Source organism: Peptostreptococcus sp. D1, from assembly GCF_900112955.1.
Classification (GTDB): domain Bacteria; phylum Bacillota; class Clostridia; order Peptostreptococcales; family Peptostreptococcaceae; genus Peptostreptococcus.
In genome coordinates, this window is sequence record NZ_FONP01000013.1 from 1 (window position 1) to 54638 (window position 54638).

51 protein-coding genes are annotated in these 54638 nt (G+C 33.1%); 38 read left to right on the plus strand and 13 right to left on the minus strand.

What is annotated here, in order from left to right; translation table 11 throughout:
• Nucleotides 1–261: 261 nt before the first annotated feature.
• From BM120_RS08660 to BM120_RS08690, 7 genes are all read left to right on the plus strand, one after another.
• Complete coding sequence (locus tag BM120_RS08660) at nt 262–1020, plus strand: DeoR/GlpR family DNA-binding transcription regulator (protein WP_242941596.1); 759 nt, start codon at nt 262–264, stop codon at nt 1018–1020.
• Between the two features lie 197 nt (nt 1021–1217).
• A complete protein-coding gene (pfkB, locus tag BM120_RS08665) occupies nt 1218–2129 on the plus strand; it encodes a 1-phosphofructokinase (protein ID WP_091995095.1) in 912 nt (303 codons plus the stop codon).
• A gap of 106 nt (nt 2130–2235) precedes the next feature.
• On the plus strand, nt 2236–4125 hold the full coding sequence (locus tag BM120_RS08670) for a PTS fructose transporter subunit IIABC (RefSeq protein WP_091995098.1): 1890 nt from the start codon (nt 2236–2238) through the stop codon (nt 4123–4125).
• A gap of 270 nt (nt 4126–4395) precedes the next feature.
• Nucleotides 4396–4839 (plus strand): cytidine deaminase family protein, encoded by a 444-nt coding sequence (locus BM120_RS08675; protein WP_091995101.1) that lies wholly within the window; start codon nt 4396–4398, stop codon nt 4837–4839.
• A 27-nt stretch (nt 4840–4866) separates the two neighbouring features.
• Nucleotides 4867–5625, plus strand: a complete 759-nt coding sequence (locus BM120_RS08680; RefSeq protein ID WP_091995104.1) for an acyl-CoA dehydratase activase — start codon at nt 4867–4869, stop codon at nt 5623–5625.
• A gap of 1 nt (nt 5626) precedes the next feature.
• Nucleotides 5627–6919, plus strand: a complete 1293-nt coding sequence (locus BM120_RS08685) for an alkaline phosphatase family protein (RefSeq protein WP_091995107.1) — start codon at nt 5627–5629, stop codon at nt 6917–6919.
• 10 nt (nt 6920–6929) lie between these two features.
• Nucleotides 6930–8156: an MFS transporter gene (locus tag BM120_RS08690; protein WP_207645712.1), complete on the plus strand. Its 1227-nt coding sequence runs from the start codon at nt 6930–6932 to the stop codon at nt 8154–8156.
• 144 nt (nt 8157–8300) lie between these two features.
• Here BM120_RS08690 and BM120_RS08695 read toward each other — a convergent pair whose 3' ends face one another.
• Together BM120_RS08695 and BM120_RS08700 are read right to left on the minus strand one after the other, a co-directional pair.
• A complete protein-coding gene (locus tag BM120_RS08695) occupies nt 8301–9680 on the minus strand; it encodes an MATE family efflux transporter (RefSeq protein WP_091995111.1) in 1380 nt (459 codons plus the stop codon).
• A 74-nt stretch (nt 9681–9754) separates the two neighbouring features.
• Nucleotides 9755–10183 carry a MarR family winged helix-turn-helix transcriptional regulator gene (locus BM120_RS08700; protein WP_091995114.1) on the minus strand — a complete coding sequence of 143 codons (429 nt, stop codon included), beginning with the start codon at nt 10181–10183 and terminating at the stop codon, nt 9755–9757.
• 317 nt (nt 10184–10500) lie between these two features.
• Between BM120_RS08700 and BM120_RS08705 the strand changes: the two genes are divergently transcribed.
• Nucleotides 10501–10941 (plus strand): hypothetical protein, encoded by a 441-nt coding sequence (locus BM120_RS08705; RefSeq protein ID WP_091995116.1) that lies wholly within the window; start codon nt 10501–10503, stop codon nt 10939–10941.
• Nucleotides 10942–11104: 163 nt separating this feature from the next.
• On the opposite strand, the gene BM120_RS08710 is transcribed toward BM120_RS08705, so the two are convergent.
• The 3 genes from BM120_RS08710 to BM120_RS10755 form a co-directional block, all read right to left on the minus strand.
• Entirely contained in the window at nt 11105–11656 is a 552-nt protein-coding gene (locus BM120_RS08710) for a biotin transporter BioY (protein ID WP_242941594.1), read from the minus strand.
• A 144-nt stretch (nt 11657–11800) separates the two neighbouring features.
• A complete protein-coding gene (gene aroF, locus BM120_RS10750; protein ID WP_143076532.1) occupies nt 11801–12622 on the minus strand; it encodes a 3-deoxy-7-phosphoheptulonate synthase in 822 nt (273 codons plus the stop codon).
• 9 nt (nt 12623–12631) lie between these two features.
• Entirely contained in the window at nt 12632–13570 is a 939-nt protein-coding gene (locus BM120_RS10755; RefSeq protein WP_143076533.1) for an NAD-dependent epimerase/dehydratase family protein, read from the minus strand.
• A 351-nt stretch (nt 13571–13921) separates the two neighbouring features.
• Between BM120_RS10755 and BM120_RS08720 the strand changes: the two genes are divergently transcribed.
• Both BM120_RS08720 and arsS read left to right on the plus strand, forming a co-directional pair.
• Complete coding sequence (locus BM120_RS08720; protein WP_091995119.1) at nt 13922–14263, plus strand: arsenosugar biosynthesis-associated peroxidase-like protein; 342 nt, start codon at nt 13922–13924, stop codon at nt 14261–14263.
• A gap of 16 nt (nt 14264–14279) precedes the next feature.
• Complete coding sequence (gene arsS, locus BM120_RS08725) at nt 14280–15260, plus strand: arsenosugar biosynthesis radical SAM (seleno)protein ArsS (protein ID WP_091995122.1); 981 nt, start codon at nt 14280–14282, stop codon at nt 15258–15260.
• A gap of 119 nt (nt 15261–15379) precedes the next feature.
• On the opposite strand, the gene BM120_RS08730 is transcribed toward arsS, so the two are convergent.
• On the minus strand, nt 15380–15805 hold the full coding sequence (locus BM120_RS08730) for a C-GCAxxG-C-C family protein (protein ID WP_091995125.1): 426 nt from the start codon (nt 15803–15805) through the stop codon (nt 15380–15382).
• Nucleotides 15806–16117: 312 nt separating this feature from the next.
• Between BM120_RS08730 and BM120_RS08735 the strand changes: the two genes are divergently transcribed.
• Nucleotides 16118–16957: a DUF5685 family protein gene (locus BM120_RS08735; RefSeq protein WP_091995127.1), complete on the plus strand. Its 840-nt coding sequence runs from the start codon at nt 16118–16120 to the stop codon at nt 16955–16957.
• 103 nt (nt 16958–17060) lie between these two features.
• On the opposite strand, the gene BM120_RS08740 is transcribed toward BM120_RS08735, so the two are convergent.
• Nucleotides 17061–17738, minus strand: a complete 678-nt coding sequence (locus tag BM120_RS08740) for a class A sortase (RefSeq protein WP_091995129.1) — start codon at nt 17736–17738, stop codon at nt 17061–17063.
• A 233-nt stretch (nt 17739–17971) separates the two neighbouring features.
• Here BM120_RS08740 and BM120_RS08745 point away from each other — a divergent pair, with 233 nt between their 5' ends.
• From BM120_RS08745 to BM120_RS08775, 7 genes are all read left to right on the plus strand, one after another.
• The gene (locus BM120_RS08745) at nt 17972–19276 is read left to right on the plus strand and encodes an LPXTG cell wall anchor domain-containing protein (RefSeq protein WP_091995132.1); all 1305 of its coding nucleotides are present in this window, start codon (nt 17972–17974) and stop codon (nt 19274–19276) included.
• 328 nt (nt 19277–19604) lie between these two features.
• Nucleotides 19605–20372, plus strand: coding sequence for a Fe-S cluster assembly ATPase SufC (gene sufC / locus BM120_RS08750; RefSeq protein ID WP_091995134.1), 768 nt, complete (start codon nt 19605–19607; stop codon nt 20370–20372).
• Nucleotides 20362–21786, plus strand: coding sequence for a Fe-S cluster assembly protein SufB (sufB, locus tag BM120_RS08755; RefSeq protein ID WP_091995136.1), 1425 nt, complete (start codon nt 20362–20364; stop codon nt 21784–21786). The genes sufC and sufB overlap by 11 nt, the downstream gene beginning before the upstream one ends.
• An 11-nt stretch (nt 21787–21797) precedes the next feature.
• Nucleotides 21798–22628, plus strand: a complete 831-nt coding sequence (locus tag BM120_RS08760) for a SufB/SufD family protein (protein ID WP_091995139.1) — start codon at nt 21798–21800, stop codon at nt 22626–22628.
• Nucleotides 22629–22652: 24 nt separating this feature from the next.
• Nucleotides 22653–23888, plus strand: a complete 1236-nt coding sequence (locus BM120_RS08765; RefSeq protein WP_091995141.1) for an aminotransferase class V-fold PLP-dependent enzyme — start codon at nt 22653–22655, stop codon at nt 23886–23888.
• Nucleotides 23878–24318: a Fe-S cluster assembly sulfur transfer protein SufU gene (gene sufU, locus BM120_RS08770; RefSeq protein WP_091995144.1), complete on the plus strand. Its 441-nt coding sequence runs from the start codon at nt 23878–23880 to the stop codon at nt 24316–24318. The genes BM120_RS08765 and sufU overlap by 11 nt, the downstream gene beginning before the upstream one ends.
• 51 nt (nt 24319–24369) lie before the next feature.
• On the plus strand, nt 24370–24846 hold the full coding sequence (locus BM120_RS08775; protein WP_091995146.1) for a hypothetical protein: 477 nt from the start codon (nt 24370–24372) through the stop codon (nt 24844–24846).
• Nucleotides 24847–25061: 215 nt separating this feature from the next.
• On the opposite strand, the gene BM120_RS08780 is transcribed toward BM120_RS08775, so the two are convergent.
• From BM120_RS08780 to BM120_RS08790, 3 genes are all read right to left on the minus strand, one after another.
• Entirely contained in the window at nt 25062–25598 is a 537-nt protein-coding gene (locus tag BM120_RS08780) for a hypothetical protein (protein WP_091995149.1), read from the minus strand.
• Between the two features lie 12 nt (nt 25599–25610).
• A complete protein-coding gene (locus BM120_RS08785) occupies nt 25611–26021 on the minus strand; it encodes a tetratricopeptide repeat protein (protein WP_091995152.1) in 411 nt (136 codons plus the stop codon).
• 131 nt (nt 26022–26152) lie between these two features.
• The gene (locus BM120_RS08790) at nt 26153–26896 is read right to left on the minus strand and encodes an HAD family hydrolase (RefSeq protein WP_091995155.1); all 744 of its coding nucleotides are present in this window, start codon (nt 26894–26896) and stop codon (nt 26153–26155) included.
• A 337-nt stretch (nt 26897–27233) separates the two neighbouring features.
• Here BM120_RS08790 and BM120_RS08795 point away from each other — a divergent pair, with 337 nt between their 5' ends.
• From BM120_RS08795 to BM120_RS08820, 6 genes are all read left to right on the plus strand, one after another.
• Nucleotides 27234–28388, plus strand: coding sequence for a hypothetical protein (locus BM120_RS08795; protein ID WP_091995158.1), 1155 nt, complete (start codon nt 27234–27236; stop codon nt 28386–28388).
• A gap of 271 nt (nt 28389–28659) precedes the next feature.
• On the plus strand, nt 28660–30447 hold the full coding sequence (gene iorA, locus BM120_RS08800) for an indolepyruvate ferredoxin oxidoreductase subunit alpha (RefSeq protein ID WP_091995161.1): 1788 nt from the start codon (nt 28660–28662) through the stop codon (nt 30445–30447).
• A gap of 1 nt (nt 30448) precedes the next feature.
• Complete coding sequence (locus BM120_RS08805; protein WP_091995164.1) at nt 30449–31021, plus strand: indolepyruvate oxidoreductase subunit beta; 573 nt, start codon at nt 30449–30451, stop codon at nt 31019–31021.
• A 247-nt stretch (nt 31022–31268) separates the two neighbouring features.
• Nucleotides 31269–32165: a bifunctional enoyl-CoA hydratase/phosphate acetyltransferase gene (locus tag BM120_RS08810; RefSeq protein ID WP_091995167.1), complete on the plus strand. Its 897-nt coding sequence runs from the start codon at nt 31269–31271 to the stop codon at nt 32163–32165.
• Between the two features lie 66 nt (nt 32166–32231).
• Nucleotides 32232–33284, plus strand: coding sequence for a butyrate kinase (gene buk / locus BM120_RS08815; RefSeq protein ID WP_091995170.1), 1053 nt, complete (start codon nt 32232–32234; stop codon nt 33282–33284).
• Nucleotides 33285–33434: 150 nt separating this feature from the next.
• A complete protein-coding gene (locus BM120_RS08820; protein WP_091995173.1) occupies nt 33435–34109 on the plus strand; it encodes a helix-turn-helix transcriptional regulator in 675 nt (224 codons plus the stop codon).
• Between the two features lie 169 nt (nt 34110–34278).
• On the opposite strand, the gene BM120_RS08825 is transcribed toward BM120_RS08820, so the two are convergent.
• Nucleotides 34279–34524 carry a hypothetical protein gene (locus BM120_RS08825; protein ID WP_091995175.1) on the minus strand — a complete coding sequence of 82 codons (246 nt, stop codon included), beginning with the start codon at nt 34522–34524 and terminating at the stop codon, nt 34279–34281.
• A 223-nt stretch (nt 34525–34747) separates the two neighbouring features.
• Here BM120_RS08825 and BM120_RS08830 point away from each other — a divergent pair, with 223 nt between their 5' ends.
• The 3 genes from BM120_RS08830 to BM120_RS11310 are packed head-to-tail and all read left to right on the plus strand — an operon-like array spanning nt 34748 to nt 37820.
• On the plus strand, nt 34748–35698 hold the full coding sequence (locus BM120_RS08830; RefSeq protein ID WP_091995178.1) for an MBL fold metallo-hydrolase: 951 nt from the start codon (nt 34748–34750) through the stop codon (nt 35696–35698).
• Between the two features lie 16 nt (nt 35699–35714).
• Nucleotides 35715–36530 carry a GTP diphosphokinase gene (locus BM120_RS08835; protein WP_091995183.1) on the plus strand — a complete coding sequence of 272 codons (816 nt, stop codon included), beginning with the start codon at nt 35715–35717 and terminating at the stop codon, nt 36528–36530.
• A gap of 36 nt (nt 36531–36566) precedes the next feature.
• Nucleotides 36567–37820: a 5' nucleotidase, NT5C type gene (locus tag BM120_RS11310; protein WP_177187410.1), complete on the plus strand. Its 1254-nt coding sequence runs from the start codon at nt 36567–36569 to the stop codon at nt 37818–37820.
• Nucleotides 37821–38032: 212 nt separating this feature from the next.
• Here the strand turns inward: BM120_RS11310 and fba are convergent, their stop codons facing one another.
• The gene (gene fba / locus BM120_RS08845) at nt 38033–38956 is read right to left on the minus strand and encodes a class II fructose-1,6-bisphosphate aldolase (protein ID WP_091995186.1); all 924 of its coding nucleotides are present in this window, start codon (nt 38954–38956) and stop codon (nt 38033–38035) included.
• A 321-nt stretch (nt 38957–39277) separates the two neighbouring features.
• Between fba and BM120_RS08850 the strand changes: the two genes are divergently transcribed.
• The 10 genes from BM120_RS08850 (at nt 39278) to eno (ending at nt 51478) form a co-directional block, all read left to right on the plus strand.
• Entirely contained in the window at nt 39278–40450 is a 1173-nt protein-coding gene (locus tag BM120_RS08850; RefSeq protein ID WP_091995189.1) for an MGDG synthase family glycosyltransferase, read from the plus strand.
• Between the two features lie 268 nt (nt 40451–40718).
• Nucleotides 40719–41417, plus strand: a complete 699-nt coding sequence (locus BM120_RS08855) for a polysaccharide deacetylase family protein (RefSeq protein WP_242941595.1) — start codon at nt 40719–40721, stop codon at nt 41415–41417.
• A gap of 16 nt (nt 41418–41433) precedes the next feature.
• Nucleotides 41434–42483 (plus strand): lysylphosphatidylglycerol synthase transmembrane domain-containing protein, encoded by a 1050-nt coding sequence (locus BM120_RS08860; protein ID WP_091995193.1) that lies wholly within the window; start codon nt 41434–41436, stop codon nt 42481–42483.
• Entirely contained in the window at nt 42480–43814 is a 1335-nt protein-coding gene (rpoN, locus tag BM120_RS08865) for an RNA polymerase factor sigma-54 (protein WP_091995196.1), read from the plus strand. The genes BM120_RS08860 and rpoN overlap by 4 nt, the downstream gene beginning before the upstream one ends.
• 239 nt (nt 43815–44053) lie before the next feature.
• On the plus strand, nt 44054–45094 hold the full coding sequence (locus tag BM120_RS08870) for a sugar-binding transcriptional regulator (RefSeq protein WP_091995199.1): 1041 nt from the start codon (nt 44054–44056) through the stop codon (nt 45092–45094).
• Nucleotides 45095–45151: 57 nt separating this feature from the next.
• Nucleotides 45152–46159, plus strand: coding sequence for a type I glyceraldehyde-3-phosphate dehydrogenase (gene gap / locus BM120_RS08875; protein ID WP_091995203.1), 1008 nt, complete (start codon nt 45152–45154; stop codon nt 46157–46159).
• Nucleotides 46160–46384: 225 nt separating this feature from the next.
• Nucleotides 46385–47584 (plus strand): phosphoglycerate kinase, encoded by a 1200-nt coding sequence (locus BM120_RS08880; RefSeq protein ID WP_091995206.1) that lies wholly within the window; start codon nt 46385–46387, stop codon nt 47582–47584.
• Nucleotides 47585–47622: 38 nt separating this feature from the next.
• Nucleotides 47623–48363 carry a triose-phosphate isomerase gene (gene tpiA, locus BM120_RS08885; protein ID WP_091995209.1) on the plus strand — a complete coding sequence of 247 codons (741 nt, stop codon included), beginning with the start codon at nt 47623–47625 and terminating at the stop codon, nt 48361–48363.
• A gap of 27 nt (nt 48364–48390) precedes the next feature.
• On the plus strand, nt 48391–49917 hold the full coding sequence (gene gpmI / locus BM120_RS08890) for a 2,3-bisphosphoglycerate-independent phosphoglycerate mutase (protein WP_091995212.1): 1527 nt from the start codon (nt 48391–48393) through the stop codon (nt 49915–49917).
• Nucleotides 49918–50185: 268 nt separating this feature from the next.
• On the plus strand, nt 50186–51478 hold the full coding sequence (gene eno / locus BM120_RS08895) for a phosphopyruvate hydratase (RefSeq protein WP_091995215.1): 1293 nt from the start codon (nt 50186–50188) through the stop codon (nt 51476–51478).
• A 164-nt stretch (nt 51479–51642) separates the two neighbouring features.
• Here the strand turns inward: eno and BM120_RS08900 are convergent, their stop codons facing one another.
• On the minus strand, nt 51643–52611 hold the full coding sequence (locus tag BM120_RS08900) for an NADH:flavin oxidoreductase (RefSeq protein ID WP_091995218.1): 969 nt from the start codon (nt 52609–52611) through the stop codon (nt 51643–51645).
• Between the two features lie 495 nt (nt 52612–53106).
• On the opposite strand from BM120_RS08900, the gene guaA reads away from it, so the two are divergent.
• A partial coding sequence (guaA, locus tag BM120_RS08905; RefSeq protein ID WP_091995221.1) for a glutamine-hydrolyzing GMP synthase occupies nt 53107–54638 on the plus strand: 1532 nt, incomplete at its 3' end.

Below are 54638 nucleotides of genomic sequence, written 5' to 3' on the forward strand. Positions count from 1 at the left end.
ACATTATATTTTACATATTAACAATATCTTTTTGCATATCAACAATATATTTTTGTATATCAACAATATATTTTTGTATATTAACATTATATTTTTTTTATTGATAATTATCAATCCCTTAAAAGCTTTTATAAATATTTGACGGTGGAAAGTAGTAGTACAATTATGGTAAAATGTAGTTGTTGGAAAAATGAGGTCATAAAATTGTAAAAAAATGATAGAATGATAGAAAACAGAATATAATATTTTTAGAAAATGGTGGTGATAGATTTGCTAACTGAAGAAAGACAATCGATTATTGTAAATATGTTGTCTGAAAAAAGTATATTGAAATTGAAAGATCTGGTGAAGATTCTTGACGCCAGCGAATCTACTATAAGAAGAGATTTGGATGAGCTAGAAGCAAAGGGATTATTGAAAAGAGTTCATGGTGGAGCTGTTGCTGTAAATGGAAGCTTTACACTGGATTATTCAATAGATGAGAGAACAGAAAGGTTTTTGACAGAAAAAAGGGCAATTGCAAAATACTGTGCGGATTTAATTGAGGATGGGGATTATGTTTATCTGGATTCTGGAACTACAACTTTAGAAATGATACCATTTTTATCTGGGAAGAGGCTAACGGTAGTTACAAATGGCGTATACAATGCTCAAAAGCTTGTTGAAAACAATGTAAAGACATATTTACTGGGAGGAGAAGTTAAACATAAAACTCAGACGGTAATAGGTGAACAATCGGTACTCAATATGCTAAAATTTAGGTTTACAAAAGCATTTATCGGTGCGAATGGGATAACATTCAAGTCGGCAATTACAACTCCTGATGATAGTGAGGCAGTTATCAAGAAACTTGCAATAGATTTGTCAAAGGACTCATATGTTGTTGTTGATTCAAGTAAATTTGGATCAGTTTCTTTTTCGAAAATTTGTGATTTGGACGATGTTACAATAGTCACAAATAAATCAGACTACAAAATAGATAAAAGAATAATTGATATAGCTACAATAATTGAAATATAGGCTGAGTATAAATCTTAACTTAACATTGTTATGATAGAAATTGATAGAAATTATTCTTAATTTATAAAATTGAATAAAAATATGATAGAAAGTAAAAGAAAATGATAGAAAATGATTGATTAAAGTCTAAAATCGTGATATAATTCTCTTAAAGTTAGATGATAAGGTAAGTTATATTATTTTGAAAGGTTTTGTATATGATATATTCAGTTACTTTAAATCCGTCAATAGATTATATAGTTCATGTAGACAGCTTTGTTGAGGGAAGTCTCAATAGGTCTACCAAGGATTATATAAATGTTGGCGGTAAGGGAATTATGGTATCTAAATTGTTGACTAATGTCGGTATTGAAAATACTGCGACCGGATTTTTGGGAGGTTTTACAGGAAAATATATATCGGATTGGTTTGATAATTTGGGTCTGCCACACGATTTTATTTTTGTTGAAGATAATACGAGAATAAATGTGAAGCTAAAAGGTTTTACAGAAAGTGAAATCAATGGTAGAGGTTCAAGCATTAAAAAGCAAGAGCAGCAGTTGTTTCTAGACAAAATTAACGGAATTGATAAAAACGATACTGTGATTATTTCTGGAAGCTCATCACCTGGATTGGATGAGGATATAGTTGATCAGATAATCGATATTTGTAAAACAAAGGGAGTTGATTTTGTGATTGACACATCTGGAAGTGCATTGATGAGAGCAATAAAAAGCAAGCCTCTTTTAATAAAACCAAATATTGATGAAATTGGAGAGCTATTTGGGAAAACATTTAATGGCAAAGATGATGTCATACCGTATGGGAAGAAATGCTTGGAATTGGGGGCAAAATATGTAATAGTTTCGATGGGGGCAAATGGTGCTCTATTCTTTGACAATGATGAGGTATATTTTTCACCAAGGGTTGAAGGAGAACTTGTAAACTCTGTTGGAGCAGGTGATTCTATGTTGGCAGGATTTGTTGGAAGCTTAAAATCTGGTAAAAGTCCAATTGATAGCTTTAAATTCTCTGTGGCTTGTGGTACTGCAACTGCTTTTTGCGAAGATATAGCTGACAAGGAAAGTGTAGAAAATATATTAAGAAAGGTTGTTGTAGAAGATTGCTAGGTTTGTCAATTTATGTAAATTAGTGTTACAGATTGAAAGGAAATACTTATTTAATTGTATTGCTGAATGATTTGTATTGAATAGTTAATTTTTATGAGGAGAAAATATGAAAATTTCAGATTTATTGAAAAAGGAAATAATGATAATGGATCTTAGCTCAAGCTCTAAGCATGAAGTTATCGATGAAATGATTGAAAAGCTAAAGGTTAATGGAATAATTAATGATGATGAAGAATTCAGAAAAGAAATACTGAATAGAGAAGAGCTTTCTTCTACTGGTCTTGGCGACGGAATAGCAATGCCCCATGCAAAGACAAAGGCAGTGAATACTCCTTGTGTTCTTTTTGCAAGGAGTAAAGTAGGGATTGACTATGATTCATTGGACGGTCAGCCAGCATATTTATTCTTTATGATAGCTGCAGAGGAGGATGCAAACAACACTCATATTGAAACATTGGCTAGTCTGTCAAGGCTTCTGTTGCAGCCGAATTTTATTGAATCGCTAAAAGAAGCAGATACGCCAGAGGAAGTGCTTGAATTGATAGAATCGGGTGAAGCTCAGTTGAATGAAGAAAAGAAGAAAAAAGAGGAAAAATCGAAATCATCAATGGACAACGAAAAGCCTCTAATAGTTGCCGTTACTGCTTGCCCAACTGGAATAGCGCATACATATATGGCGGAAGATGCTCTATTGTCAAAGTCTGAAAAAATGGGTGTTAGCATAAGAGTGGAAACTAACGGAAGTGACGGAGCAAAAAACGTACTGACAGATGAAGAAATAAAAAAGGCTGTAGGGGTAATTGTTTCTGCGGATAAAAATGTTGAAATGGCAAGGTTTAAAGGTAAGAAGCTGATAAAAACTCCTGTAAGTGAGGCAATTAGAAATCCAGAAGAATTGATAACAAAGACTCTAAATGGTGAGGGTGCAGTATATGAAACTACTGAAGAAAACACTTCCTCAGCTAAGCAAAATGAAAAAAACTCAATTGGAAGCAAGATATACAAAGATGTGATGAATGGTGTTTCACATATGTTGCCATTTGTTGTTGGTGGAGGTATATTGATTGCGATATCGTTTATGGCGGAAAGCTCATTTGGTGCTGAGAGTCAGATTTATAAGTTCTTGATGGATATCGGTGGCAATGGTGCATTTACATATCTTATACCTATATTAGCCGGATATATTGCAATGAGTATTGCAGATAGACCAGGTTTGATGCCTGGTATGGTCGGTGGTTTGATGGCTGCACAACAAGGTGCTGGTTTCTTAGGCGGGTTGGCTGCTGGTTTTATAGCGGGTTATGTGATACTGGGATTAAAGAAATTAACCTCTGGACTACCAAAGTCTCTTGAAGGAATAAAGCCAATGATAATTTATCCTGTATTTGGTTTGTTGATAACTGGACTAATAATGTTTGTGGGAGTGATTCCTGTATTTTCAGTAATAAATACAGCTATGAACAATTCATTAACTCATTTGGGAACAGGTAATGCAATATTGCTGGGTGCTGTTCTTGGTGGAATGATGGCTGTGGATATGGGGGGACCTGTAAACAAAGCTGCGTACACGTTCTCAATAGGTGTGTTTACTAGCACAAATATGGGTAATTTGATGGCTGCAGTTATGGCTGGTGGTATGGTTCCACCTTTGGCAATCGCACTTGCAACTACAGTTTTTAAAAATAAATTCGATGAAAAAGAAAAACAGTCAGGACTAACGAACTGGATACTTGGATTGACATTTATCACAGAGGGTGCTATTCCTTTTGCAGCTGCTGATCCTGTAAGGGTAATTGGTAGCTCAGTTGTTGGTGCTGCAATAGCTGGTGGTCTAACACAGCTATGGAGCGTCAATGCTCCGGCTCCACATGGTGGTGCTCTTGTATCGTTTGTAATGCAACCTAACCACGTAATATTCTTCTTGTTGTCAATTGCAATAGGAACAGTTATATCAGGTATGATTTACGGTATTTGGAGGAGACCAAAAGCTCGATAATTAGCGTATTGTATAAAAATACTTGATGTAGACTATAAAATTCGATAAAAAAGTATCCTGTATTTCACTCTTGCAATGTGAATGCTAGGATACTTTTTTTATTGGTTAGAAATTTTTCTATTTTATATATTTTATTTATAATTTAATTTTGTGATTTTATTTCTTTGTTTTAATGCAATACTGGTACTTGAGTTTTATAACATATTGATAGTCGAACCTAATTATATTATAATAATGTGTGTGGCCAATCTTCAAATGGAGGTGGTGTAAATGGAAGATTATAGTGGTAAAGTAGATATTTGGGAAGAGTTGTATGAAAGAGCAAAAGAAATTTACTCTCCAGAACAAATATCTCCATTTATTAATGTGAAAAAGGTAGTTTGTGCATTAGAGGCTAAGGATGGAACAATATATACTGGATTTTCAATAGAAGGTGATTGTGGTGTGGCTGATTTATGTGCAGAAAGAACTGCAGCTATAAAAATGTATTCTGATAGCGGACAAAAAATCGTAAAAAGATTAATTGTATTTAGAGATAGACCACCAGAAAAAGGTAGTACGTCAATACCTTGTGGAGCTTGCAGGGAGTTTTTTATGCAGCTTTCTAATTTGAATTCAAAAATGGAAATTTTAATCGATTACGAAAGCCGAGAGATTATTACTCTGGAAGAACTAATGCCTAATTGGTGGGGGATGGAAAGATATGATATTTAGTTTATTGGAAAAATTTTGGAGGAGTAAATGCATAATATAGGTATAGATATTGGTTCAAGTTGTGCCAAGGTTTCCATAATGAAGGATGGAAAAATTGAAAAAAATTTCATGATTCCATCTGGGTACAATTCAAAAGAAACTGCGGAATTAATAAAAAATATTCTGCTTGGGGATGGTATAGATATCGAAAAATCAAAAATAACTGCCACTGGATATGGGAGAATTTCTGTTCCTTTTGCTGATCAAGTGATGACAGAGATAACCTGTCATGGTAAGGGGGCTGACTTTATTTTTAAAAAAAATGCGACTGTGATAGATATAGGAGGTCAGGATACGAAGGTCATTTCCCTGAAAAGAGGAAGGGTGATGAAATTTATCATGAATGATAAATGTTCTGCAGGAACTGGTAAATTTATGGAGATAATGTCAAATAGATTGGGTTTGACATTAGAAGAATTAGAGGGACTAGCATCCAATGGAAACGATATTTCAATTAGCTCAATGTGTACAGTTTTTGCTGAATCTGAAGTGATTAGCCTAATTGGACAAGGGACTCCTAGAGAGGATATTGCAAATGGTGTGATTAACTCGGTAGTGACAAAGGTTGTTCAACTGGCGAGTCAAATACCAGCGGAAAATTATATATTAACTGGAGGCTTTTGCGATAATAAATATTTCATAAGAAAATTGTCTGAGGCTTTGGAATCTATAGTTGAAAGCTGTCCTCAAGCAAGGTTCGCCGGTGCAATAGGAGCAGCTATTTTCTCAAGTGAGATGGAGGAGTAATATGAAGAAAAAATACTTACATATTCTGTCTTTTGATGGGTTATCAAAAGTGGACATTGAGTTTATGAAAACTTTGCCAGCATTTTCTGAATATATTAAAGAAGCTTCTGGCTGTATGAGTGTTTTGAGCGTCTATCCAAGTATTACTTATTGTGCTCATACATCTATTACTACAGGAGTCTACCCATATGTCCATGGTATTGTGAATAACACAAAGGATCAGATGGATAAAGAAAGTCCAGATTGGTTTTGGCATGAAAAAGATATTAAGGTAGACACATTTCAAAAGCTTGCGTATAAAAATGGATATTCGATTTTATCTTTGTTTTGGCCGGTTTCAGCTGGATCGAAATATATAAAATATAATATGCCTGAGATTTTTGCAAATAGGAAATGGCAAAATCAAATAATGGTTTCATTGATGAATGGTAGTCCGATGTTTCAATATAACCTTAATAAAAGATTTGGACATCTAAGGAATGGAGTAAGCGAGCCGGAATTGGACAATTTTTCACATGAATCTTTTTTGTACTCACTGGAGAATTATAAAGTAGATATAAATATGGTTCACTATATAGATTTAGATTCTCAAAGACATGAGTACGGATTTGATTCAAAAGAGGCAAGAGAAGCCTTAGTAAGATTGGATAAGAGGCTTGGAGATATAGTGAACAGATTGAAAAGCATTGGCATATACGATGATTCGGTAATCGTTATACTTGGTGACCACAGTAGTAGGGATATTCACAGTAATGTATATGTGAACAAGTTATTTGGCGATGCTGGATTGCTTGAGTATGATGACAAGGGATTGATAATTAATAAGAGAGCGTATTGTAAATCTGCTGACGGAGCGGGTTATATTTATGCAGATGATGAAATTGATGACAATGCTTTACTGGAAATTATCAAACCGTTGGTGCAGGATAAAATAATAGAGGCTGTTTACACTCGGGAGCAAGCAAGAGAAATGGGTGCAGATGATAGCTGTAGATTTATGATAGAAGCTTCAGAAGGATATTTCTTCTTGAATCCTGTTAGAGACGAAGCTGTGGTGCAAACAGAGATTGCAAAGAGCTTTGAAAAGAAAATATATAAGAACAATCATGGATATAATCCATACACGAAAAAAGATTATGAGACAGTATTTTTTGTTTCAGGTAAAGATATAAAAAAGGGCGTGTTTGTGGATCAGATGAATTTGGTAGATGAAGGTCCAACATTTGCAAGTATACTCGGATTTGAAATGGATAATGTTCAAGGAAGAGTAATGACAGAATTTTTGGAGGTATGATGTGTTAAAAATGAATAAAAAAGAACTGAGCTGGGCTTTATATGACTGGGCCAATTCAGCATTTACGATGACAGTGGTGTCAACTATTTTGCCGATATATTTTACAAACATGGTAAATGATGCGGGATTGACTAAGGAATTGGCAACATCATACTGGGGCTACACAAATTCAATAGCTTCCTTGATAGTGGCGGTGCTTTCTCCTTTGATGGGGGGAGTTGCTGACTACATGGGGGTCAAGAAGAAATTTTTTAGCATTTTTACATTCGCTGGAGTTATTTTCACATGGGTTATGGCTTTTATTCCATATGGATATTGGATTCCATTGCTTTTAACCTATGTAATTTCAATGATAGGTTATTCGCTGAGCAATGTATTTTACGATTCATTTTTAACCGATATTACGACAGTGGATAGAATGGATACAGTTTCGACATATGGTTATGCGTACGGATATATAGGGAGTACGATTCCATTTATAATCTGTATTGGTATAATTATGGCAGTTCAAAATGGAATGATAGGTATAAGCTCCATTACAGCTACAAAAATATCATTTGTCATCACAGGACTTTGGTGGTTTTTGTTCACATTGCCAATGATGAAAAATGTAGAACAGGTGCATGGAAAGCCAAGGTCGGAATTTGATATTAAGGGGATTTTTGTAGAATTCAAAGAAAGCTTAGTCAAGATAATCAAGGATAAAAAAGTATTGGTATTTCTCATTGCATATTTTTTCTATATAGATGGAGTAGATACGATAATAAGAATGGCTGCAAGCTTTGGTACTACTTTAGGTATAGATTCGACAACACTTTTAATTATCCTTTTAGTAACTCAATTTGTAGCATTCCCATTTGCTTTGATTTATGGTAAGCTTGCTCAAAGATACAATGGAAAGAATATGCTTTTTGTAGCAATATTTATATACATGGCTATTTGCGTTATTGCTTATTTTATGAAATCTGCGAGAGAGTTCTGGCTATTATCAATGCTGGTAGCAAGTTCACAAGGTGGTATTCAGGCACTTAGTAGATCTTATTTTGCAAAAATAATACCAAAGGAAAATTCAAATGAATACTTCGGATTTTACAATATATTTGGTAAATTTGCAGCTATAATGGGACCTGCATTAGTTGGAGTAATTACTCAGATTACTGGAAATGTGAAGAATGGTGTTTTGAGTCTATTGATATTATTCATGGTTGGGTTTATTATGCTATTGAAGAATAAGTAGGATTGAAAAAAGGAAACAATTGAAAAATAGTAAGGAATGTAAAATAAAAAAGCTCGCATATTTTGTATAAATATGCGAGCTTTTTTAGGATATTTTTATAAGTAGTGAGAGACTACTAAAAACGCATTAAAGTTTTATTTTAATTTAGTTTTCGAATAATTTTTCACTAGATGTCAAGCTATATTTTCTTATAAAGCTTATAAAAAATATTGCTGTAATAGTTGTAGATGTCAAATCTGCAAACGGTGCTGCATACAGTATTCCATTTAATCCCCAAAGCCTAGAGAAAATAATAATGCATGGTATAAGTACAAGAATCTGTCTTGTAAGAGTCAATATCATTGCTTTTGCAGGCTTTCCTATTGCTTGAAAAAAATTTGCGGCAATAATTTGGAATCCAGCCAAAAAAGTCATCTTAAACCAAGTTCTCATTGCATTTTCACCGAAATTTAATAGGTTAGAATCTTGGTTGAAGAGTGATACCATGAATTTCGGAAAAATCTGACCTACTAGAAAGCCTACAATCGAAATTATGGAAGCCACTTTTATTCCTAATAAAACAGCTTCCTTAACTCTGGTGTGTTGTCTTGCTCCATAGTTAAAGCTCACTATTGGCTGTAGTCCCTGATTAAGCCCTACAACTGGAAGTATTAATAGATTTTGAATGCTATTTACAATTCCCATGGCTGAAACTGCTATATCTCCACCGTATTTAAGCAACGAAGAGTTTAATATTGCGGATAATAGTCCACCTGATAACTGAAGTAAAAATCCTGGTATACCCAGAGAAATTATTTCAATGGTAAGTTTAGTGTCTAGCTTCATATTTTTGAGTCTTATTCTATGTGGGTTACTTTTTTTTAAGAAATGATATAATCCCCAAAGCGTTGAAACAAACATAGAGAAAATGGTTGCAAGTGCTGCACCAGTCATTCCCATTCTAAATATGTAAATAAAAATTGGATCTAAAATTGTATTTATGATTGCACCTATTAGTATTGTAGTCATCGACAATTTTGGTTTTCCATCTGCTCTCAAAAAATTATTCATACCCATTGTCAAAACTTGGAATAGTGCCCCCAAAAGGATTATTCTCAGATATTCTTCCGAGTATGGAAGCATTGCCTTGCTTGCTCCAAATGCGATTAACAAATCCTTCAAAAATATTTCTCCGATTATAGTAATTGATAGTCCAAAGACTATCAAAAGTGTTGTAGCATTAGATATTGCTTTGTTTGCCCTTTCTATATCACCCTTGCCAAGGTTAATAGAGAATACAGTTGCACCGCCAACTCCGAATAATATTCCCACAGCCATAATTATTATCATTATGGGAAAGCAAATTGTGATGGCAGCAAGCCCAATTGCACCCAGGTCTGGGCTATTACCGATAAATATTCTATCGACGATGTTGTACAACGCATTGATAGTCATTCCAATAATTGCCGGTACTGAAAACTGAAACAATAGCCTGGAAACTTTCTCCGTGCCAATTGGGTTCTCTTTTTGTATAGTACTTTCCATTTTTTCACCTCTTAAATTTATATTAATATTTTGTATTTGTAATAGTATTTTGCTAGCTGCGTGATAAATTGTTTTTATTCACTTTTACAGCTGTTCAGATTGTTCACCATTTTGTTTAATATCAAATATGCTATTTCTTTTTCGCTTTCATTCAAATCTGATGTTAAAATATCGTTCCAATTTTCCAAACGAGCTTTGATATCCTTTTCTATTGATTTAGATTTTTCAGTCAAGAATATTCTATTTATTCTTTTATCATTATCGTCTTTCTTTTTTTTGATATATCCCTTATTAATAAGCGACTGAAGCGATCTTGTAGTAGAGGCTTTGTCAAGTAAAAGCTTTGATGATAAATATTCCTGAGATACACCATCTTCATTGAAAAGTGAAGAGAGAAATGGTTGCTCAGCTGCAGTGATATTAAAGTCATCTAGAATTATGTTTTTGTAAATATTGCCTTTTCTATATAGGATAGAAATCAATCTTCCTAGATTGTTTATCATAGTTTTCCTCCGAATTTATAGTTGATAATTTTATTGCTACGTTAAATATTGTGTTTTACATTAGTTACGGCGTTAATGTGCTTTTAAATTAATGGTTGATTAAACAACTATTTTTAAGTATATAACATTTTAGTTGACTAGTCAATTAATTTTGATAAATAAATATTATTCTATTTTTAAAAAAAGAATGGTATAATAGAAAAGTAAAATTATTGTTGTTTGTTAGTTTGATAGTTTATCAGAAATTGTTAAATAAATATTATATAATTTTGAATAACAGAATATGAATTTGCTATAAGGGAAGGGTAATAGGATTGATGGATAACAAGAAAAAAAGAAGGTTTATTTTGAAAACGTCATATTTTTTGGAGGTGTTGCTGTCTCTAGTAATTTTAGTTGCAGTTACTTTAGGTATTTTTGATACATTGAGAATAATTTATACGACTTATATTGTAAATTTTAATCAGCCAATAGATTATGAGCAGATTAACGGTATTTTTGCTCAGATATTGCTGTTGGTAATCGGTGTTGAAATAGCAGTTATGTTGACGCTAAGAAAGCAAACTGCACTATTAGAAGTGCTTTTGTATGGTATTGCTAGAAAGATGCTGTTAGTTCCAAAAGGAAGTGGCATTTCAGAGATTTTTATTGGCGTGATAGCAATAGCCGGACTTTTCGTGATTAGAAAATATTTATTGGATAATAAGCATTATGAGGAAGAAGTAAAGGAAGATCCGCATCCAGAGCATTTGATATAGCTTGATAATAAAGGTTGCCATATTATGATGAAGCTTTTATGATTGTTGTGGATATTATGTGGTTAATATATAGTTTGTACAGCATTAAATTATACATTGTCAAAAAATACGTAAAAGCATTTTTGCTTTTACGTATTTTTATCTTAATATATTAAAATAAGGCTTATAATAACATTTTTTTTGAAAGCTTTTTTGCTGTAACAGCACTTACAAAGCAACTCACAATATCCTTTACCACAACGACTGGAAATAAGCTTGCAACGCAGACCCAGTATGGTGTTGGTGTTTTTGCTACAAAGTTTAGTATAAAAAAAGTATAAAGTGTACCCAATAGGTAAGTAATAAACATTCCAATCAAGCATATTACAAATAGCTTTGGAGTTGAATCTGTTCCGACCTTTTTTCTCATAAGACCAACTATAAATGACGTTATTGCGAATGATATCAAATATCCAAAAGTTGGCTTAAGTAGATACGCTGGTCCACCGCCTTCAGAGAATATAGGAAACCCAATTAGACCTATTACCAAATACAGAATACATGATAGTGCTCCAAATTTTGGTCTAAGTATTAGTCCAGATAGAAGAACAAATATAAACTGCATTGTAAATACCGTAATTGGAAGTGGTATCCTAATAAAAGCCCCTATGGCAATAAGTGCTGTAAAAAAAGCACAAAGTATTATATTTCTAGTTTTTTGAGAATTAGTATTCAATGTATACCCCCTAAATTAATTAATTTTACTTAAAGAGTATATCACAAAAAGCCCTTATTGTAAACTATAAAAAAATGAGGTTTACAATAAAGGCTTTAATAATTTTTTATGTGATTGAATCAACGTCATATTTTTGAATAATACTTAAAGAATTGACCTATTATAACAGGCTTTTATTTCTAATGATATTTTTACGACATCGTTAAATTCGTATGGTGTGATAGATTGTTTTCCGTCAGATAGTGCGTTTTGAGGATTATTGTGAACCTCAATCATTATCCCATCAGCACCAGCCGCAATTCCTGCCATGGACATTGGTTTAACAAGACTCGCTATTCCAGTTGCATGGCTAGGATCGACGATAATCGGAAGATGTGATATTTCTTTTAACATGGCAACTGCAGAAAGATCAAGTGTATTTCTTGTGGCGTGCTCGAAAGTTCTTATACCTCTTTCGCAAAGGATAATATTGTCATTTCCACTGCTCATCAAATATTCAACACTGGACAATAATTCTTCAATAGTATTGGCAAATCCTCTTTTTAACAAGATGGTTTTTTTTACTTTTCCAAGTTCTCTCAACAGTTCAAAGTTTTGCATATTTCTTGCACCAACCTGTAGAATATCGATGTCATCAAAAAAATCCAGATGATTAACACTCACTATTTCAGAGACAATGGGTAAATTCGTTTCTTTTTTCGCAATGCTAAGAAGCTTCAAACCATCCTCATTTAACCCTTGAAAATCATAAGGTGAAGTTCTAGGCTTATAGGCACCTCCTCGAAGTATTGCGGCACCACTTTTTTTTACTGCCTTTGCAATGTCGACTATTTGTTCCTCAGATTCGACCGAGCATGGTCCGGCAATAATAGTCAAATGCTTTCCACCTATAGTTGTATTATTTACTTTTATTATCGTATCTTTTAAATGATTTTTCCTACTGGATTTTTGTAGGTTTTCAAACATACTTTCCTCCTATTTGCTTTTTAAATGACGAAGCATATCATCAGTCATTTTGTTTAAATCAAATTTTGGATTGAATCCCCATTGCTCTCTCGCCGCACTAACATCAAGTTTGTTTGGCCAACTGTCTGCAATCGCCTGTCTTATTGGATCAACATTATAATCCATTGTGAACTCAGGGATAATTCTTTGGATGCTTTTTTTTATATCCTCTGGCTCGAAGCTCATTGCAGAGACATTGAAAGCATTTCTGTCAATAAGTCTTCTGGAGTCAGCCTCCATCAGTTTAATAATACAGTCAACAGCGTCAGGCATATACATCATGTCCATATATGTTCCTTCTGCGATGAAAGAGGAATAGTGACCGGATTTTAAAGCTTCATAGTAAATATGGACCGCATAGTCAGTTGTACCTCCACCTGGCAAAGCCTTGTATGAAATTAATCCGGGAAATCTGACTCCTCTAGTGTCAATACCATATTTGGAATGATAGTAGTCACACAGCAACTCACCACTCACCTTGCTTATACCATATGCCGTAGTAGGTCTTTGGATTGTAATCTGAGGTGTGTTGTCTTTTTGAGTGCTTGGACCAAATGCACCGATTGAACTAGGTACGAACAGCAAGCAGTTCAATTCTCTTGAAATTTCTAATGCGTTATATAGCCCATTTACATTAATGTCCCAAAGTAGATTCGGATTCTGTTCACCTACAGCTGATAATACTGCTGCCAAGTGAATAATGGTGTCGACCTCGTATTTTTTAGCCAATTCATAAAAGCCCTTGGAGTCTCTGCAATCTAGTTTATGGAAAATACAATTATCTGTAATACCAGACTTGTTGTTTCTGGCTGAAGATATTACATTTTCCTCACCATATATTTTTCTCAATTCATAACATAAATCTGTTCCTATTTGACCGGTTGCTCCTGTAACTAATATTCGTTTCATATTGATATCCTTTCAGTGTCAATTAAAAAAGCTGATAAATTTTTTATTGAAATCTATGTAAACTGTGGATGACAGCTTTTATAGAAGTATTTATTTTACCCATAATAAAAGTATATACTATTACACTTGTTACGTAAATAATAATGTATATATATTCAAAAGATTATGAGGTGAACTGTAGAAAAAATGATTTAACAAATTAAATGTGTTTAATAATTACATATAAAATATCAATATTATTGACGAAAACTATACAAATTATCTATTGAATTTTAAATTTTGTTTCATTGATTGACATATTCATTTATTAACCATAATATATATTTAAGAGATGAAAAAGAGGAGGTAATTATGAATAATTATTTTGAAAAAGAGGATTTGAACAAATTTGGTTCAGGTATAATTGGAGAAGATGCAAGCTTGTTATGGAATAAATTCATCGAATATTATGGTGAAGTCTTTGCAGAAGGGGCATTAACAGGTAGAGAAAAAGCATTGATTGCTTTGGCTGTGGCACATACAGTGCAGTGTCCGTATTGCATTGATTCGTACACTCATACAGCTTTAAATTTTGGTTGTGATCAGGATCAAATAATGGAAGCAATTCATGTAGCTGCTGCAATAAAAGCTGGTGCAACATTGGCTTTTGGAGTACAGAGTAAAAATATTTCTGATAAGTTGACGATAAAGTAGATATGGAGATGGTGTTATGAAGATTGATGAATTAGAAAAAATGATAGATATTCCCAGCTTTGATGATATGGTAGACGATAAATCTCATTTAAGAACATTGCCAAGACTTTCCGTACTTCAAATAAATGTTGGTAGACTTTGTAATTTGGAGTGTAAACACTGTCATGTCAGTGCAGGTCCAACGAGAAAAGAAATTATGAGTAAGGAGGTTCTTGAAGCTTGTTTAAAGGTTTTTAAAAAGCATGGATTTGATACTATAGATATAACGGGTGGAGCTCCAGAAATGAATCCCAGCTTTGAATGGTTTTTAAAAGAAAGTTCAAAGCTAGCTGATAGGGTCATTGTTAGGAGTAATCTAGTTATATTGTTGTCAGATAAATACAAGCATTTGATTGATGTGTATAAGGAAAATAAGGTAAACATTGTCTGTTCAATACCTTTTTACACAAAAAGGAACACTGACAATCAAAGGGGAGACGGTGTGTTTGAAAAATCCATCGAAGTCCTAAGGTTATTAAACGGAGTTGGTTATGGAATTGATCCAGAGCTTTCACTAGATATTGTGTACAATCCTAATGGTGCGTTTTTGCCACCATCTCAGGATTCAATGCAGTCATTATATAAGGAAAAGCTGTATTCACAATTTGGAGTAGTTTTTAATAGCTTATATACTATTACAAACAATCCAATTGGAAGATTTGGTGATTTTTTGCATGAGAATGGTCTGCTAGATGAATATATGTCGGTTTTATTTGGCTCATTTAATCAAAAGACAGTGGAGAATATGATGTGCAGAAATCAAATTTCTGTATCTTGGGATGGAAGCCTGTATGACTGTGATTTCAATCAAGCTGTTGATATGAAAATAGAGGGTAGTATTAGTATATTTGATTTGGAAAACGGAGAATTAAATACTAGAAGGATAGTTACAGGTAAACATTGCTATGGTTGTACTGCAGGAGCAGGGTCAAGCTGTGGAGGAGCAACCTCTGAATAATAGTATGTATATATAAAATGTACGTAAAATAAAACTCACATATTCAATTTTATTGAGTATGTGAGTTTTTTATGTTTTTTCTATTAATCAAATTTATAAGTATATTTTTTAATGCAAAACTACAAATCTTTTACTATGTCGATTACATCCAACACTAATTGTGGACAGACAGTGAACATCAAATTTTTCTCCTCTATGATTTTTGATTCTTCTGGAATAGTGAGATTGTAGCCTAATATTCCCGCACAGGTATGTGATTGGTGTAGTTGGTTGAATTTTTCTTTGTACTGAAAAATTTTTGAAATCATTTGACCCTTTGTTTCCATATCTCCAGGCTTTGAATGCCCATATTTAAATCCAAGTGCAATTAGACCACCAACATAAGAGCCACAGATATCCGCCTCAAATATTCCACCGCCAAAGGGAGCAGCACTTTTTAGAGCTAATTCCTTGTCAAGTCCAAGCTCTTCTGCGATTGCTAATGCTACGACTTGGCCACAATCCAAACCTTCTTTGAACATTTCAATCACTTGTTCTTTGTTCATAATTATCGTTCCTCCATCTTTATATTATTTGATATCATCGATTCTTAATGATATTTTAAGCTTATTCAAGTATCATGCTTATACAAGCAAGTCTATATTATACAATAATAGTGATGTTTAAAATAACTCATTATTTAAACTACAAATATTTCATATAGAATGCAACTGATTTTTTAAAACAAAATTATTACAAAAGCTGTTGAAAATAAAATCGAAAAAGTGTATACTCAATATTTATATTTTCTATAATGATATTATATAAAAAAACAGTTGTGTTGTCCAATAGAAACTAAAAATGTAAAAGAGGTAAAAATGTTTGGATATGTAAGAATAAATAAAATGGATTTAACTTTTAGAGAATTTGAAACATATAAGGCTTATTATTGTGGTCTATGTAAATATTTAAAGAGAAATCATACTGAAATATCAAGATTGACATTGAACTATGATATTACCTTTTTAATTGTGTTATTGACATCTGTATATGAGCCAGCTTCAGAGGTTTATCATGAGCATTGTATTGTCAATCCTCTAAAAGAAAAAAAACATATAACTAACGAGATAACGGAGTATGCTGCTAGCATGAATATTCTGCTTTCGTATTATAAATTGCAGGACAATGTAGTCGATGATGGTGGAATAAAAAACATATTAGCAGAAATAGTGTATAGAAAGAGCTTTGGTACTGCTTTGAAAAAATATCCTGAGAAGGCTAGGGTAATAAAGGAAAATTTAGACAGACTGAGCGATTTGGAAAAATTAGAAAGTACAAATATAGACGAAATTTCAAATACATTCGGAAGTCTGATGGCAGAGGTTTTTTCTTACAAGGATGATGAATATGCTCAAAGTCTGAGGAATGTAGGTTTTAATATTGGAAAATACATCTATATATTAGATGCGTTTGCAGATTTGGATGATGATATTAAAAATAAATCTTATAATCCATTTACTTCATATAAGAATGACAGAGAGGCATTAAAAATTAGAGTAGATAAACTTATCTCTATGATACTTTCTAGATTAGAGATGAATATTTTATCTTTGGATCTAAGGCTTAATAGAACGATAATAGAAAACATTCTATATTCAGGTATATATCTAAGATACAAGGGAATTTTAAATGGAGCTGAGGACAAGAGAAATATGTAAAAATTCTAAAAAAAGTTAACATTAGGTTAAATAAAAATTAGGTTAAATAAAAAAACTCGCAACAGACACTCTTATGCTTGTAGTGATGTGCGAGTTATTCTATTTAATTCAAGCCTTCTAACATTTTCGATTGGCTATAAGGGTACAATCTTTTGAATTTACCAATAACAAAGTATCTGTATCCAGCTTCATCATAGTAGCAGGTCATCAATGATACTATAGCTTTTCCGTCAGACTCTGTTATTTTTGAGTCAGATATTAAATCTACTCTATCATCAGTGACCTTTAGAGTTTTGAAAACCTCATATTCGTATATGTTTTTCTTGTTGGTGATTCTAATTGAATCGCCCATTTTCACATTCATTAGTCCACCAAACAGAAGTTTATCATTTTTCATGTAGTGACCAGCTATTGAGTAATTTCCTAAGCCCATCCTTTGGCTAGGCTTCATAGTACATGCACCATACATAAGATTGTTGTTTTCCAATCCATCAAAAATAGCTATGTTTTTGTTGATTGAAGGAATTACCATCTGCCCTACAATCTTGGACATATCAGCATTCTGTCTATTCAATATAACACCATTTACGTCTATTGGATCTATTTTCGATTGGTCGTATGATTTATTTCCACTTTTAGCGTTTTTTTCAAGCTCACTGTTGGAAAGCTGCTCAATTTTTACTTCCTCTGAATTTTTTTCTAACAGCAGCTCCGAAATTTTTGGCATCGAAAAAAATACGACACCGGCTAGAATAATTACAATTGCAATAAATTTTTTCATAAATATAGGCAAAAATACCTATTCACCTCCTAGAGTTACAAATAATTTCCATTAGTTATAGACAATTATAACACAAATTAACGGTTTTTACTAAAATTATGCAAATAATATTAAAATTAAGGTCAAATACTATTTATCTTTTTACTATACTATGGTATTATTAATGTATAAGAAATTGTATACTTGAATTATTTTTATAATTATAGAGTAGGGTAAGTATTTAGGAGGACAATATGAAAACTAATAAGAAAATGTTAAATCTATTAGCGGCTATGACACTTGCTATTCCAATGGCTGTTTCAGCGGGGACGTTAAATAATATTTATGCAGAAAGCATAATAACCTCAGTTGTAAATTCGACTGATAATAAGCCTTTATCAGGTGTCACACTTGCTTTTTACTCAACGACAAATAATGCATCGAAAAAGATATTTACTGTTAAGACTAACGAGCAAGGTAAGCTGAATAAAGAATCTGTGGTTGCTTTTAATTCTTTTGATGTGAGCAACGTTATTGATGATAAAGGGGATTTAAATTTAAAGGATGGTTCATATTATTATGTTGACGATTCAGTTGTAGATGGGTTTGTTAAAAATGTGAAGCCTGTTAAATTCTCTGTAGTTAATGGAGTTGCACCAAATATTGAAAGATCCTATTCAAAGCTGAGCAGTGATAAGGCTCAATTGATTGTAAATGCTGTTGATGCTTCTGGTAATCCTGTTGAAGGTGCTACGCTTGATTTGTTTAAGCAAGTTAATGGAACATATGTGAGATTAGCTTCATTGACAACAGATAGTGATGGATTGCTTTTAGATGTTATAAATAGAACTAGTGAGGATTCAAATACGATAATTGATACTTCAAATGGAACTCTAATACTTCCTAGTGGGAGCTATAAGGTTGTTCCAAAAAATTCAACATCAACATTGAAGCCTGTAAAGAATGAGTATGCTATTGAAGTTGTTGCTTCAAGGATTGTTTCTTTGGCTGTTAACTACTCAAAGAGCACGAATTCATCAGAAAACAATCAGTCGCAAGGAAATAATCTAAGTGAAGTTAAGACTGGGGTTAAGATACTAGTTCGCAACGAGAAAAAAACACCACTTGAAAATCAGGAAATTGCAATTTATTCTACAGATGCAGATGGCTCTAATGAAAAGCTGTTGTTTGTAGGAAAAACAAATTCTGAAGGTATATTCGAATATGACAAGGTTTCTAAGGGTGCAGAGTTACTTGGTAAGAATGGTGTTGTAGCTTTAGAAGCTGGAAATTACTACTATAAGCTATATAATTATTCAAATGCAAAGAAACATACATTCAAGGTTGAGGCTGGAAAGGTAAATAATCAGGTATTTACGATTACTGTTGGAAGCTCAAGCTCAAAGACTTCTAATAGGACAACTTCTTCAAATGGAAGTAATGTATCAAAATCAGGCAGTACTTTAGCTAAAACTGGTGTAGAAAGTACATTGGCTTATAGTGCTTCTGGTATTGCTATGGTTTCTGGCGGATTGTACATGTTAAAGAGAAAGAAATAAAAAATTGTGATAAAAGTAATATGAGCTTGCTTAAGTAAGAGACTCGTATGATAGCTCACACATTCTGATAGATATTTTGATGAATGTTGTGGGCTATTTTGTTTTTTGAAAAATATTATACAATTAATATTTTTATATGATTATATTTGAATGAGAGTTGACGATAAATATGAGTTTTACTTTTATGGAAATAAAAACTGCGAATCAAAAAAATTTTTTTATAATTCCTACTAAATTAGTCGAGATTAATTGATTTTTTTGGGTAATCATAGTAATATAGACTTGTACCAATTTTATTATATAAAAATAGCGAAAGGAATGTGGAAAAGTGAGCGAGACATTATTAGAAATTAAAGACCTATGTGTAAGAGTAGGTGAAAAAAATATATTAAAAAATGTAAATCTAAAGGTTAATAAAGGTGAAACACACGTTATCATGGGACCAAATGGCTCTGGAAAATCTACATTGGTAAATACAATAATGAGTAATCCTAAGTATGAAATAACTTCGGGAAAGATTTTCTTTGAAGGTGAAGATGTTACAGAATTTGCAGCTGATGAAAGAGCGAAAAGAGGGATATTTATGTCCTTTCAATCTCCTATAGAAGTACCAGGTATAAGTGTTGAAAACTTTATCAGGACTTCCAAATCTGCGGTCGATGACAAACCAGTTTCTGTATTGAGATTTAATCTGGACTTATCAAAGAGAATGAAAGAGCTGGAAATGAAGCCTGAGTATGCCTCTAGATATATGAATTATGGTTTTTCTGGTGGAGAAAAGAAGAAGACTGAAATTTTGCAAATGCAAATACTTAATCCAAAGCTGGCGATGCTTGATGAGACCGACTCTGGATTAGATGTTGATGCTGTTAGAATAGTATCAGAAGGAATAAAAAGCTTTAAGAAGGATGAAGATAAAGCTCTGATGATAATTACTCATCATAAGGAAATAATATCAAATGTTGTGCCTGATTATGTTCATGTTATAATTGACGGAAAAATCGTAAAAGAGGGGGATGCATCACTGATACACAAAATTGAAGAAGAAGGCTACGGCTGGATTAGAGATGAGGTGAATTCATCTAATGGAAACTAATAAGGATGCAAGAAAAAGAACTCAGGTTGAAGAATACGATCGTGGGATTTATGATATAAAAAATGAATTTAAATATAAATCAAAAACAGAAAAAGGTTTGACTGAGGATATAGTTAGACAGATAAGCAAGGAAAAAAATGAACCGAATTGGATGCTAGATATTAGACTTCAGTCTGTTAGGAAGTTTTATGAATTGGACAATCCTAGCTGGGCACCAAATTTGGATGAAGTAAACATTGATGATATTACTACTTATATTCGTCCAGATGCGGATTTGGTAGAAGACTGGAATCAAGTTCCTGAGGATATAAAAAATACCTTTGATTTGCTGGGTATTCCAGAAGCTGAAAGAGAGAAAAATCTATCTGGTGTTGGAGCACAATATGACTCAGAGGTTGTTTATCATAATATTCAGCAAGAGCTTTTGGATCAAGGGGTAATATACACTGATTTTGATACTGCTGTTAAGGAGTATCCTGAAATAGTTCAAGAATATTTTATGAAGTGTATTACAAATTCGGATCATAAATATGCTGCTCTTCATTATGCTGTTTGGTCTGGCGGATCATTTGTATATGTTCCAAAGGGTGTTAGAGTGGATATCCCACTTCAATCTTATTTTAGATTAAACGCTCCAGGTGCAGGTCAATTTGAGCATACGCTGATAGTTATCGATGAGGGTGCTTATTGCCATTTTATAGAAGGCTGTTCAGCACCAAAATATAATGTGGTAAATGTACATGCCGGCGCAGTTGAATTATTTGTAAGAGAGGGAGCTACACTTAGATATTCTACGATAGAAAACTGGTCAAGAAATATGTACAACTTGAATACAAAGAGATGTATAGTTGAAAAAGACGGAAAGATAGAATGGGTGTCAGGATCATTTGGTTCAAAGGTATCATGTTTATATCCTATGAGTGTTCTTAAGGGAGAAAATGCAAAATCAGAATTTACTGGAATTACTTTTGCAGGTAGAGGTCAGTATTTAGATACAGGAACGAAGGTCATACACGCAGCACCAAACACATTTTCTACAGTAAACTCTAAGTCAATATCAAAGGATGGTGGAGTTGCAATTTATAGGGGCCTAGTGAAGGTTACAAAGAATGCAAGGGGATCAAAATCTACAGTTAGCTGTGAGTCCCTTATGTTAGATCAAGAATCAAGATCTGATACGATACCAGTAATCGATATTGCAAATCAGGACGTAGATTTGGGACATGAGGCAAAAATTGGTAGAATAGACGATGAGGTTATCTTCTACCTGATGTCCAGAGGAATAAGTGAGGCAGAAGCAAAGTCAATGGTAGTTAGAGGCTTTGCAGAGCCTATAGCAAAAGAGCTGCCGTTAGAATATGCGGTTGAAATGAATAATTTAATAAACCTTGAATTAGAAGGTACAATAGGTTAGGAGGAAGAAATATGATAGCAAATACATTACCACTTCTTACTTGGAGATGGCTTAAGGTAAATGATGCCCTAATCGAATTGCCTGAGGTTTTAGAGCAAGTAACAGAGATAGCTGCAAAAGAAAATGATGAAATTTCAACACTTTTTGATTTCAATAAAATAGAGTCTGGGAAGGATTCCAGACATATCAAAATAAAGATTACAGCAGAAAAGAATTCAAAGGTGGATTTATATTATGTTTCTAGATGTACTGATGAAAATACGTCTCTTACAGATATTGAAGCTGATGTGGCTGAAGGAGCAACAGTTAATTTTATTCAGATAGAATCTGGTGCAAAGAGAACTGTTACAAATTACACTGCAAATCTAAATGGAAGAGGAGCAACTACAAATATAGATTCAGTATACTTTGCAGGAGGAGAAGATAATTTAGATATTTTCTACCATGTTAATCATATTGGAGAAGAAACGGTTTCAAATATATTGGTAAATGGGGCGCTTAAAGATAAGGCAAGGAAGACATTTAAGGGAACGATTGATTTTAAGAGAGGCTCAAAGGGCTCAAAGGGAAGCGAGGAAGAATTTGCAACATTGCTTGATGAAGATGTAAGATCAGTTGCTGTTCCAGTATTACTATGTGTTGAAGATGATGTTGAAGGGCTTCATGCTGCAAGTGCTGGTAAGATAGATCAAGATAAACTTTTCTATATAATGAGTAGAGGATTGAGCCATGAGCAAGCGAAGAAAATGTTGGTTGAAACTCAGTTATTCCCAACAATAGATAAATTACCGGACAAGGATTTGGTTCAGGAAATTTGGAGAAATATTGAGAAAAGAATATAGACTGTATAGTCTTGGGAGGTTAGTATGAACAAGGAACAAATATTGGACATAAGAAAAGAATTCCCATATCTTGATGAAGATAAGATGGGAAGGAAAATAGTATATTTTGATAATGGGGCTACTTCTCAGAAACCGAAATGTGTAATTGATGCGTTGTCAAGCTATTATAGCTATGAAAATGCAAATCCACATAGAGGTGCTCATTATCTTGGGATGTTGGCTACAGAAAAATATGAGTCCGCAAGAGAAACGGTAAAAAATTTTATAAATGCAAAACAGTCAGAAGAAATAGTGTTTGTCAGAAATACTACCGAGGCATTAAATTTGATTGCGTACTCATATGCTTTGGAATATTTAAATGAAGGTGATGAAATATTAATCTCGATTTATGAGCACCACAGTAACTTGGTTACATGGCAGTATGTTGCACAAAAAACAGGAGCTATACTGAAGTATGTGTACCTTGATGATAATTACGAGCTTGATATGGAAGCGTTTAAGAGCTCACTAAGTGAAAAAACGAAGCTGGTTTCTCTAGCTGGTGCATCAAATACTGTTGGAGCTGTAATTGATGTAAAGGAAGTTACAAGGCTTGCTCATGAGGTAGGTGCAGTTGTTTCTATAGATGCTGCTCAGCTTTCGCCTCATGTTAGAGTGGACGTACAGGATTGGGATGTTGATTTTATTTCTTTTTCAGGACACAAGATGTATGCACCAATGGGAATAGGCGTGATGTATGGTAAATATGAAATTTTAGATAAAATGGTACCATATATGTATGGTGGAGATATGATTGAATATGTTTATGAGCAAAAAACTACCTTTGCAAAGCCAGCAGCAAAATTTGAAGCCGGAACGCAAAATGTCGGTGGTGCGATTGCACTAGCAGCTGCTATAGATTTTATGGAAAGAGTAGGAGTTAAAAATATTCACGAGCATGAATTGGCTTTAACTGATTACGCTTACAAAAAAATGAGCGAGCTAGAATTTGTAGAAATATATTCAACACCAAGCTACAATAGATCTCCATTGGTGTCGTTTAATATAAAGGGAGTTCATTCACACGATGTTTCGACAGTTCTTGATTCATATGATATAGCTATAAGAACAGGCCATCACTGTGCTATGCCATTACATGGATACTTGAAACAAAATTCTACTTGTAGAGTGAGCTTTGCAGTATATAATACATTTGAAGAAATTGACTTTTTTATTGACAAATTGAAAGAAGTTAGAAAGGTGATGGGTTATGGATCTTAAGAGTTTGTATACAGATATGCTGCTTCAGGAAAGCAATAATAAAGCAAATATAAGGGAATTAAGTTCTCCAACATTTTTGGAGCTAGGTCATAATCCAAGCTGTGGTGACGAAATAACTCTTCAGATTGAAATGAATGGAAAAACAATAAAGGATGCAAGCTTTACAGGCGAAGGCTGTGCTATTTCTAGAGCATCAACATCTATGATGATTGACCTAATAAAGGGAAAGGACATATACGAAGCGAAAGAATTGACAGAAAAATTCATTGGTATGATAAAGAAAGAAGTAGAAGTGGACGATGATCTAATAGAAGCATTGGGTGATACAGTTGTTTTAGAGAATGTGTCAAATATGCCTGCCAGAGTAAAGTGTGCTGTTTTGGCGTGGCATACTCTTGCAAATATCATCGATAAAAATTTCGAAAAATAAATTTATTATTTGTGAATGATTGAATTTGACTTATAAAATTGGAGGCTTTTTATGGATTATAAAAAGAAAAAACTCCTTGAATTTGAAGAAGGAGAAAATGCAACTGCAGATTTATTTGGCAATGGTACGATAACTAAAAAGTCGAACAATGATGATGAAGATGATTTCGGTTATGAGCTGGATGAATCTGGAATGATTCCAAAGCTTGAGGAATTAAAGGCTGCTGGAGTGAATTCATCACGAGATGAATCAGAAGATAATAAACCACAAAAAAATACAGGCAGACACATTGAAAAATCAAATCTCATGGACGAAGGCATTGACTTTCTATTAGAGGATGAAGAAAATACGTCAGAAAATGAAGATGAAGCATATGTAGATGATGAGCTGTGGAATGAGGATGATTTTTCTAATTTAAAAATTGATTTTTATGATGATGAAGATTCTTCGATATCAAGGGAGCTTGGTAGAATTGCAAGTGCATTGGAAAGGATTGCTAATTCATTGGAAAAAGATAGACGCAGTTAATCTTTTATATTTGAATTTTTTATGCTACAGCATAAAGCTTATTTTGAACTGACCCCAAAAAGTTGGACCTAAAAATCAACTTTAAGGAGGTCAGTTCAATTTTTGACTTAGGCTGTAGCATTTTTTTACTATTTATTACTCTTAAATAATTGAAATTTTTAAAATTTTTGCCAAGCTCCATAAATCGGTTGATATTTTGCGACTGGATCAAAGGCTTATTTTTTACGAAGCATTTTTTTAAATTGACTATTATATTTTTCGATAAACATTGTAAACAAATAGTCGTACAGAAAATATGCAATAATCAAAATCACAGTAAGAAAAATAGTCAAATTATTATTTAATATAGTTTTGTCGAAAAATGCGGTCGACACAAGGTAAAGAGACGAAAACGCACAAATAGAGTAAATGAATTTTATCAAATACTGAAATTTTATTTTTCTTACATTTGATTCTATCAAGTATTTTATTATAGCATAATTTCCAAATGTAAATGCATAAACTATAAAATGAAGCTTATTATTTATTAGAATAAAAGCAAGCAATATACTTGCGACACAGAATATACTTCCAAATTTAATATTTGATTCAATTATGGAAATTGCCATAAATAGAGATGAAACTGCCATTAAAGCGATGGTATTTGTTGGAATATAGTTGATCAAAATAATCGTAATCATGTTTAATGCCAACAGTATACCGTTGGTCGCAAGATATTTAGTTTTTATATCTTTATCGAATTTTTCATTCATATTTTTCTCCGATTAGCAGCAAGTGATTAAATCTCCGCCAGCACACTCACAACAAGAATCGCAGCACCATAAAGTACAAAGTGTATCGCAGCAGCTATCACCACAGCAGCAACAGCATCCAGGATTGTTCATTCTCTGTCTATTGTTGTTGTAATAGTTTGCTCTGTCATTGTAGCCATTTCTATAATTAATATATCTATTGTATGCTTCACTATATTCCTGGTTTTCAGGATCCATAAATTTTGCTCTCTTGATAAAATCCTCGCCCTCCTCATAGTATCCAAGATTCATCGCTGAAACTCCTCTCATAAAATACCATTCTGCGTTTCTATCAAAAATATTGTTAAGAGCCTCATAACACTTTCTGAAATTTCCTTGTGAGAATAAATTTCTTACTTGTGAATAGTCTGTATATGTACTCATAAATTACCTCCCATTATTTTTCAAATTTATACAAGGATAAACGAAATTTTTTATATTTAGCATAATACAATTACCATAATATTAGCTAAATTGAATTATCGATATATTAGCTAGACTGGATAATTGATTAGTTATTTGTTACAGTCATCTTCAATATGGATGACATCTGTATTTAACTGATATATTACATCTTTTCTCTCAACTATAATCTTTGTTCTAGTTCTAAAGGAAGAATCCTCAGAAAGCTTAAATAGAAGCTCTCGAGAAGGATTTATAGCTATTGGATGCCCAACTCTTTTTAGCATATCAAAATCTCCGTTTGTATCACCATATGCGTATGAAGCATCCATATTAATACTGTACTTCTGTATGAAGTCATCAATGGCTTTATTTTTGCTCTCAGAATCCCACATCGGAATGACACCACCAGTCATTTTTCCATCAATATATTCATATGTACTTCCAATATAATCATTGACCTTGTATTTTTTAGCCATTCGTTCAACCAAAAAATCTGGTGATCCCGAAATAAATATTATTATATGACCTTGACTTTGGTGCCATTTAATTCTAGATCTTGTATATTTATAGACTCTGTCCGCCTTTAGCTTGATAACTTGATCACTGGCAAAATCCATAAAAGATTTTTCTAGACCGGTTATTGCTTCTACATATTGATCAGATATTTCATGGAGATAATCATCGTAATTTCCTTGTCTCTTTTCCCAGTTTTTATATGTGTTTTCGAGATGCTCTGACCATTCTCTGGAGTCAATCAACTCATATTTTATCAATTTTTTAAAATGTTCAATCAATAATGAATCTCTGTACAGAGTACCATCAATGTCAAAAAAAGCAACAATATTTTTTTTCATAAGTACCTCCAATTTCAATTCTTTAGACTATTATATCACTATCTGATAATTTGTTGAACAAAATATTCAATTATACTAAAAGATTGAGATTGATTTGTATGGATAAGATATTCAATTATACTAAAAAATTGAGATTGATTTGTATGGATAAGATATTCAATTATGCTAGAAAATTGAGATTAATTTGTATGGATAAGATTTTAATTACACTGAAAAATAGATACCAATGTATTAAAAAATAGACACCGATATGGCAGATATTTTAATAATATTCAATTGATTGCTGATATGTATAGTATAATATAATAGATATAGCTGTTATGTGATGGAGGTAAGTATGAATTTTAAAAGATCATTTTGCACAAATACAAGACTAATGGGTGCTATGATGATGGCAGTCGAGTGGGAATTGGATATATCAAGAATAGAAGCTCATGTATTTTTATTAGATTCTGAGGGATTGGGAATATATGATTTTTTCATAAAAAGGGATGCTAGTAATACGGAGTTATCTGATTTTTATATCAATAAGAGTAGTTGCTTTGGTGGAGAAAATATTGAATTGGAAGAAGCTGAAGCCTTGTCACTATTCGTACATTTTTATGATAAGAATATAAAAAATGAAAAAGATATTCCTGAAAATCTCTCAAAGGAAATATATGATTTCTATACAAAAAAACTAAATAAATGTAAAAATAGCGATGATGTTAGCTATTTTGAATTTGCTAAAAGAAAGTCGTTAAGTGTTATGTTCAACAAGCTGTGTAAGAAAATCGACTCTGAATACGAATTTGTCAATTATATGGTCATGAGATTTATTGCGAGAGATAGAGAGGCTTTGCTCAATTTTTCAGGAAGTGAATTGCTGTCGACTCAGCATATAACCGAAATTAACGGAGCCTTCTTATATAATCGCATCAATAGAAAAAGCGATGATAGATATATTTGTAGTACTGTGTACGAAGACATTGACGGATATTATGAGACAAAGCTGATTATAGTAATCGAAAAAAATGATGATATGTATAAGCTTTTGTCAATCATCATTACACTAAACAACTTGATTAGTGAAGAGGATGTATTTGAATTGATTTCAAAACGAGAAGTTATAAGTGTCTTTAATATACTTGATGAAAGCTTGAGTGTAGGTAATTTAGACGTATTTGATAAAATTGATAATACGATAGCCAATCTATATAAAAGTATTCAAACCTTGGAATACGAGAATGGAGTTTTGTATACACAGTATTGGAGTGATAATAGTCACGTGAATGATGAAATATATGTAATCAATAATGATATCCAGTTTTTGATATATGTTGACGATGAACGATTATATTTGGCGACTTATGATTATGAAACCCAAATTTTTGTGGAAAATTTATTGAAGAGTGTTTTGGAAAAGGTTGTTGAGCTTGAAGGAGTCTATAAATTCGATCAAAACGTTCTTTTTGATTTTATACAATCTGGAGAAATTGACCTTATTTTTTAACGTTATAAACTTGTCATAAATTTTTATTATAAATAAAAAATCGTTTTTTTATAGAGGTTGAAAGGTAAAAAATAGTGTAATACTCTATAAAAAAATATAATTCTGAAAATTAAATAAATTGATAAATTGTGTATAATTTCTAAAAAATAAACATTTTGTTGACATTATTTTTTATATTTGGTATAAATTAATTATCAAATTGTTTCTATTTAGATTAACGTCAAGCAAAAAATACATAAAGGTATTTTTCAAAATGTTTTGGAGGTATGATATGAAAAAATTGATGACAGGCGATGAAGCTATCGCAAGAGGTGTTTTTGAAGCTGGTGTTAGGTTTGCATCCGCTTATCCAGGTACTCCGAGTACTGAGATTTTGGAAAATTTATCTGAAATCGACAGAAAATATTTGGTGGCAGAGTGGGCTCCAAATGAAAAAGTTGCCTTGGAATCAGCAATCGGTGCCAGTGTTGCAGGTGCTAGATCATTTGCGGCCATGAAGCATGTCGGATTAAATGTTGCAGCAGATCCATTTTTTACGGCAGCTTATTCGGGTGTGAATGGTGGCTTGGTTATTGTTACTGCTGACGAACCGGGACAGTTTTCATCACAAAACGAACAAGATAATAGAAATTTAGCAAAGGCTGCGTTTGTTCCAATGTTTGAACCATCTGACAGTCAAGAATGTAAGGTAATGGTAAAGGCTGCCTATGAAATGAGTGAGGAATATGACACTCCGGTTATAATAAGAATGACAACTCGTGTCTGTCACTCAAAGGGGCTAGTGGAAATTGAAGATAGAGAAGAAGTTGGAATAAAAAAATGGGAAAAACAACCACTTAAATATGTAATGGTGCCAGCTAATGCAAAGGTTAGAAAACAATATGTATTTGAGAGAATGGCAAAGCTTTTCGATTATTCTAATAGCTGTGAATGGAACTTTGCCGAATACAATGATACTAAAATTGGTGTTGTTGTTTCTGGTGATTGTTATCTTTATGCGAAGGAAGTATTTGGTGAGGATGCATCTTACCTAAAGGTAGGCTTTAGTAATCCATTACCTGATAAATTGTTCAAGGAATTTGCTGAAAAGGTCGACAAAATATACGTAATTGAGGAAAACGATCCGATAATGGAAACTCATATAAAGTCATTGGGCATCGAATGTCATGGCAAGGATGTATTTCCTAGTCATGGTGAAATGATACCAGAAGTAATCAGAAAATCTATTTCAGGAAAGGAAGTTCCTATTTTCGACGAAGCGAAAGATGTTATGATAAATCGTGCTCCTACGTTCTGTGCAGGATGTCCACATAGAGGCTTCTTTTACACATTGGGTAAAAGAAAAAATATAATGATATCTGGGGATATAGGATGTTACACATTAGGATATGGTGCTCCATATAACGCTATGGATATGACACTTTGCATGGGTGCCAGTATAAGTATGGGACATGGTGCATCACAGGTATTCTCAATGGATGAAAATCAAGATGTTAAAGTTGTTTCTGTAATAGGTGATTCAACATTTTTTCATTCAGGAATAAATTCTTTATTAGACGTTGTGTACAATAATAGCAGCACTGTTACATGTATTCTTGACAATAGAATTACAGGAATGACTGGTCAGCAACAAAATCCAGGTACAGGCTTTACAGCTCAAGGTCAGCAGGTTGCTGAAGTCGATATTGAGTCAGTTGTTCGAGCAATAGGTGTGAAAAACATCAGACGTATTAATCCAAATATCCTTGAGGAAGTTGAAGCTGCACTGGACTGGGCATTAGCTCTAGATGAACCATCAGTAATCATTACTTGGTGGCCATGTGCGTTAAAAGCTCAGTCTGAAAGTGATAAGGAAAACTTCCCTGGATCTTTCCAAAGCAAATATTTTGTTGATGAAAGTGTATGTATAGGCTGTAGAAAATGTACAAAGACAGGATGTCCAGCAATTTCATTTAAGAAAGAAATTAAGAAATCCTCAATAGATCCTAATAAGTGCGTGGGATGTAGTGTTTGTGCTCAGGTTTGTCCTGTAAAAGCGATAAGAAAGGTGGAAAAATAATATGACAAAGAATGTATTACTAACTGGAATAGGCGGACAAGGGACAATAACTGCTAGTAAGCTTTTGACTATTGGCTTGATGAGTGCAGGATATGATGTAAAGATGAGCGAAGTACATGGTATGAGTCAAAGAGAAGGTCAGGTATTAACTCATCTGAGATATGGTGACAAGGTTTATTCTCCAGTTGTACCAATGGGAGAAGCTGATATTATAATGGGCTTTGAAGAATTGGAGGTATTGCGAAATATTGACTACTTAAAAGAAGATGGAGTTGTAGTATTAAATACTGCTAGATTCAATCCAATTGGCGTCTTGAGTGGTAAGGATACTTATCCAGAAAATACAAAGGAATTGATTGAGGCAAGAGCTGGGAAGGTTTATTCCTTTGACGCTACAGCAGAAGCAGAAAAGCTGGGAAATCCAAAGGTAATGAATATTATATTATTGGGAACAATAATAAAGAGCATGAATTTGGAGGATATAGATTGGGATAAAATAATAGAGGAAAATGTGAAGCCGAAATTTGTTGAGTTAAACAAGGAAGCATTAAGAATTGGCAAGAGTCTAATTTAGCTAACTAATATACTATAATTTATCAGAAGGAGAGTGTGATACAATATTATTGATAATATAAAGTCAGCTCTCTTTCTGAATGTTGATACAGAGTGCTTTAGAGGCTCAGCTTTATTATAAAAATTTTTTTATTAAGCTGTGGTATAAAAGTCTCTTAATCAAAAAGTAAAGCTTGTAGTTAAATTAGAGGTATAGTAAAGTAAAAATTGAGCTAATATTGATTAAAAATAGGTTAGAGGAGAAAATTATGATTAGAACTTTCGATGAAGTAATAGAAAAAGTGAAAGCATTCCCAAAAATTAAGCGTTGTGGAGTTTGTATGGCAGATGAAGCTGCGATAGGCGGGGCGTTAGAAGCTGAAAAAATTGGACTGGCAAAGCCTGTTTTTATAGGTTATAAGGAAGAAATATTGAAAATATTAAAAGAATTTGGAGCTACAAAGGACTATGAGATAGTTCATGTTGATTCTCAAAAAGAGGGAGCTGAAAGGGTTGTTGAGCTTGTAAGAGAAGGTAAATTGGATTTTATCTTAAAAGGGCATGTAGAAACTGCAGTACTAATGAGAGCTGTAGTTGATAAAGATAAGGGGCTTAGGACAGATAGATTGATTTCACATATGTCGTTTGAGCAGGTTCCTACTTACCATAAGCTAATTACTATAACTGATGGTGGTATGTGTCCTTATCCAAATGTTGACGAAAAACAACAGATAATTGAAAATGCTGTTGATATTTATCATAAGCTGGGATATGAATGCCCAAAGGTTGCGTGTCTTTCAGCAATTGAAAAGGTAAACCCTAAAATGCAGTGCACTGTTGATGCGGGTGAGTTAAAGGCAAGAAATCAGAGAGGTGAGATAAAAGGTTGTATAGTTGAGGGTCCTATTTCATTTGATCTTGCTTATTCACCAAACGCTGCAAAAACAAAAGAGTATGAAAGTAAAGTGGCTGGAGATCCAGATATATTAGTCGCACCGGATTTACACGCAGGAAACATATTGGATAAAACTTTCAATTTTGCTGCTGGAGGAAAAATGGCTGGATTTATTGTCGGAGCAAAATGTTTGATAGTATTGACCTCTAGAAGTGCTTCTGCAGAGGAAAAATACTTATCAATAGCAATGGCAGCACTTGCTCAGCAATAAGACCTTTACAAAATGTATGGTAATGTAATAAAATAAAAAATATGGTTAATTTATTGGAGGAGAATAATGAAAATATTAGTAATTAACCCAGGCTCCACATCTACAAAGGTTGGCATATATGAGGATTTGAACGAAGTAATCGTTGAAAATATTAGTATTGCAGTCGAAGAATTGAAGAAATTCAATGATCTTTATGATCAGACAGAAATGAGATTAGAACAGGTTTTAGATTTCTTAAAGAAAAATAATCTCAAGCCAAAGGATTTGGATGCTATAGTTTCGAGAGGTGGAATGTTACCTCCAGTCCATACCGGTGCTTATGTAGTAGATGACAATCTATGTGATATAATGAGAAACAGACCAGCTCAGTTACACGCTTCTAATTTAGGCGCATTGGTTGCAAGAGAGATATCAAAAAAGGGGAATGTGCCTGCATATATTTATGATGCGGTTTCTGTCGATGAATTAAGCGATTTGGCTAGGTTATCTGGAATAAAAAAATATCCTAGAAGAAGCTTCTCCCATGCATTAAATACTAGAGCTGTTGCAATGAAATATTGTAAAGACAATGGATTAGATTACTACAATTCTTCAATTATAGTGGCACATCTTGGTGGTGGTATTTCTTTGAATTTTCAAAAAAATGGTCATTTAGTTGATATTTGTTCTTCAGATGAAGCTCCATATTCAACAAATAGAGCCGGCTATCTGCCAATTTATAGCTGTATTACTATAGCAAAAGAAGAAGGACATATGGCACTTCAAAGATATGAAGATAGTACGGGTGGACTGATATCATATCTAAATACTAATGATGCGAGAGAGGTTGAAAGGATGATATCCAATGGAGATGATTACGCCAAGCAAATTTACAAGGGAATGGCATACCAAATAGCGAAATCAATAGCATCATTGTCAGTTGTGGATGATGGTAAGGTGGATGGAATAATTTTGACAGGAGGAATGGCTTATTCCAAGATGCTTACAGATTGGGTAATAAATAAGGTATCATTTATTGCACCTGTGTCGATATACGCTGGTGAGTTCGAGATGAATGCTTTGGCAGCTGGAGGCTACCGAGTTATGAAGGGTGAAGAAGAGGCTGATTTCTTAAAATAAATAAAAAGGTTTATGGATTTCCTTATAATAATCCAAATATATAAATAAGGAGATTGAAAAATATCGTATTTATTACTATATTGCAATTCATGAAAAAATAATAAATTTTCTTAGAAATTAGTATATAGTATGATATTTAAGAAGTATTTTATGGGAAAAGATAATTATAAAGGAACAGTTAATGATTATGATTCATTTATTGTATTTTTAGATACATTGGCAGTAATAATTTCTGAAATGTTTGGCAAAAACTGTGAGGTAGTGATTTCCGATATTGATAATCCAGCAAAATCTATACTTTCTATTTATAATGGGGAAGTGACAGGGAGAAAAGTCGGAGATCCATTGTCGACAAGATCTGAAGAGTTAATAGAAAGAAGTAAGGGCGGATATAATATTAACTATAAAAAAGCCAATAAGCGAATCAAGAAGGAAATAAAATCTTCAACAATCGTTGTAAAGGCATTTGGAAGGAATTTGTCATTTTGCATTAATTACGACTGTGATGATTTGTGTTCAATACAAAGTACTCTGAAGAAATTTTTGTCGATGCAGGATGATGTGTATGATGAATTCGACATCTATGACAATGGACAGATTGTGGAACAAAAATTTGAAATTGAAGTCGAAAAAATGAACAAGTCTATAGTTAGTATGAATAAGGCAGACCGATTGACTTTGATAAGAAACCTGAAAAATTCCGGAGTGTTTAAGATACAAAAAAGCGTTCCTTATATAGCGGAAAAGTTGGGGGTATCAAGGTATACAATCTATAATTATCTAAACGAAATACAAAATGAAAGGACTTCGGATTCTGAAGAATAACCACAGTGGGCTATCTATTAAAAAAATGGATCGTAAAAAATAGGAAAATATAAAAAAAATAATAAAATATGTTTAATATGATGTTTTTTGGGCAAATATATAATACAAACATAATAAATTAAAATACTCAATCTCCCCAAATAAGGTTCCTACCCCCTAGGAACCTTATTTACTTTTTAACAAAAGATTTGCCCAGGTATTTTTTTATATCGTCCTCAGAAGAGAAGTCGTCAATTAATATTTCTTTTCCGGTTTCTTCAAAAACCACCAAAACCTCACAATTTCCTTGTAGGAAAAATTTTCGAACAGTTTCTTCTTTTATCTCTCTAACCTTTGTGATATTCTTTTTTTCTTTTTCGAAATCCTTTGTGTAATAGCTACCCATGATATTGATAAATTTCGTATATTTGTTCATATGCCTCTCCTTAAAAAATTAGTATTGTCGTTATTATGAGCTGTGACTATTTTTCATTTTCGGATTTAACCGATTTCTTTATTTTATTATATATTTTCATTGGTGCTCTTATCAATATTTTTTTTCGAAAAAGTAATTTTTCGAAAATTTGTGGTAAAATATATTTATAGGATTGAGAAAACATATTGAAATAAAAGATGCATTTTGCAAGGTGGTGTTTTTTATGAAGCTAAACAATATAAAGGGCAATACTCATTGGATAAGAGGTGGAACGAATACCGGTATATACGTATTTGAAGATAATACAGTATTGCTAATTGACCCTGGAATCAGTGGCTCTAGGCAGGAAAAAATAATAAAATTATTAGATGAAAATAACCTACAGCTCAGGTATATTTTTCTTACTCATGAGCATGAGGACCATGTTGGAGGAATAACCCAGTTGAGGAAAAAATATATAGACGTGACGGTGATATCGACAAATAAAGCAAAAATATTGATAGAAAATCCCGATTTGTATATGGATTCAATAATTGGTGGTAGGAGACCTCAAGAGTTGATTGATGTTATTTATAAATATATATCTGAACCACATATAGATGACAGAAACTTTAGATGTGTAGATAAGATTGTGTTTCCAAATGATAAGCTGGAAATTAAAGGGCATACATTCAATATTTTCAATTGTGCGGGGCATACAGAAGGGTGTGTTGGAATTGTAACTGACGATGGAGTGGCATTTCTTGGAGATTTATTGATAACAAAAAATTCTTTGGATAAATTCGATTTTCTCTTTATGTGTGACTGCAACAGTCAATTAAAGTCACTTGACAATTTGAGAATAGTCGATTTCGAGGTAGCCATATTAGGTCACTCGAGTGTGATTTTTTCAAAGCAAGAGGCATTGGAATTGGCTGATTATAACAATAATGTATTGATGGAGCACATTTCGTTCATCTTGACTGTTATGGAAAATCCAATTACCTTTGATGAGTTAATAGGTATTATTGTAAGAGAAAAAAATTTGAGATGTAACTATATTGCATATATTGAATATAGAAATTCTCTAAATGCGCTTATTTCATATTTGTTGGATAAGGGTGCTATAAAGTATATATTCGATAATTTTGTGATGAAATATGTAATATCAACTGAAGCAAGAGAAAATGATTAAATAAACGGAGGATAAGATGGATTATCAGAAATGGGTAGAGATCATAGGACCATACTCAAACGCAGTAGAGGAATTAAAAATTAAATTTAGGAATATCAGAAAAGAATATCTGGATATGGGTCAGCATTCTCCTATTGAATTCGTTACTGGTAGAACAAAAAAAATATCTTCAATAATGGCAAAAATGAAAAAATTAGATACAAAGAATATTGAAGAGGATATAGAGGACATTGCTGGAATTAGATTGATGTGTCAATTTGTTGAGGATATTTATACAATTGTAGATATTGTAAAAAAAAGAACAGATATGCGAATTGTCAATGAAAAGGACTATATCAATAACTCAAAAGAGAGTGGCTACAGAAGTTATCACCTTATTATAATGTATCCGATTAATACTATTGAAGGCTATAGAGAGGTTCAATGTGAAATTCAGATTAGAACTTTGGCGATGAATTTTTGGGCAACTATTGAGCATTCGCTAAAATACAAATACGATCATTATATACCCGATGATTTGGCAACAAGATTGAAAAGAGCGGCCGATGCAGCTTTTAGACTCGATCAAGAGATGGGTGAGATAAGAGAAGAAATAATAAAGGCACAGGAGCTATTCACCGAAAAAGAATATGCTACAACAGATGCTTTTTCTAGGGTGCAAAAATTAAAAGAGCTAGGCGATTTAGAAAATTATTTCTTGTATAGACATAGGTTAAATATAATGTCTAGCAAAAATGATATTCAAGGAATTATTGAACTGAAAAGAGAACTAGATGGAGTTTTAAAGGACAAAAGCTTTGTTAAATTGAGTGTCAATTCTGATAGAGCTTAATAATGCCAAAGAAAATTTATGGAAATGGAGATGTATATGAGATTATTTGCAATAGGTGACTTGCATCTGTCTACATCTGTTGATAAACCGATGACTATATTTGGGGAATGTTGGAAAAATCATGAAGAAAAAATTTTTTCGAATTGGAATAGGGTCGTCGAGGATGAAGACATTGTATTTGTTGTGGGCGATATTTCGTGGGCATCAAATTTAAAAGAGGCTCAGCAAGATTTGGATAAAATATACAAACGTAAGGGAACAAAGTTTTTTATTAAAGGAAATCATGATTACTGGTGGACTACAGCGACAGGCTTGAGTAAGCTTTATGATGAGAGTATGGTTTTTATGAATACGAACTATAAGATTATAGGTGAGTATGCAATATGTGGTACAAGAGGATGGACCATACCCAATGACATAAAGTTTGATGAAAAGGATGATGAGATATATAAACGAGAGGCTCATAGGCTAAAATTGTCTCTTGAGTCGGCGAGAAAGGATGGATTTAGAAAATATATAGTTCTAATGCACTATCCGCCTATAAACAAGTATTTGGATGAAACATTGTTTTCGAATATCATAAGAGAATTTGGACCTGATCATGTAATATATGGACATCTCCATGGGGAAGAGAGCTTTGATTTCGGATTTCAAGGTTTATATAGAGGTACAGAATACCATCTCGTTTCATCAGACTATTTAAACTTTGAGTTAAAAGAAATTAAGCCGAGACCAACAATATGCGTAGATATTGATGGTACGATAATAGATCCATATTTCTTTATTCCATATCTAAATAATTTAAATGGAGTGAATATAGATAAGAAGGAATACACTTCAATTAAATGGACTGATACTTACGGAGATAGATTTGGAAGCTTGTACAGAAATTTCGATACAATTTTTACCTATGTGTACGAGGAAGCAAAGCTGCTGCCAAATGTATTGGAGGCAATTGAAATGTTGGAACACAGAGGTTATAATATATATTTTGTAACTGCTAGGGACACAAAAATTGATTCTATTACAAAAAAGTGGATAGAGAAAAATGGAATGAATCCCAATAGAGTTATTTCCTTAGGAACGAAAAATAAGGTGAATATTGCAAAAAAGCTTGGATGCGATGTATTTATTGAGGATGATCCGGAAAACATAGAGCAATTATTGTCTGCTGGATTTGATGTAATTGCGTTGGATACAAATTACAATAGAGGTGTAACAGGAGAGAGGTTGACTAGGGTTTCAAATTGGGAAGAAATCATGGGAATATTCGATGATAAAGATAAGTGATATTAAACCTGGAACAAATTGTATAATCTCATAAAATGTATAATGAACTGGAAGGTATAGCAGACAGAATATAGTTATTAAAAAAAGGGCTCGCAGCACTCTTTTTCATGATATTTGGAGTGTGCGAGCTTTTTTGATTGGAGCCATTTTAATGGTCAGTCATAGCCTTTTTCAATTTGTTTAATAAAACAAAATTTTCGGTTTTATAAAGTTTATAGAGAATTTTTTGATCCTAATACATTGTCTATCTTTCCAAGTACAACATTTTTTATTGCTGCTCTACCTGCACCAAGATATTTTCTTGGATCAAATTCTTTTGGATTTTCAGCAAAGAATTTTCTTAATGCAGCAGTCATAGCTAATCTTAAGTCAGTATCCATATTTATTTTACAAACTGCCATAGATGATGCTTTTCTAAGCATTTCAACTGGTATTCCTTTTGCTCCAGCAATATCTCCGCCAAATTGATTACAAGTAGCAACTGCTTCCTGATCAACTGCGGAAGCGCCATGAAGAACTATCGGGAAATTTGGTAATTTGTTCTGGATATCTTCAAGAATATCAAATCTAAGCTTTGCTTCACCTTTAAATTTAAATGCACCATGAGAAGTACCAATTGCAATGGCAAGTGAATCAACACCTGTTCTGTTTACAAAATCAACAGCTTGATCTGGATCAGTATACTGATGAACATCACTAGTTACATCATCCTCTGTTCCTGCAAGTACGCCTAGCTCTGCTTCTACAGTAACATCGAATTTATGAGCGTATTCAACGACCTTCTTAGTTATTGCCACGTTTTCTTCGTAATCAAAATGTGAGCCATCTATCATAACTGAAGAAAAACCAGCATCTATAACTCTTTTCGCCATTTCAAAATCCGGACCATGATCTAGGTGAAGAGCACAGTCAACACCAATTTCGTCAGATGCAGTTTTTACCAGCGAAACTAATGTGTCAACTCCAGCATAGTTGATTGCGGATTTTGATGCCTGAATAATTACAGCAGAATTTCTTTCTTTGCATGCTTCAAGAACACCCTGAAGCTGTTCTAAATTACTGATGTTAAAAGCACCAATGGAGTAACCTCCTTCGTATGCTTTTCTAAACATTTCTTTTGTATTAATTAATGCCATGATTTCCTCCTTTAAAACTTATAAAACTTACCCATCACTTAGATTATACCAAAAAAAATATAAACACACACTAAATTTAAAAAAATAAATAATTCTATTGACAATTATTCCGAAATATCGTATCATTGTGTTAGTTAATTAATACAGTGAAGCGAAATTTACAGCTCTGTAAACAATAATTAAGAAAATCTTAAGATTTATATGAGGTATTTATTTAGAAATAAGTAATATAATATATTTAATACAAAAATGTAAAAATTATTGTAAAAAATTGTGAGGGAAAAATATAGACCAAGATAAAATAAAGTAAGGAGGATTGGCATGAAAATTTTAATATTAACTGCAAAATATGGAATGGGTCATATGTCTGTAGCTAAGTCTATTAGTGACGATATTTTAAAATATAATAGTGCGGCAGAAATTTCAGTAGTTGATTTGTATAAGTATTCAATGCCTGTCTTATCAGATTACTTGTATTCTTTCTTCGGAGCAATGTTAAAATATTCGAGCAAGACGTACATTAAGTACTATAATAGCTCAGACAAGAGTACTGAGAATATAGACTTGATTACAAGAAAGCTATCATATTCTGTTGAGAGATTGGTTATGGAAGAAAGCCCTGATGTCTTGATTTCAACTTTTCCAATCATATCTAAGGCTGTGTCATTATACAAAGAAAGAATGTCTGTAGATATACCTTTGATCACTTGTATTACTGACGTGAGTAGTCACTATGAATGGATTTCAAAGAATACAGATAAATATATTGTTCCCTGTGTTGATGTGAAATATGATTTGATTAAGAAAGGTGTTAATCCTGATAGAATAGTTGTTTATGGGATACCAATTTCAAAGAAATTTAGAGAATCATTTACTCAGCAAGCTTTTTCAGAGCTTCACTCGAATTTGGTGAATATTTCAAAATACAACAGGAAGAAAGAGTTGCTTATTATGGGTGGAGGACTTGGTATTTTACCAAAGACTCAGGATTTTTACAAAAAACTCAATTCGACTGATGGTTTACATGTAACAATAGTTACTGGAAATAACAGAAAAATGTATAATTCGTTAAAGGATAGATATGAAAATATAACGGTTCTTGGATATTCTGAAAATGTTTCGGAATTGATGTACAAGGCTGATTGTGTTGTAACTAAACCTGGTGGAATTACCTTGTTTGAGTCTATTTATTCATTGACACCGATTATTTCATTTATGACAGAGCTTCCAAACGAGTTGAGAAATATTGATTTTATTGAGGATAATAATTTTGGGATTTCGCTTCATTCAAAAGCTGAGGAAAATGTTGATAGAATTATTAAATTCATCAATGATAGGGATAAAATTGAGGGAATGAAGATGTCCATGACAAAATTTGTGAATTCGTTGGATTCGGATTATTTTGATAATTATCTTCAGGATATCCACGAATTGAATGAAATTTATGGAAATGAGAAATATGCGTATAAGATAGGGAAAATAGCTCAGAAATAATTGAGTTTATAGGGGAATTATAAGAAATATATATTTGATCGTAATGCCGATAGATGCAATATGATGTGTTGCGATTAAACAACTTGATAGACAGCGATAGTTTAAAAAATAACTAATACATCATTTTACTTTTGGTTGCTTCTAGATTACTTGGAAGCAACTATTTTTTTTAAAAAATGAAAAATTAAAATAAAGTATTAAGGATGAAAAATTTTTCAAATAAGTGTATAATATAGTTATTAGGAATCTTTTTTCTGGAGGTGATAAGGTGATAGAAAAAACTATTATAGTATTGATATTGATTTTGTTGGGCTTTGTCGTACATTCGGTAATACCAACATATTATAATAAATATTTTAATAAGAATGCTCAGAGGAAAACCAGTACGAAAAATGAGATTATGCTTACATTTGATGATGGTCCAGATCCTAGGTATACGAATAGATTGTTGGATCTTTTGGAAGAAAATAATGTGAAGGCTATTTTTTTTATGGTCGCTGAAAACGCGAAAAAAAATAAAGATATTGTTAGACGAATGATTTCTGAAGGTCATAAAGTTGGGTTACATTCCTGGCAACACAGAAATGCTATGCTTTATAGCTATGCATATACAAAAAAAGATTTTGAAAATAGCGTAAAAATTATGAAGGCAATAGGAGTTGATGAGATATTTTATAGACCACCATGGGGACACACAAATATTTTTTCTAATTATTTTGTAAATAAGTTTGGCTTGAAAATGATATTTTGGGATGTTATGGCGGAAGATTGGAAAAGTGAGAGTGCACCGGAGATTATAATCGATAAATTAATGGAGAGAGTCACTCCATATAGCATCATATGCTTGCACGATGCAGGTGAAAATTCAGGTGGAGACTACGGTGCTCCTGAAAATACAATTTTGGCATTAAAGATTGCCATTCCAAATCTAAAATCAAAAGGGTATAAATTTGTTTTGCCTGAGTAAGAAGAGGGAGTAATTTATGGAAGGTTTTCAAAATAAAAAGAGTCAAATGATAGGTATGGGAATAATCACAGTATTGATGATTGCTGTGATTGCGTATATTTTGAAGGATGAATCTCTTGAAAATATTGTAAACACAATGCTTTCAATCAAGCCGGTGTTTATTCTCATTGCAGTTACACTTATGATTTTTTATATATTATGTGAAGGTGTAAATATTTGGATTGTAATGAAAGCTTTAAAAAAAGACGTTAATTTGTTGGATTGTTTCGGATATGGATTTGTTGGATTTTATTTTAGTTCAATAACTCCTTCGTCCTCAGGGGGTCAACCTGCTCAGATTTTTATTATGAAAAAGGATGGTCTATCGATGACATCCTCATCACTTAGCTTGATGGTACTGCTTTTTTCTCATCAGCTAGTTATAATTGTAATGGGAATTTTGGCGTTTTTTTTCGTGCCTGACTTCAGCACGACATATCAAACAGGGTTCAAGCTTTTGTTAATATACGGCTTTGGTTCAAACTCTGTGATTTTGATAGGAATATTGCTGCTTATTTTTTCACCCAATATTGTTTTTAGCATTTTGAATTTCTTTGGTATACTTGTATATAGATTCAGATTGCTGAAAAATAAAGATTCGATAAAGAAAAAAATTGAATCCTCAATAGTCGAGTATGAAAAAGGTGCCGCCTATATGAGAAATAACTTGAATGTTATAGTAAAGGTGACAATTGTCACATTTTTTCAGATACTTGCGATGTTTTCCATACCATTTGTTATTTACTATGCATTTGGATTGTCAAAATACAGCTATTTTGATATAGTTCTAGTTCAGGCAGTACTCAATATATCAGTTTCCTCATTACCTTTACCAGGTTCTGTTGGAGCTAGTGAATCAGTATTTCTTGATATGTTTAAAAGTTTTTTTGGGAATTTTGTAATTCCTGGTATGTTACTTACAAGAATAGCAAATTTTTACATAGTTTTAATTATCAGTGGCGTGATTTCTCTATTGATGTATTTTAGAAAAAATAATGAAATGCCAGGAGGAGTAGAAGCTCAATGAAAAATAGGTTGGAACAGGTTATTTCACAAAAAATTAGTATAAATACAAATATAGTGCAGTCTCTGAAGGTTCTTCATACAAACAGAATGGAGCTTGAAGAAATGGCTGAAATAGAAGCTACCTCTAATCCACTTCTTGAAGTTGAAATTGATAAAGGAGTAGATTGGGAGCAATATTTCAAAAAAACTAGAGAGGCTTATATTTACGATAAAAATGAGTCCTCATATAAAGATGATTCAGAATATAATTTTGAAAATTTGGCAAAAAGTTATGATTCACTGTATGATAGCCTACATGGTCAGATAAATACAATGTATATGCCTCCAAATAAAAAGATAATTTGTAATTACTTGATAGATAGCTTGGATAAGGATGGCTATCTAAGAGAAAATGAACAAATGATTTCTGAATTATTGGGGGTTGATGAGTCATTAGTATTGGAATGTATAGGTATCATTCAGTCTCTGGAGCCATATGGAATAGGAGCGAGAAATCTAAAGGAATGCATGATTATACAAATTAGAAACGATGGAATAAAAGATGATGTTTTAGAAAAGATAATTTTAAATGACTTGAATTTGGTAGCCAATTTGGATATAAAAAAATTGTCTTCAAAGTATAATATTAGTAAAGAGGATATAAAAAAGAGTATTGAGTTAATAAAGTCGTTGAATCCAAAGCCAGTGGAATTTGATGGTGATTATAAAATAGCATATGCTTATCCTGATGTATTAGTAGAAAAAAAGGGTTCAAAGTACGTAGCAAAGCCTTACAATGAGAAAAGAATGTCACTAAATATTAACTCATATTATAGCAACCTACTAATAGAGTCAGATGACGAGGAGGTAAAGTCATACATTAGGGAAAATCTTACAAGAGCGAAGGAATTTATCAACGAATTTGATAGCAGAAATACGACTATTGTAAATATAGCAAATGCAATTTTGGATTTTCAAAACGAATATTTTGATAGTGGTGAATTAAAGCCAATGACGTTATCTGATATTGCGGAAATGCTGGAATGTCATGTGTCTACTATCAGTAGAGGTGTAAATGATAAATATATGCTGACTCCAAGAGGACTGCTGGAGTTTAAATTTTTCTTTTCGAAGGCATTCCAAAGAGGCGATGGAGAAGTGATATCTACAAATTCAATAAAGCAAGAAATAAAAAAAATAATTGATGCAGAGGATTCTTCTAAGCCTTTAAGTGACAGTAGAATTGAAAAAATTCTTCATCAAAGAGGATATGATATCGCCAGAAGGACAGTATCAAAATATAGAGAAGAGTTGGGCTACCTTAGTTCCACTATGAGAAAAAAGGTGAAATAAAATATGGGTCAAAAAATGTCCCTTGATATACTATGAAAATTAATACTGTATAAAATTTAAAATAATTGATAAATAGCTGTTTACTAAAAAAATAATCGGCTATTTATTTTTTTTGAAAATTTTTATAAAAAAAGTATTGCATTTTTTGTCCCGAATGTATATAATGTAAATACGGGACGAATAATGATTTGAGGGACTAAAAAAATCCCTGGTGCTAACAGCATGGGAGGTGATGCTTATTGAATAACTTGATAGAGATTCAGAAAAAGATTGTTCCACAGGTTATCGAACAAATGAATAAAAGATATTCTATTTTGAGACAAATTTCAATAAGACAGCCAATTGGAAGAAGATCACTGGCAATTGTCTTGGGTATGAGTGAGAGAATCACTAGAGCAGAGGTCGATTTTCTAAAGGAACATGACCTGATAGATATTTCAACCTTTGGAATGACTATAACCGATGCTGGTAGAATGCTTCTAGATGACTTAGAGTACGTGATGAATGATATCATGGGAATTACTGATCTAGAAAAAGAATTAAAGAATAGGCTAGGCTTGAAGTTTGTAGCAATATCGGAAAGTGTTGGAGATTCTCAGGAGGGTACTTTGAAGACTGTTTCAAAGAAGGCTGCTAGATATTTAGCAGAAAATATAAGATCTGGTGATATTATAGCAATCGCTGGAGGTACGACAATGAGAGAATTAGCTCTTAATGTTGAACTAGAGGTAAATTCAAATAACAACAATGTGGTTGTGCTTCCCACAAGAGGAAGTGTTGGATCAGATATTGATCTTCAGGCTAATAGCATCGCAGGCTTGCTAGCTAAGAACATAGGCTCAAGGGTCGAGTATTTATATGTTCCAGATGATATAGATGTCATTACTAGAGAAAGCTTGATGTCCATTTCTGAATTAAAGAGAACTGTAAACGATCTAAAAAATGCGAATAAAATTTTCTTTAGTGTTGGAAGAGCTGATGTAATGTCTGAGAGAAGAGGTATGTCAGAAGAAGATAAGAAAAAGCTGAGCGATAGCGGTGCAGTTGGAGAGGCTTTTGGACATTATTTTGATAAAGAGGGAAATATTGTATTAAAAATAAATACTATAGGGATTGACATTGAAATGTATAAAAACTGTGAAAATCCTGTAGTAGTATTTGGTGGGAATGATAAAGTCGATTCTTTCTTAGCACTGTATAAAATAAATAAAAATATATCCTTGATAACTGATGAGGATAGTGCTAAGGAAATATTGAATAAAGTGAAGGTAGTTTTGTAGACAAAACAAATTTAAAGTGATTAAGTGATTGAAAAAGATTTTGGAGGAATTAAAAAAATGGTAAAAGTAGCGATTAATGGTTTTGGTAGAATAGGAAGATTAGCATTGAGAAAAATGATGGAACAGACTGATAAGTTTGAGGTTGTAGCAATAAACGATTTAACTGATGCTCATATGCTGGCTCACCTTTTCAAATATGATACATCTCAGGGTAGATTCAATGGTGAAATTCAGGTTGAAGAAGGTGCTTTCATAGTTAATGGTAAGGAAATATTGGTTATTTCTGAAAGAAATCCTGAAAATCTTCCTTGGGGTGAGCTTGACGTTGATATAGTTCTTGAATGTACAGGATTGTTTACGTCAAAAGAAAAGGCAGAGGCTCATATCAAGGCAGGAGCAAAGAAGGTTCTTATTTCTGCTCCAGCAACAGGTGACCTAAAGACAGTGGTTTACAATGTAAATTCTGATATTATTGATGGGAGTGAAACCGTAGTTTCTGGTGCATCTTGTACTACAAATTGTTTGGCTCCAATGGCAAAAGTTTTAAATGACAAGTTCGGTATAGTTGAAGGCTTAATGACAACAATTCATGCTTACACAAACGATCAGAATACATTGGATGGTCCTCATGGAAAGGGGGATTTGAGAAGAGCGAGAACAGCTGCTGCCAATATCATTCCAAACACAACAGGTGCTGCAAAGGCTATAGGTCTTGTAATTCCGGAATTAAAGGGAAAGTTAGATGGTGCTGCACAGAGAGTTCCTGTAACTACAGGCTCAATCACTGAATTAGTTTGTGTTCTAGAGAAGAATACAACTGTGGAAGAAATAAATGCTGCTATGAAGGAAGCTGCAAATGAATCCTTCGGTTACAATGAAGATGAAATAGTTTCTAGTGACATAGTAGGAATTAGCTATGGTTCATTGTTTGATGCTACTCTAACAAAAGTAATGGATGTTGCCGGAAAGCAGTTAGTTAAAACAGTAGCATGGTACGATAATGAAATGTCATATACTTCTCAGCTTGTGAGAACTCTTGGATTAGTAGGAGGTTTGACAAAATAATAAATATAATTAAATAAAACTAGCGAAAGGTCATGCTTAAAGACCTCGTTGGCTTTAAAAAAATCAGTCCGAGGTATAGATTGTAATATTTGTACCTCGGATTTTTTATAAAACTTTTTGAGAGTCGGGACGGTTACCGAAACATTGATCATTTAATTATGGTATAATGGAAGTAATGTAACGTACAATAAAATCGATAAGTAGTATGAAACAAGGAGAAAAATTATGACAATGCTAAACAAAAAGACAGTTGAAGATATCGAAGTCAAAGGAAAAAAATGCTTGGTTAGATGTGATTTTAACGTGCCTCTTAAAGATGGAAAAATCACTGATGAAAACAGATTAGTGGGAGCTATGCCAACTATAAAATATTTGATTGATAATGGAGCAAGGGTTATACTTTGTTCTCATCTTGGAAAACCAAAGGGGGAAGCAAGGACAGAGCTATCTTTGGAGCCTGTGGCAAAAAGACTTTCTGAAATGCTAGAAAAAGAAGTTGTATTTGCGGCAGATGACAATGTTGTGGGAGAAAATGCAAAGAAGGCAGTTTCAGAAATGAATGATGGCGATATCGTGTTATTGCAAAATACTAGATATAGAAAAGAAGAAACTAAAAATGAAGAAAACTACTCAAAGGAGCTTGCTTCTTTGGCAGAAATATTTGTAAATGATGCATTTGGTACGGCACATAGAGCACATTGCTCAACAGTTGGAGCGGGTGAGTTTTTAGAAGAGAGTGTGTGTGGATACCTTATTCAAAAAGAGCTAGACTTCTTGGGCTCTGCAGTTGAAAATCCTAAAAGACCATTCTTGGCAATATTAGGTGGTGCAAAGGTAAGTGATAAGTTAGGTGTAATAAATAACCTATTGGAAAAGGTAGATACCTTGATAATAGGTGGCGGTATGGCGTACACATTTATAAAGGCACTTGGTTACGAAATAGGAACATCGCTGTTAGAGGAAGATAAGATAGATTACGCCAAAGAAATGATAGCTAAAGCTGAGTTAAAAGGTGTAAAATTACTTCTTCCAATAGATGTTGTATATGCTGATAGATTCGCCGAGGATGCACAGCCACATATAACTGAAGGCAGAAATATACCTGTAGGTTGCATGGGATTAGATATAGGACCAAAAACAGTTGAATTATTTACAGAGGCAGTTAAATCTTCAAAGACAATTGTTTGGAATGGACCTATGGGAGTTTTCGAATTTGAAAGCTTTGCAAGGGGTACAAAAGCAATCGCTCAGTCAATGGCTGAAACTGATGCTATAACTATAATAGGTGGAGGAGACTCTGCAGCAGCGGTTAATCAGATGGGATTTGGTGAAAAGATGAGCCATATTTCTACTGGTGGAGGAGCTTCATTGGAATTTTTAGAAGGTAAAGAATTACCCGGTATTGCAGCATTGGATAATAAATAATAGATAAATAACATTGAAATAGGCAAAGGAGAAGTTTGATGAGAACACCAATAATAGCAGGAAATTGGAAAATGAATAAAACAATTTCTGAAGGCGTGGCATTTTTAAATGAAGTAAAGGGAAAGACTGAAGGGGATGCTGAAGTTTTGATCTGTGCACCTTTTACATTGTTAAAGGACTTGAAAGAAGCCACAAAGGGAACAAATATAAAGATTGGAGCACAGAATATGCACTATGAAAATTCAGGTGCATTTACAGGTGAGGTTGCTCCTTCAAATTTGGTAGAGCTGGGAATCGATTATGTAATAATAGGACATTCTGAAAGAAGAGAATATTTTAATGAAACTGATGAAACTTGTAACAAGAAGGTTCTTAAAGCGATAGAGGTTGGTATAAATCCAATTTTGTGTTGTGGAGAAACTCTTGAAGAAAGGGAGTCAGGAAAAACTCTAGCTAAGGTTGAAAATCAGATAGTAAAAGGTCTAGCAGACGTAAAATCTGAAGATTTGGAGAAGGTTGTTATTGCATATGAACCGATTTGGGCAATAGGAACTGGAAAGACAGCAACATCTGAGCAGGCAAATGATGTAATATCAGAAATAAGAAAAGTAGTTAAAGGAATGTATGGAGATCTTGCTGAAAAGGTTAGAATTCAGTACGGTGGAAGCGTAAAACCATCAAATGTTACAGAGATAATGGGACAGCATGATATCGATGGAGCATTAGTTGGTGGAGCGTCTTTAAATTCTACAGATTTCCTTGGATTATTGAAATTCTAGTATGATAAAGTTATAAAGGATTATATTATGAAGAAACCAGTAGTATTAACAATTTTAGATGGCTTTGGCTATACGAAAAACACTGAAGGAAATGCAATTTTTTCAGCTGGAACTCCTAATATTGATATTTTGAGTGCGAAATACCCACATACATTGATTCAAGCGAGTGGATTGGATGTTGGATTGCCAAATGGTCAAATGGGTAATTCAGAGGTTGGGCACACAAATATTGGTGCTGGTAGAGTTGTATACCAAGACTTGACAAGAATCACAAAATCAATTCAGGATGGTGATTTTTTCGAAAACAAGATTTTAAAAGAAGCTATGGATAATGCAAAAGATAAAAGTCTTCACATAATGGGCTTGGTATCAGATGGAGGAGTTCACTCACATTTGGAACACTTAAAAGCGTTGGTAGATATGGCTAATAAAAATGATGTAAAAAATGTGTATGTTCATGTATTTACAGATGGAAGAGACACTGATCCTCAGAGTGCTTTGGGATTTGTAAAGGATATTGAAGACTATATGAATAATATTGGAACAGGAAGGGTTGCCACCATTTCTGGAAGATATTATGCTATGGATAGAGATAAGAGATGGGAAAGAGTTCAAGAGGCATATAATGCAATAGTTCTTTCAAAAGGGAATATGTCAGAATCAGCTCAAGGATGTATTTCAGACTCTTATGCTGAAGGAGTAAATGACGAGTTTATTGTTCCTACTGTAATAACTCAATATGGAAAAGCTGTAGGTAAAGTTGTAGATGGAGATTCGGTAATATTTTTTAACTTTAGACCCGATAGAGCAAGAGAAATTAGTAGGGCTATGACAGATAAAAAATTCGATGGATTTGAAAGAACTTTAGTTCCTACGAAGTTTGTTTGTATGACAACATATGATGCGACTATGGAAGATGTTGAAATTGCATTTGGTCCTGAGGATATAAAAAACACACTAGGTGAATATCTTTCAAAAAATGGAAAGACTCAATTGAGAGCAGCAGAAACAGAAAAATATGCTCACGTTACATTTTTCTTCAATGGAGGAATAGAAGAGCCATATGCAGGAGAAGATAGAATATTGATTCCTTCACCAAAGGTTGCAACATATGATCTTCAGCCGGAAATGTCAGCATATGAATTGTTGGACAGACTTCTTGGTGCGATAGATGAGGATAAATACGATTTTATCGCTGTGAATTTTGCGAATCCAGATATGGTTGGTCATACTGGAAGCATTGAAGCAACTGAAAAAGCGATAAAAACTGTCGATGAATGTGTAGGTAAGCTGTTTGAAAAAATTCTTTCAAAGGGTGGAAGTGGAATAATTACCGCAGATCATGGTAATGCAGAGCTCATGATAGATGTGGAAACAAAAAGGCCGATTACATCACATTCTACAAATCCAGTACCATTTATAGTGGTAGGCGAAGAATTTGTAGGAAGAGAGCTACTAGATGATGGTAAATTATCTGATATTGCACCTACAGTTTTAGATATGATGAAAATGGAAAAGCCTGCAGAAATAACAGGACATTCATTAATAAAATAGTGAAAGAATATTAGCGAAATCAGTAAGATTTGGATATTGATGATGGATATTAATAAAATTGGTAAAAAATAATATATCAAAATGACTTATACAAATTTACCCATCAATTTATTTGTTAAAGCGACCAATGTTTATTATAAATTCTATGCGATATCAATATTTTCATCAATTGCAAAATTTTGCTCAAATATAGTATAATATAAGATAAATATCGAATAATAATATTTAATTATTAAATTAATTGTGTGACAATGAGAGGAGAAATAATATGTCAGCTATTGAATCAGTATATGCAAGAGAGGTTTTGGATTCTAGAGGAAATCCAACTATTGAGGTTGAAGTAGTACTAGAAAGTGGAGCGATTGGTAGAGCGATAGTTCCATCAGGAGCATCAACAGGAGCCTTTGAAGCTGTTGAATTGAGAGACGGAGATAAGGGAAGATATTTAGGAAAGGGAGTTCTTCAAGCAGTCGATAATGTAAACGAAGTAATCGCACTTGAAGTTGAAGGGCTTGATGCTTTTGATCAGCCAGGAATAGATGCTTTAATGTGTGAGTTGGACGGAACTCCAAATAAAGGTAAATTAGGTGCCAATGCGATATTGGGCGTATCACTTGCAGTAGCAAGAGCTGCAGCGGACGAATTGGGATTACCATTATTCCAGTATATAGGTGGAGTAAATGCAAAACAGCTTCCAGTACCAATGATGAATATTTTAAATGGTGGAGAACATGCCGATAATAACGTGGATGTTCAAGAATTTATGATATTACCAGTTGGAGCTGATTCTTTTGCAGAAGCTTTGAGAATGGGTGCAGAAGTATTTCATTCATTAAAAAAGGTACTTGCTGAAAGAGGCTTGGCTTGTGGTGTAGGCGATGAGGGTGGATTTGCACCTAACCTTAATTCAAATAGAGAAGCTCTTGAATTGATCGTTGATGCAATTAAGGGTGCAGGCTTAGAACCAGGTAAAGACATAATGCTGGGAATGGACGTTGCTTCCTCAGAAATGTACAATAAGGAAACTGGAAAATATGAATTAAAGGGTGAAGGTAAGGTTCTTACTTCTGAAGAAATGATAGAGCTTTATGAAGGCTGGGTTTCAGAATTTCCAATTATTACAATAGAAGATGGTCTTGACGAAGAGGACTGGGCTGGATGGAAGCTATTGACTGATAGACTAGGAAAGAAGATACAGCTAGTTGGTGATGACCTATTCGTTACTAATACTGAAAGATTATCAAGAGGAATTGAAGCTGGTGTAGCGAATTCTATACTTATAAAGGTTAACCAGATTGGTACATTAACGGAAACTCTAGATGCTATAGAAATGGCTAAAAGAGCTGGATATACAGCAGTTATTTCTCACAGATCTGGTGAAACAGAAGATACAACAATAGCTGATATTGCTGTTGCAGTAAACGCTGGACAGATAAAGACTGGTGCACCATCAAGAACTGATAGAGTTGCAAAATACAATCAGTTATTGAGAATTGAAGAGATTGTAGGTGGGCCATCAAGATACGAAAAAATTAAATCTTTTTACAATTTAAATAGATAGTCGTTACTGAAGTTTAGAAAAGTAAATAGAATCAATAGAGATAAAGAGATTCTTATAAATTTCGATGCAAATAGTAAAGGCTCTATGTCAAATAACGTCGATGAGATAAAATATTTTACATAGAGCCTGTTTTACTTGAGATTATATTTATCTTTAGATAAGAGTTATTTCAGTTTATCTATATAATTTACGTCCTTTAAAAGAGGTCTGGAGAATCCAAAAAACTTTATATTGTAATTATTGTGTAGTCTTTCGATTTGCTCCAAAGTCCTAACTCCTCCTGTTAGAATCACATCAGTATCTACCATGGATATCAGCTTTTCTGCGGCTTCTCTATAGTAAGCATCATCAGTTTCTTTGTATTTTAGAAACTTATTCCCACTGACTTCTATTGCATCAATTCCTAAATCGGACAATTTTTTACACATAAACAAAAACTCATCTACAGTTAATCCGCCTTCAATTTCATCGGATGAGTTAATTTTTATCCAAATGGGATAATCGTGCCCCGTTTCATCTCTCATAGCAGTATAAACCTCTTTCAAAATTCTGAACCTATTTTCTACAGAGCCACCATATTCATCAGTTCTATGATTGAAAATCGGAGAGATAAATTGAGACAATAAATATCCATGTGCTGAATGAATTTGGACACCATCAAAACCTGCTTCTTTTGCACGAGCTGCAGCCAACGCAAATAAATTAACCACATTATCAATATCGTCTTTTGTCATTTCTTTTGGAGTTAAATTAGATCTAGGATGTGTTATTTCAGATGGTCCCAATATTATCGCCTTTTCTGGATATCCCTGACTGATAGACGAACCATGTACAATTTGCATAATAATTTTTCCACCAGAATTATGGACTTCATCAGTCAATTTTTTGTAATCTCCAATCATATCGTCGCTATATATTCCAAGCTGATATTCAGCGGGTTGCTCGTAATTTGAAATATAAGCATAGCTAGTTATGATTGCTCCAACATTTCCTTTTGTCAAATCAACGTATAATTTGACGATATCATCGGTTGGTCTACCATCAATTGTAGCTTTACCCTCATAAGTTGCAGATCTTACAAAATGGTTTTTTACTTCAATTTTGCCTATTGTAGTGTTATTAAAAAAATTCATAATACATATCTCCTTTTTGTAGTGTCAATAATTTTGCGGCTTTTGAATACATGGTTTAACTTTTTTTAATGATCCAAATATTTAATAAAACAGTCGTTTAATAGTACCGTTGTTTAATAGTACAGTTGTTTAATAATATAGTTATCTAATGTTTTAGCTATTAGAATATCTTTCAGAATTTTTTAATTAAAACAAAATCTGTAGCTGTGATATATTAGATAATTATTAAAAATTTCAATTGTATTTGTATTGGAATTATATATTGAAATATGGCTATATGTCAATGCATAAAATATTGTTTTTTTAATTTTGAATAAAGCTGCTGGGGGAATTGAAATTTACACAATTCAAATAAATATAAAAAATTACTTAAAAAAGCGTACAAACAATCTAATAATACAATTAAAATACGTGATTATATAAATGATTTATGATATAATATTAGTTGACAAATTATAATGATGAATGAAATTTTCAGTTTGAGAGGAGATATATATGAAGCACGAAATAGTTCTTGTTATTGACTTTGGTGGTCAGTATAATCAGTTAATTGCAAGAAGAGTAAGAGAAAACAATGTATATTGTGAAATTCTACCATATACTGTAGATTTAGAAAAAATTAAAGCGAAAAATCCAAAGGGAATAATTTTTACGGGTGGTCCAAATAGTGCTTACTTGGAAGATTCACCAAAGATTTCAAACGAAATATTTGAGTTAGGTGTACCTATTTTAGGTATATGTTATGGGGATCAGCTGATGGCACATCTTCTTGGTGGAAAAGTTGAAAAGGGTGACAATCAGACACGTGAATATGGTAAAACTATTATCGAATATGGAAAATCGCCTATATTCAAAGATGTAGACTCTAATCAAGTTTGGATGAGTCATACTGATTATATATCATCGGCGCCAGAAGGCTTTGACATAGTTGCAACTACTTCTAATTGCCCTATTGCAGCAATGCAAAATGTAGAAAAGAAACTATATGGTGTACAGTTCCATCCAGAGGTTGAACATTCAATTGACGGAGATAAAATATTGAAAAACTTCCTTTATGATATTTGCGAGGTCAGTGGAGACTGGACTACAAGCTCGTTCATTGATGATAAAATAGCAGAAATCAAAAATATTGTTGGAGACAAAAAAGCTCTTTGTGCACTAAGTGGTGGAGTAGATTCATCTGTTGCAGCAGTATTGATGCATAAAGCAATTGGTGATAATCTTATATGTATATTTGTTGATCATGGTCTACTTAGAAAAAACGAAGGAAACGATGTAGAAAGAATATTTAGAGAAAAGTTTAGCATGAACTTGATAAGAGTAAATGCTGAAGATAGATTTCTTGGCAAATTAAAAGGTGTGACAGAACCTGAAGCCAAGAGAAAAATTATCGGCGAAGAATTTATCAGAGTGTTTGAAGAAGAATCACATAAATTAGGAAAAATGGATTTCTTGGTACAGGGAACAATTTATCCTGATATAGTTGAAAGTGGCTTAGGTGACTCAGCGACTATTAAATCGCACCACAATGTTGGTGGATTACCAGAAGATGTTGATTTCCAAGAGATAATAGAACCATTAAGGGAGCTTTTCAAAGATGAGGTTAGAAAAATAGGATTAGAATTAGGTATAGAAGAAAATCTTATTTTCAGACATCCATTTCCGGGTCCAGGACTTGGGATTAGAGTAATTGGAGAGGTTACAAAAGAAAAATGCGATATATTGAGAGATGCTGATGCTGTTTATATGGATGAATTGAGAAAAGCAGGTCTGTATAAGGAGATTTGGCAGGCATTTGCAACACTTCCAGACGTTAAGACTGTGGGTGTTATGGGAGATGAAAGAACATATGCTTATCTTGTGGGATTGAGAGCAGTGGCTTCTAGTGATGGGATGACTTCTGATTGGTATAAGATACCTTATGATGTGCTGGAAAGGATTAGTAATAGGATTATTAATGAATGCGAAGGCGTGAATAGGGTTGTGTATGATATAACAAGTAAACCACCTGGTACGATCGAGTGGGA

Bases quoted from the DNA above. Each gene is read 5' to 3' on its own strand.
- pfkB (WP_091995095.1), top strand. From the start codon at position 1,218: ATGATATATTCAGTTACTTTAAATCCGTCAATAGATTATATAGTTCAT.
- BM120_RS08670 (WP_091995098.1), top strand. From the start codon at position 2,236: ATGAAAATTTCAGATTTATTGAAAAAGGAAATAATGATAATGGATCTT.
- BM120_RS08675 (WP_091995101.1), top strand. From the start codon at position 4,396: ATGGAAGATTATAGTGGTAAAGTAGATATTTGGGAAGAGTTGTATGAA.
- BM120_RS08680 (WP_091995104.1), top strand. From the start codon at position 4,867: ATGCATAATATAGGTATAGATATTGGTTCAAGTTGTGCCAAGGTTTCC.
- BM120_RS08685 (WP_091995107.1), top strand. From the start codon at position 5,627: ATGAAGAAAAAATACTTACATATTCTGTCTTTTGATGGGTTATCAAAA.
- BM120_RS08690 (WP_207645712.1), top strand. From the start codon at position 6,930: ATGAATAAAAAAGAACTGAGCTGGGCTTTATATGACTGGGCCAATTCA.
- BM120_RS08695 (WP_091995111.1), bottom strand. From the start codon at position 9,680: ATGGAAAGTACTATACAAAAAGAGAACCCAATTGGCACGGAGAAAGTT.
- BM120_RS08700 (WP_091995114.1), bottom strand. From the start codon at position 10,183: ATGATAAACAATCTAGGAAGATTGATTTCTATCCTATATAGAAAAGGC.
- BM120_RS08705 (WP_091995116.1), top strand. From the start codon at position 10,501: ATGGATAACAAGAAAAAAAGAAGGTTTATTTTGAAAACGTCATATTTT.
- aroF (WP_143076532.1), bottom strand. From the start codon at position 12,622: ATGTTTGAAAACCTACAAAAATCCAGTAGGAAAAATCATTTAAAAGAT.
- BM120_RS10755 (WP_143076533.1), bottom strand. From the start codon at position 13,570: ATGAAACGAATATTAGTTACAGGAGCAACCGGTCAAATAGGAACAGAT.
- BM120_RS08720 (WP_091995119.1), top strand. From the start codon at position 13,922: ATGAATAATTATTTTGAAAAAGAGGATTTGAACAAATTTGGTTCAGGT.
- arsS (WP_091995122.1), top strand. From the start codon at position 14,280: ATGAAGATTGATGAATTAGAAAAAATGATAGATATTCCCAGCTTTGAT.
- BM120_RS08730 (WP_091995125.1), bottom strand. From the start codon at position 15,805: ATGAACAAAGAACAAGTGATTGAAATGTTCAAAGAAGGTTTGGATTGT.
- BM120_RS08735 (WP_091995127.1), top strand. From the start codon at position 16,118: ATGTTTGGATATGTAAGAATAAATAAAATGGATTTAACTTTTAGAGAA.
- BM120_RS08740 (WP_091995129.1), bottom strand. From the start codon at position 17,738: ATGAAAAAATTTATTGCAATTGTAATTATTCTAGCCGGTGTCGTATTT.
- BM120_RS08745 (WP_091995132.1), top strand. From the start codon at position 17,972: ATGAAAACTAATAAGAAAATGTTAAATCTATTAGCGGCTATGACACTT.
- sufB (WP_091995136.1), top strand. From the start codon at position 20,362: ATGGAAACTAATAAGGATGCAAGAAAAAGAACTCAGGTTGAAGAATAC.
- BM120_RS08760 (WP_091995139.1), top strand. From the start codon at position 21,798: ATGATAGCAAATACATTACCACTTCTTACTTGGAGATGGCTTAAGGTA.
- BM120_RS08765 (WP_091995141.1), top strand. From the start codon at position 22,653: ATGAACAAGGAACAAATATTGGACATAAGAAAAGAATTCCCATATCTT.
- sufU (WP_091995144.1), top strand. From the start codon at position 23,878: ATGGATCTTAAGAGTTTGTATACAGATATGCTGCTTCAGGAAAGCAAT.
- BM120_RS08775 (WP_091995146.1), top strand. From the start codon at position 24,370: ATGGATTATAAAAAGAAAAAACTCCTTGAATTTGAAGAAGGAGAAAAT.
- BM120_RS08780 (WP_091995149.1), bottom strand. From the start codon at position 25,598: ATGAATGAAAAATTCGATAAAGATATAAAAACTAAATATCTTGCGACC.
- BM120_RS08785 (WP_091995152.1), bottom strand. From the start codon at position 26,021: ATGAGTACATATACAGACTATTCACAAGTAAGAAATTTATTCTCACAA.
- BM120_RS08790 (WP_091995155.1), bottom strand. From the start codon at position 26,896: ATGAAAAAAAATATTGTTGCTTTTTTTGACATTGATGGTACTCTGTAC.
- BM120_RS08795 (WP_091995158.1), top strand. From the start codon at position 27,234: ATGAATTTTAAAAGATCATTTTGCACAAATACAAGACTAATGGGTGCT.
- iorA (WP_091995161.1), top strand. From the start codon at position 28,660: ATGAAAAAATTGATGACAGGCGATGAAGCTATCGCAAGAGGTGTTTTT.
- BM120_RS08805 (WP_091995164.1), top strand. From the start codon at position 30,449: ATGACAAAGAATGTATTACTAACTGGAATAGGCGGACAAGGGACAATA.
- BM120_RS08810 (WP_091995167.1), top strand. From the start codon at position 31,269: ATGATTAGAACTTTCGATGAAGTAATAGAAAAAGTGAAAGCATTCCCA.
- buk (WP_091995170.1), top strand. From the start codon at position 32,232: ATGAAAATATTAGTAATTAACCCAGGCTCCACATCTACAAAGGTTGGC.
- BM120_RS08820 (WP_091995173.1), top strand. From the start codon at position 33,435: ATGGGAAAAGATAATTATAAAGGAACAGTTAATGATTATGATTCATTT.
- BM120_RS08825 (WP_091995175.1), bottom strand. From the start codon at position 34,524: ATGAACAAATATACGAAATTTATCAATATCATGGGTAGCTATTACACA.
- BM120_RS08830 (WP_091995178.1), top strand. From the start codon at position 34,748: ATGAAGCTAAACAATATAAAGGGCAATACTCATTGGATAAGAGGTGGA.
- BM120_RS08835 (WP_091995183.1), top strand. From the start codon at position 35,715: ATGGATTATCAGAAATGGGTAGAGATCATAGGACCATACTCAAACGCA.
- BM120_RS11310 (WP_177187410.1), top strand. From the start codon at position 36,567: ATGAGATTATTTGCAATAGGTGACTTGCATCTGTCTACATCTGTTGAT.
- fba (WP_091995186.1), bottom strand. From the start codon at position 38,956: ATGGCATTAATTAATACAAAAGAAATGTTTAGAAAAGCATACGAAGGA.
- BM120_RS08850 (WP_091995189.1), top strand. From the start codon at position 39,278: ATGAAAATTTTAATATTAACTGCAAAATATGGAATGGGTCATATGTCT.
- BM120_RS08860 (WP_091995193.1), top strand. From the start codon at position 41,434: ATGGAAGGTTTTCAAAATAAAAAGAGTCAAATGATAGGTATGGGAATA.
- rpoN (WP_091995196.1), top strand. From the start codon at position 42,480: ATGAAAAATAGGTTGGAACAGGTTATTTCACAAAAAATTAGTATAAAT.
- gap (WP_091995203.1), top strand. From the start codon at position 45,152: ATGGTAAAAGTAGCGATTAATGGTTTTGGTAGAATAGGAAGATTAGCA.
- BM120_RS08880 (WP_091995206.1), top strand. From the start codon at position 46,385: ATGACAATGCTAAACAAAAAGACAGTTGAAGATATCGAAGTCAAAGGA.
- tpiA (WP_091995209.1), top strand. From the start codon at position 47,623: ATGAGAACACCAATAATAGCAGGAAATTGGAAAATGAATAAAACAATT.
- gpmI (WP_091995212.1), top strand. From the start codon at position 48,391: ATGAAGAAACCAGTAGTATTAACAATTTTAGATGGCTTTGGCTATACG.
- eno (WP_091995215.1), top strand. From the start codon at position 50,186: ATGTCAGCTATTGAATCAGTATATGCAAGAGAGGTTTTGGATTCTAGA.
- BM120_RS08900 (WP_091995218.1), bottom strand. From the start codon at position 52,611: ATGAATTTTTTTAATAACACTACAATAGGCAAAATTGAAGTAAAAAAC.